This window comes from Massilia sp. BGA-UO-ETr-WB1, assembly GCF_059567845.1.
In genome coordinates this window covers 222731-279393 of record NZ_JCAQOT010000013.1, presented here as the reverse complement: position 1 = coordinate 279393, position 56663 = coordinate 222731, and the positions used below count along the sequence as shown (strand labels likewise).

The following is a 56663-nucleotide window of genomic DNA, read 5'->3' as shown; positions in this document are numbered from 1 at the left end:
GGTGGTGGCCTTGTCGTCGGTGCGGCTGGCGGGACGGCCTTCGATGTCGTTCTCGGCGGCGTCGCGGCGCAGGCCCATCAGCGCGCTCCAGTTGGGCCTGAACTTGACCTGGTCCTGCAGGTACAGGCCTTTCTGGTGCAGCTGGGTGGTAGGCAGATGGGCCAGCGAAACGGGCTTGGTGTAGTTGCCGTAGACCGGCGCGTACAGGTCCAGCGGCGCGGCCACGCCGTTGCCGCGCGCCTGGCGCGTTTCCACGCGCTGCAGGTCGAAGCCGGCCAGCACGGTGTGCTGGATGGCGCCGGTGGCGAATTTCGCTTCCAGCTGGGTGTCGGCCAGCAGTGTATCGAGCTCATTGTATTGCTGCACCAGGTCGCGGTTGATGGTGCGCTGGTCGGCGTTGAACACCGGGCGCGCCGGGCGGCCGGTGGCCGGCACGGCGGTGAAGCTGGTGTAGGCGGTGCGGTAGTCCACGCTGCTGTTCGACTTGCGTACCGTCTGGCGGATCTGGATGCCGTTGCGGAAGCGGTGGCTGACGATGTAGCCCAGGCTGCTCTGTTCGGTGTTGTAGGCGTCCCAGCCCGGTTCGCCGGTGAAAGTGCTGGCGTCGATCCTGCCGAACTTCGACGGCAGCAAGGTGCCTTGCCACGGGAAGAAGCCGATCAGCGAGCCGCTCTTGTCCTCCTGGCGCAGCGCCATCAGGGTCAGCTCGGTGTCGCCGTTGGGCGACCAGGTCAGCGACGGCGCGAACACGCGGCGGTCGTCGGCCACGTGGTTGACCTGGGTGCCGCTGTCGCGCGCGATGGCCACCACGCGCGCCATCCAGTGGCCGCGTTCGTCCAGCACCTGGTTGATGTCGGCCGAGACCTGCTTGCGGCTGTTGCTGCCCACCTGCACCTGCACTTCGCGCTGGTTGCTGGCCACCGGGCGCTTGGACACCAGGTTGACCACGCCGCCGATGCCGCCCTGGCCGTACAGCACGGACGACGGACCGCGCAGCACTTCCACGCGCTCCAGCGTGTACGGGTCGGGGCGGGTGGTGTTGTAGGAGCCGAAGTTCATCTGCACGCCATCCTGCAGCAGGGCGGGGTTGCCGCCGCGCGAGCTGATGGAGTCCACGCGGCTGTCGAAATAGGTGGAGACCAGGCCGGCGCTGTAGTTCACGGTCTGGCGCAGCGTTTGCGCGCCTTGTTCCTCGAAGCGCTCGCGCAGGATCACGGAGATGGACTGCGGGGTCTCGATCAGCGGGGTGTCGGTCTTGGTGCCCACGCCGGCACGGCGGGCGGCGTAGATGTCATCTTCCTTCTTGCCGTCGACGGTGACCACCGCCATCACCGCCGGTGCTGCTGATGCGGCGGCGCCTTCGGCGTCGCCGGCCGGGGCGGCGTAGGCAATCGGGGCGCCGCCGCCGAGGGCGGCCAGCATCAGGGCCGAGCGCACGGCGGCGCTCGGCGGCGAGAGGGACAAACGTGGGTGCGGCATCGGGCCATCCTTGAAGGTGGTGGCTGGCGACGCGCTGCGTTGGCTGGCTTAGTTGATGAGAATGATTCTCATTATACTATGGCTGCGCCCAAGTGGCTAGCATCAAGGATGGCTGGAATCAAAGATGCCGCGTTTCGGCGGGCGGGTTCTGCCAGTTGTCGTGGCGGCCGTCGGCGTAGTGCACCGGCGCGGCGATCAGTTCTTCCGGCGTCACGTCGTCCAGGCACGCCACCTGCACGCCCACATAGTGGCCGCCGATTTCCTCCACGTAGCCGCGCCCGAATGGGTGCACACCGCAGGTGCGGCAAAACAGGTGGTGGCCGCTCATGGTGTTGAATTGATAGTCGCTGAGCGCATCCTCGCCGGCCAGCAGCCGGAACTCGTCCGGCTTGAGGATGACGCCCCAGTTGCGGACCTTGGTGCAGATGGAGCAGTTGCACTTGCCGGTGCCGGCGCTCAGGTCGATATCGGCTTCAAAGCGCACGGCGCCGCAGTGGCAGCTGCCGGTGTAGGTTTTTTTCATGAAGGTCTCCTGATGGCCGGGCCAAATCCGGCCTGCGGGAAGTGTAGCGCGTCCTCCGGCGCGGTGCACGGATGCCTGCCGGATCAGCTTTCCGGCACGCTGCTACGCTCCTGCAAGTCGGCCGCCAGCAGCTGGTTCATGCGCTCGCTCGATTCGCGCAGCGCCACGGCGTACTTCTCGTCGTCGCCCCACACCTTGGCCAGCGCAGTGATCATTTCCTCGTCGTGGCGGCGGAAGCTGGCGCTGGCCTTGGCCGCATCCTCCGGCGCCACGCCCAGCGCGCGCAGCGCCTTCTCGCCGATGGACAGGCCGCCCTCGAAGGTTTCGCGCTCCACCACGTGCGCGCCCCGGTCCAGCAGGCGGTAGGCGTGGCGGCGGTCGTAGGCGCGGGCCAGGATGGTGAGGTTGGGGAAGTACTGCCTGGCGATTTCCACCAGCGCCTCGGCCTGGTCGCGGTCGTCGATGGCCACGATCAGCAGCTTGGCCTGGGCCGCCCCTGCGGCGCGCAGCAGGTCGAGCCGGGTGGCGTCGCCGTAGTAGACGCGGCGGCCGAAGCGGCGCACCAGCTCCACCTGTTCGGCGCTGGCGTCCAGCGTGGAGATGTTGAACTTGTTGACCATCAGCAGGCGCGCGGCGATCTGGCCGAAGCGGCCGAAGCCGGCCACGATCACGTCCGGCTCGTGCTCGAGCGCGCCCGCTTCCGGTTCCGGCTTGCTGGAGAAGCCGGGGCCGGCCAGGCGGTCGTACAGCATCAGCGCAAAGGGCGTGAGCGCCATCGAGATGGCGACGGCGGCCACCGTCAGCGCCGAGATGTCGGCCGCGATCACGCCGGAGGTGGAGGCAAGGCCCAGCAGCACGAAGGCGAACTCGCCGCCCTGGCTGAGCGCCGCGCCGGTTTGCGCCGCCGTGCGCGAGGGGATGCCGAAGGCGCGCATGATGCCGTAGACGACGGCGGTCTTCACCGCCATCAGGCCGAACACCATGGCCGCCAGCAGGCCGATCTGCTGCACCGCCAGCGCCAGGTTGACGCTGGCGCCCACCGACATGAAGAACAGGCCAAGCAGCAGGCCGCGAAACGGTTCGATGTCGCCTTCCAGCTCGCGCCGGAATTCGCTGTCGGCCAGCACCACGCCGGCCAGGAAGGCGCCCAGCGCGGCGGACAGGCCCACGGCCTGCATCAGCAGCGATACGCCCACCACCAGCAGCAGTGCCGCTGCGGTGAAGATTTCGCGCGAGCGGATCTTGGCGATATAGCGCAGCGCGGGCCGCATCAGGAAGCGGCCCACCACGATGACGATGAACACCGCGCCGATCACGGCGGCGGCGTGGACCCAGGCCGGATAGCCTTTCAGCAGGCCGGTTTCGGCGGCGCTGCTCACGCGGTCGTCGGCCAGCAGCGGCAGCGCGGCGATCATGGGGATGGTGGCCACGTCCTGGAACAGCAGGATGCCTTGCGAGGCGTCGCCGGTGGGCGTCTTGCGCAGGCCTTTTTCCTCCAGCGACTGCAGTACCACGGCGGTGGACGACAGCGACAGGATGAAGCCCAGCGCCACGGCGGCCTGCCAGTCCATGCCGAAAGCCAGGCCGATGGCGGCCAGCGCCAGGCCGCTGAGCAGCACCTGCAGGCCGCCCAGGCCGAAGAAGGCGGTGCGCATATGCCACAGCAGGGAAGGCTGGACCTCGAGGCCGATCAGGAACAGCATGATAACCACGCCGAATTCGGCGAAATGCATCACCTCGGCCGGATCGTGCACGAAGGCCAGCGCGGAAGGGCCGATCAGCAGGCCGGCCACCAGGTAGCCGAGCACCGAGCCCAGGCCGAGCCGCTGCGCCACCGGCACCGCCAGCACGCCGGCGGTCAGGTAGACCAGGGCCATCAAGAGGAGATTGGAGCCTTCCATCGCATATCCTTAGTTGTGTAAGGACGCAGTATGCGATGGCGTGGCGGATTTTACAATTGCGCGTGAGAGGGAGCTTGTTGGCGGCTTAGCGCAGCGAGATCGCGACCGTGCTGGCCGCGCGCCTGGTGGCCGGCACCTGTACCGTCAGCAACTGGCGCTTGGCGTCCCAGCCGAATTTCGCTGGTTTGCCTTCCAGCGTCACGCCGGCCGGCTTGGCGGCCACGTTGTGCACCGTGAGCGCCACGCTGCGTTCCGGGCGCTGGTACTGCTTGCCCACTTCCGAGTCCAGCGTGATGACCAGCTGCTTGCCGTTGCCACTCAGCGCGCTGGCGAAGCGCACGATCTCGTACTTGCCCTTGGCGTAGGCGTCCGGCGTTGCGCCGTCGTCGTCATAGAGCTTGCCGCTGCCCGACGATACCGCCGCGTCGTGGTAGTAGTGCAGCTCCAGCTTGCCGGTGCTGTAGTCGCGCGTGCTCTGCACCGGCGCCACCATCGGGATGAAGGCGCCTGCGCGCACGAACACCGGGATATGGTCCAGCGCCACCGGCACCACGGCCGTGATGCCGCCAGCGTAACGGCGGCCGTTGTTGAAGTCGAACCACGCCGGGCTGGTGGCCGGCAGGTAGACTTCCTTGCGGCGCGCGCCCGGTTCGGTGACCGGCGCCACCACGAATTCGCGGCCCCACAGATAGGACGACACCAGGCTGCGCGCCGCTTCGTTTTGCGGCTCCTCGTACAGCATGGGGCGCATCAGCGGCACGCCCTGCTGGCTGTTGTCGAAGCCCAGCGTGTAGTTATACGGCAGCATGCTGTAGCGCAGGCGGATGGATTCGCGCGCCAGCGCCTTGGTGGCTTCTTCGCGGAACACCGGCTCGGAAGGCACCTCCTGCTGCGCGTGCGGACGGAACACCGGCTGGAACACGCCGTACTGCAGCCAGCGCGTATACAGTTCATCGTCCAGGTAGGCGTTGGCGAAGCCGCCCAGGTCCGAGTGCATATAGCCCAGGCCCTGCATGCCCATCTGCACCGCGATCTCCGGCTGCGCTTTCAGTCCGCCCCAGCTGCGGTTCACATCGCCCGACCAGGGAATCAGGCCGAAGCGCTGCGAACCTGAGTAACCGGCGCGCATCAGGATGAACGGACGCTCGTTCGGGAAGTCCTTCTGGTAGCCTTCGGCGATCAGGCGCGCCCAGTCATGGCCGTAGGTGTTGTGCACCTGGTCGGCCGTGCCGGTGGCGTGGCGCACGGTGGATGGATGCACTTCCGGCTCGCCCAGGTCGCCCCACCAGCCGGCCACGCCGTAGTCGTTGCGCAGGCCTTTGTAGATATTCCAGAACCAGTCCTTGCCCTGCTTGCTATAGAGGTCGATCAGGCCGGTGTTCCCGAAGTAGAAGTCATAGCGCGCCGGCGCGCCGGAAGGATCGGTGGCCAGCGCCTTGCTGTCCACCGCGTCCTGCCACTTGCTGGACGTGGTCAGCACGAAGGGCTCGGTGATCAGCACCGTCTTCACGCCCTGGGCGCTGAAGTCCGACACCATCTTCTTCGGCGTGGGGAAGTTGTCCTTGTCGAAGGCCAGGTTGCCCATGGTGCCCTTGATGTCCTTGCCGAACCAGTACAGGTCGAACACGATGGCGTCCAGCGGGATCTTCTCGTCGGCGAACTTCTTCACCACGTCGCGCGCCTCCTGCTCGGTGTGATAGCCGAAGCGGCTGGCGAAATTGCCGAAGGCCCAGCGCGGCGGCAGCGGCTGGCGTCCGGTCAGGCTGGTGTAGCTGCCCACCACGTCTTCCCAGCTGTCGCCGGCGATCACCTGGTAGGTCTTGCGGCCGCTGATGGTCTCGTAGGCCAGCGTGTTGTCCTTCTTGCTGTCGAAGTCCAGGTGGCCGATGGCGGCGTTGTCGAAGTGCAGCGCGTACATCCTGGACGACATGGCCACCGGCAGCGTGAAGTTCAGCAGTTCGGAGCGGTCGTCGTAGCCGTAGTGCGCCTTGTTATACAAGGTGAAGCGGTTGCCGCGCCGGTTCATGCCCACCGCGCGCGCGCCGGCGCCGTACAGCGCCTCGTCCTTGTCCAGTTCGAAGTCGATCACTTCGGCGCCGTCCTTCCTGGCGTAGCCGCGCTTTTCCATCACCAGCGGCTTGCCCTTGTAGGCGTAGGCGATGCGGAACGGCGCCTTGGTCACCGTCACGCTGATGCCGCCCGCCACCGCGTATTCCAGCTTGCCGTCCGCGTCCTTCAGCGTGGCGCCGTCCTTGCCGGGCGCCAGCACTACAGCGTGCGAGGCCGGCTCGAACGCCTCGCCCTGCGGCACGAACGTGGTTTCCACGATACGCGGCGAGTACGGTTTGATGAGGTATTGTCCGTCGCTGGTAGTAATCTCCAGCTGGTTGCCGTTCAGCCTGGCGCTCTGTAGTTTGCGGTCGGCGTTCTGGGCCAATGCGAGGGGGCTGGCCAGCAGCAGGAGGGCGATCTTGGCGAAGGTGGGAGTGGTCATGTCGTTTTCTGTTATTTGACTACAAAACGGTGTCTCGAAGTGGGCTGGATGCGGCCTAATACGCTAATTCTACTATGAGTGGTTTGGATTGACACGGCATTATCAGCGTGTTACTTTACTACAAATTAACGCTTTACATCTCGTCCGGCATCCAGCCAGGACCACAAAAATCGGGGACAGGCAGGTATGCAATCACCATCCATCAAGCCCAGGCTGAGTTTCTGGCAGCTCTGGAACATGAGCTTCGGCTTTTTCGGCATCCAGTTCGGCTTCGCGCTGCAGAACACCAACACCAGCCGCATCTTCTCCACGCTGGGCGCCAGCGCCGACGACCTGCCGCTGTTCTGGCTGGCCGCGCCGGTGACCGGCCTGCTGGTGCAGCCGATTATCGGCTACCTGAGCGACAACACCTGGCATCCGCGCTGGGGCCGCCGCCGCCCCTTCTTCTTCATCGGCGCCGTGCTGGCGTCGCTGGCGCTGTTCCTGATGCCCAATTCCAGCGCGCTGTGGATGGCGATCGCCATCCTGTGGCTGATGGACGCCGCCATCAACGTCTCCATGGAACCGTTCCGCGCCTTCGTCGGCGACAAGCTCGATTCCTCGCAGCAGACCACCGGCTTCGCAATGCAGACCTTCTTCATCGGCTGCGGCGCGGTGATCGCCTCGCTGCTGCCTTACCTGTTCGCCGACGTACTGGGCGTGAGCAATGTGCCGGTGGACGGCGCCATTCCCGACAGCGTGCGCTACTCCTTCTACGCCGGCGGCGCAGCCTACTTCCTGGCCGTGATGTGGACCGTGCTGACGGCCGACGAGATCCCGCCCGAGAACCTGGAAGCGTTCCGCGCCGAGAGCAAGCCTGGCCTGAACCACGCCATCATCGAAATCCTGGGCGGCTTCATGAGCATGCCGAAGACCATGGTGCAGCTGGCCTTCGTGCAGTTCTTCACCTGGGTGGCGCTGTTCGCCATGTGGATCTACACCACCAACGCCGTGGCCGACAATGTGTTCGGCACCGCCGACGCGCAATCGACCTCGTTCCAGGAGGCGGGCAACTGGGTCGGCATCATGTTCGCGGTGTACAACGGCGTATCCGCGCTGGCCGCCTTCATCCTGCCCGTCTTCGCCCGCGCCACCAGCCGCAAGTTCGTGCACATGGTGTGCCTGCTGATCGGCGGCGCCAGCCTGATGAGCATCATGTTCATCCACAACCTGAACCTGCTGTTGCTGCCGATGATAGGCGTGGGCATCGCCTGGGCCAGCATCCTGACCATGCCATACGCCATCCTGGCCGGCGCGCTGCCAGCCAAGCGCATGGGCTTCTACATGGGCGTGTTCAACTTCTTCATCGTGATTCCGCAAATCGTCAGCGGCCTGCTGCTGGGCTTCGTCACCAAGCACTTCTTCGCCGGCCACACGGTGAGCACGGTGGCGCTGGGCGGCGCCTGCATGGCGCTGGCCGGGCTGCTCACGCTGTTCGTGCACGAACACGGCGCCAAGCGCGCCGGCGTGCCGGACGGCGCGCTGAAACAGCCGTCCTGACAGCCGCCCCGGTGGCCGTCCCGATGGTCGTCCTGATGGCCAGCCGCGCGCCGTTTTGCCGCCAAACGCGGTAAAACGGCGGTTGCGCCGCCGCCAGGCGGCAACGATCACCGACGCGGAGCGACCATGGCTATCCAGACTGTTACCACCCATCCCATCCCCGGCCAGCGGCCGGGAACCTCCGGCCTGCGCAAGAAGGTCCATACCTTCAGCCAGCCGCACTATCTCGAGAATTTCATCCAGAGCGTGTTCTACACGCTGGGCGACTGCGGCGGCAAGACGCTGGTGCTGGGCGGCGATGGCCGCTACCACAACCGCGCCGCCATCCAGACCATCCTGCGCATGGCGGCGGCGCACGGTTACGCGCAAGTGCTGGTGGGGCAGGGCGGCATCCTGTCCACGCCCGCCGTCAGCTGCGTGATCCGCAAGCGCCAGGCCTCGGGCGGCATCATCCTGTCGGCCAGCCACAACCCCGGCGGGCCGGATGGCGACTTCGGCGTCAAGTACAACATCGCCGCCGGCGGGCCGGCGCCGGAAAGCGTCACCGAGGCCATGTTCCACCACAGCGAAACCATCACCCAGTACCGCATCAGCGACGCCGCCGATATCGACATCGACACCATCGGCGCCTCGCAGATCGAGGACATGCGGGTGGAAGTCATCGACCCGGTGGCGGACTACGCGGAACTGATGGGCCGCCTGTTCGATTTCGACGCCATCCGCGCGCTGTTCGCGGGCGGCTTCACCATGCGCTTCGACGGCATGAGCGCCGTCTCCGGGCCGTACGCAAAAGCCATCCTCGAAGGCATGCTGGGCGCGCCGGCCGGCACCGTCATCAACGCCGTGCCGCTGGAAGACTTCGGCGGCCACCATCCCGACCCCAACCCGGTCAACGCGGCCGAATTGATCGCCCTGATGGCCGGCGAGCACGCGCCGGACTTCGGCGCCGCCTCCGACGGCGACGGCGACCGCAACATGATCGTCGGCCGCAAGTTCGACGTCACGCCGTCCGACAGCCTGGCCATCCTGGCGGCCAACGCCGACGTGGCGCCGGGCTATCGCGGCGGCCTGAAAGGCATCGCCCGCTCCATGCCCACTTCGCGCGCGGCCGACCGCGTGGCCGAAGCGCTGGGCATCCCCTGCTACGAAACGCCCACCGGCTGGAAGTTCTTCGGCACGCTGCTGGACGCCGGCATGGCCACGCTGTGCGGCGAGGAGAGCTACGGCACCGGCTCGGACCACATCCGCGAGAAGGACGGCGTGTGGGCGGTGCTGTTCTGGCTCAACCTGCTGGCCGCCACCGGCAAGGACGTTGAGCAGATCGTCACCGGACACTGGGCGCGCTTCGGCCGCCACTACTACTCGCGCCACGACTACGAGGGCATCGAGCCGGAAGCGGCGCGCCTGCTGATGGCGGACCTGCGCATCAAACTGCCCGCGCTGGCGGGCACAGTGCTCAACGCCCATACCGTCGACTTCGCGGACGACTTCGCATACACCGACCCGGTGGACGGCTCCAGCGTGCAGCAGCAGGGCGTGCGCATCGTCATGCGGGACGGCTCGCGCATCGTCTACCGCCTGTCCGGCACCGGCACCGATGGCGCCACCCTGCGCGTCTACCTGGAATTGTTTGAACCCGATTCATCGCAGCACCAACGTCCCACGCAGCAAGCGCTGGCAAGCCTGATCGCCGCCGCCGAAAGCGTGGCCAGCATCGCAATGCACACGGGCCGGGCCAACCCGACCGTGATCACATAAAACAACCACAGGACCGAACTGCATGAAACTATCTCCCATCGCATTGTCTTTGGCGCTGCTCGCGGGCAGCATGAACACACAGGCGGCGCAGCAGGCAAAGCCCGCGCCCAAGCCATTCCTGTGGGAGAACGCCACCATCTACTTCCTGTTGACGGACCGTTTCAACAACGCAGACCGCAGCAACGATCTGTCCTACGGCCGCAAGGCCGACGCGGCGCCGCAGCGCGGCTACATGGGCGGCGACCTGAAAGGCGTGACGGCCAAGCTGAAGGCGGGCTACTTCGACAGCCTGGGCGTGGACGTGCTGTGGCTCACGCCGCCCGTCGAGCAGTTTCATGGCTCGACCGACGAAGGCACCGGCAAGTCCTACGGCTTCCACGGCTACTGGGCGAAAGACTTCACTTCCGTCGACGCCAACCTGGGCACAGAGAAGGACTTCAAGGACTTCGTCGAAGCGGCCCATGCGCGCGGCATCCGCGTGCTGCTGGACGTGGTGATGAACCACACCTCGCCGTTCACGGACGCCGAGCCGGCATGGCCGTCGGACTGGGTGCGTCTCGACCCCGCCTGCACCTACAAGGACGTGGCCACCAATGTGGACTGCACGCTGGTGAAAGGCCTGCCGGACGTGCTCACCAGCAGCAACGCCAGCGTGGCGCTGCCGGACGCGCTGGTGCGGAAGTGGAAGAAGGAAGGGCGCTACGAGCGCGAAGTGAAGGAGCTGGACGAGTTCTTCGCCCGCACCGGCTATCCGCGCGCGCCGCGCTATTACCTGATGAAGTGGCATGCGGACTGGGTGCGCAAGTTCGGCGTGGACGGCTTCCGCGCCGACACGGTCAAGCACACCGAGCCGGGCATCTGGAAAGAGCTGCGCACGGTGGCGATCGCCGCGCATGAGGACTGGAAGCGCGCGCATCCAGGCAAGGCGCTGGGCGACGGCAAGTTCTACATGCTGGCCGAGGTGTACAACTACAACATCGCGCACGGCAAGCAGTTCGACATGGGTGGCGGCGCCATGACGGACTTCTACGACAACGGCTTCGACAGCATGATCAACTTCGGCCTGGTGTGGGATGCGAAGCAGGACTACGAGACCTTGTTCAGTAAATACTCGGCGGCGCTGCAAGGCCCGCTGAAAGGCTACTCGGTGGTGAACTACACCGCTTCGCACGATGACGGCAATCCGTTCGACCCGGCGCGCAAGAAGCCGTTCGAGACCGCGGCCAAGCTGCTGCTGGCGCCGGGCGCCGCGCAGATCTACTACGGCGACGAGACCGCGCGTCTGCTGGATGCGCCCGGCGCGCAAGGCGACGCCAAGCTGCGCACCTATATGAACTGGGACGACCTGGCGAAGAACGTGGCGCGCGACGGCTACAAGGTGGCGGACGTGCGCGCGCACTGGGCCAAGCTGGGGCAATTCCGCCACGCGCATGTGTCGGTGGGGGCAGGGCTGCATGAGAAGATCGCGGACCAGCCGTACACCTTCAAGCGCACGTATGAAAAAGGCGGCATCAGCGACAAGGTGGTGGTGGCGTTGGACGTGCCGGCCGCCGCGCGCAGCACCATCAAGGTGGGCGGGGTGTTCGCGGATGGGCAGAAGGTGAAGGACTACTACTCCGGCGCCAGCGCGGTGGTGAAGGACGGGGAAGTCACGCTGCCGGTCAAGGGCGGCATCGCACTGCTGGGCGAGGCCGCGCGCTGATTTTGCGGCGGCGCTGGCGGGTTGGCGGGCGAGGCCCGCGCAACCCGCCGCGCCTGCAGGCCGCTTACTCGACGAACACCACTGCGGTGCGCGCCGGAATCGTGAACCGGCCTGTTGCGCCGTCGTAGCGCGCTGCCTGAGCGCGCTGGTCTGCGGCGCTGCTGGCGGTGTGCACCGGATGCAGGCGGTAGCGTTTGCCCTTCTCCTCGTCCGCCACAATGCTCTGCTCAACCTTGTCCACGTTGATCAGATACGTCACCGTCTTGAACCCCGCCCCCGCGTAGCCTGCGCCGTCCATGCGCGCGGCAACCACCGTGGGCACCTGCGCCGATCCCGTATTCAGGAAATGCAGCCGCTGCTTGATATCGGCCGCAGTGCGCATGCGGAACAAGGTGCTGCTGGCGCGGATCTTCAACAGGTCGCGGAACGCGTCGCGTGCGAACGCGATGTCGGCCGGCGCCGGCTTGAGCGCCGCATTGGCCAGCAAAGGCTTCATCAGCGCATAGTCCTTGCCGTTGTCGGCCTCCGGCGGCAAGCCCACGCCGTAGTAGTTGTCCTGATACGTCCAATCCAGGCGGTTGAACCAGTCTCCCGATTCAAAGCTGTTCTTGTCCAGCGACTTGGAACGCAGGATATCGAAGCCCGCGTGGTAGTAGGCCACGCCCTGGCTGAAGGCATTGATGGCCGCACCCAGCATCTGCACCCGCGCGCGCTCGGCGCTGCTGGTGGCCAGCGGCAGGCGGAAGGCGTTCAGGTCGTACATGGTCTGGTTGTCGTGGTTCTCCACGTAGTTCACCACCTCGCCCGGCTCGCTGGCGTAGCCCGCAGGCTGGCCGCTGTAGTCGATGGCTTGCAGCTCCAGCACCTTGTCCTGCCAGGTCTTCATCGCGTAAGTGCGCACGCTGCCCGCCAGGCCCACGCGCACCAGGTCCGCCGCGCGCAGCAGGTCTTCCTTCGGTCGCTGGCCTGCATGGGCGTTGGCGTCGTACACCAGGCCATTGATATAGCCCTGCATGCTGAACATCTTCTCGCCCGAATCGCCGGCGCCGCCGCCGCGCACCGCGTCGCGGCCACGGTCGCTGAAGGTGCCGATGCCGCTGCCGTTCAAGGACAGCTGCGACGCCTGCACGAAGCGCGCGCCGTTCTCAACCTCCCCGAAGTTCCAGCCCTCGCCGATCAGCTGCACCGGCCGCCCGGCGGCCTTGTCCACGCGCGCCTGCAGCACTTCCATGGCGGCGCGCGGCTGGTGGCCCATCAGGTCGAAGCGGAAGGAATCGATCTTGTAATGGCGCGTCCACAGCTCGGCCGAGTCGATCATCAGCTTGGCCATCATCATGTTCTCGGTGGCCGTGTTGTCGCAGCAGGTGGAGCGTTCGATCACGCCCTTGGCGTTCAGGCGGTGGTAGTAGCCGGGCACCACGCGGTCCAGCACGGACTTCTCTTCTTGGCCGGCGCGGTAGGTATGGTTGTAGACCACGTCCATGCCCACGCGCAGATTGACCTTGTGCAGCGCCATCACCATCTGGCGGAACTCGACGATGCGGCGCGCGCCGTCGGCCGGGTCGGTGGCGTAGCTGCCTTCCGGGGCGCTGTAGTGATAGGGGTCGTAGCCCCAGTTGTAGCAGTCCTTGATGAAGGTGGACGCCACCAGCGCCTGCTGGCTTTCGCTGTCCGGCGCGCCGCCCGGCTGCGGGACCACGCAGCCTTTTTCCGGCACCGACCCGATGTCGTACACCGGCAGCAGGTGGATGTCGGTCATGCCCGCCTGGCTCAGGGCGGCCAGGTGCTTCATGCCGTTCGATCCGGTCTCGGTGAAGGCGGTGTATTTGCCGCGATTGGCGGCGCTGACGGTGCTGTCGTTGATCGAGAAGTCGCGCACGTGCAGCTCGTACACCGACATGTCGGTTTGCGCGGCGACCCGCTTCGGCGTCTGCGCCTTGTCCCAACCCGCCGGCTTCAGTTTGGCCGAGTCCAGGTCGGCGATGTAGCTGCGCAGCGAATCGGTGGTCAGGCTGATGGAATACGGGTCGGTGACCAGGTTGCGCACCAGCCCCTTGCTTGGCGCGACCACGTCCACCGCGTACTTGTAGTATTTGCCGGACATGTTGCTGCGGCGCGTGGCGGACCAGATGCCGGTGGCCGAGTCGAAGCGCATGGTGTCGACGCCGGTGGCTTTGCCGTAGCCGTTGTCGTAGGTGCAGACGGAGACTTGCTGCGCGGTCGGCGCCCACAGCTTGAAGGCGGTGTGACCCTTGGAGACGGAGGCGCCCAGATCCGCAGCCTTTCCGGCAGCCGCATAGGTGTCGTCCAGCGCGCCGGCGATCTGCAGCGTGGTGGCGTCGCGCACGGTGCCGTCGGCGTTTTCCTGCACCAGCACCAGCTGCTGCTTGAGCAGCGCGGGCAGCCTGGCCTGGTCGGCCTGCGCCACGGCCAGCACCGCGCCGCTGCCCACGTATTTGAAGCGCTGCGCCGCGTCGGGCGGGATCGCTGCGGTATGGATGGCCATCGCCAGCGCGCCATCGGCGCCGGAGACTTTGGCGCCGATGGCGGCGCTGACCTGGCCGGAGGCGGAGTGATAGAGCTTGAATGCGCCGCCGGCGTCCGCGCCGGGCCACTTGGCGAGCTGGCGGTTCAGCCATACCGCGCGGGCATCGAAGGTATTGGACTTGTGCAGCACGGTTTCGAACGGCGCATCGCATGCGCTCAACTGCACCGATGCCTGCGCCCCGAACGCCGCCAGCACCAGCGCCGCGCCGAGCGACAATTGCGCTCCCATCTTCCCAGCCATAGACTTGTCTCCAAAGTAGTTGAGCTACAAAATTGGCAATTGCAGCTTGGATTTGTCCGATATGGTAATCCAATTGCTGTAGCTTTACTACGAATTCTGCCTACTGTGCTTACTTTTTGCCAGTGCTGATCTGGTATTTTTTGAGCTTATCGTACAAGGTCTTGCGCGGGACGCTGAGGTTGTCGGCGGCGAGGGCGACGTTGCCGTCGGCGGCCGACAGGGCCTGTGCGATCAGGTCGCGTTCGAAGTTGTCGACTTGCTGGGGCAGGGAGGCGGTGTCGCCCATGGCGGCAGCAGTGGCGGCGGCGGGGACGCTGGCGGCGGCCGGTGCTAAGGGGGCCGAGGGCGCGGCGGCCGGGGCCAGGCCCAAGGCCAGGCGTTCGGCGAAGTTGCGCAGCTCGCGCACGTTGCCGGGCCAGTCGGCGGCCTGCCACGCGGCCATGTCCTGCGCGCTCCATTGCGGCAGCGGACGCTGGTAGCGCAGCGCGGCTTCCTGCACGAAGTGCGCCAGCAGCAGCGGAATGTCTTCGCGCCGGTCGCGCAGGCGCGGCAGGTCGATCGTCACCACGCCGATGCGGTAGTACAGGTCTTCGCGGAACAAGCCTTGCGCGCTCAGTTGCAGCAGGTCCGCCTTGCTGGCGGCGACCACGCGGCAGTCCAGCGCCACGCCCTCGTTGGCGCCCAGGCGCTCCAGGCGGCGTTCCTGCAGCACGCGCAGCAGCTTCACTTGCAGCGCCATCGGCATGCTTTCGATTTCATCCAGGAAGACGGTGCCGCCGTTGGCGTATTCAAGCTTGCCGATGCGGCGCTTCTGCGCGCCGGTGAAGGCGCCCGCTTCGTGGCCGAAGATCTCGCTCTCGAACACGGACTCCGGCAGCGCACCGCAGTTGATGGCGACGAAGTTGCCCTTGCGGCCGCTGGCCGCGTGCAGCAGGCGCGCCATCACCTCCTTGCCGGTGCCGGTCTGGCCGTTGATCAGGATGTCCACGCCGGCCGGCCCCACGTTGCGCACCAATACCTTCAGGTGCTCGATGGCCGGCGAGCGGCCGATCAGGTCCGGCGTGTCCGGATGCAGGGCGCGGGCGGCGCGCAGTTCGCGGTTCTCCAGCACCAGGCTGCGGCGCTCCTGCGCGCGGCGCACCGCGTCCATCAGGCGCTCGGAGGCGAAAGGCTTCTCGATGAAGTCGTAAGCGCCGCTGCGCATGGCGGCGACGGCCATGGTGACGTCGCCGTGGCCGGTGACGACGATGACCGGCAGCTCCGCGTCCAGCGTGGTCACCTGCGCCAGCAGCTCCAGCCCGGAGCGTCCGGGCAGGCGCACGTCGGTGACGACCACGCCGGGGAAGTCGGCGCGCAGCAGCGGCAGCGCTTCCTCGGCGCTGGCGCAGGCCTGCACGGTAAAGCCGCCCAGTTCCAGCGTCTGCGCGGTGGCCAGGCGCAGCGCGGCTTCGTCTTCAATGAGGATGGCTTGCATCTTTGCTTGCATCGTTGCTTTCCAATTGCAGCGGCAGGCGCAGCACGAATTGCGCGCCCCCGCCGGGAAGATTATGCGCCGTCAGCTGGCCGTTCATCGCCTGCACGATGGACGACGAGATGGCCAGGCCCAGCCCGAGGCCTTTGCCGGACGGCTTGGTGGTGTAAAAGGGTTCGAACAGATGCGCCGCCACCTGCTCCGGGATGCCGCCGCCGCTGTCGCTGATGCGCACCTCCGCGTGGCCGTCCACGCGCTCCAGCGTGATGGACACCTGGCGCTGCGGAGCGTCCTCCACCGCGTCCAGCGCGTTGCGCAGCAGGTTGATGAGCACCTGCTCGATGCGCACCGCGTCGCCCGCGACCAGCAGCGGGGCGGCGTCCGCAGCGGGAGCTCCGGTGTCGATGGCCAGCACTACGCCGTGTCGGCGGAACTCGCTCTCCATCATGAACGCCGACGCGCGCACGGACTTGGACAGCTCCACCGCGCATATCGATTCATCCTTGCGCGCAAAGCCCTTCAGCTGCGCGATGATGGCGCCCATGCGCGCGCTGGCGTCGCCGATGTGGCCCAGGTTGGCCTCGGCCTGCGCCGGCTGGCCGCGCTGCAGGAAGGTGCGGGCGTTGTCGGCGAAGGCACGGATGGCCGCCAGCGGCTGGTTCAGCTCATGCGTCACGCCCGCCGCCATCTGCCCCAGCATGGCCAGCTTGCCCGCTTGTACCAGCTCATTCTGCGTGGAGCGCAGCATCTGCTCGGTCGCTTTCAGGCGCGCGTATTTGTTTTCCAGATCCTGGTTGGTCTCGCGCAGCTGCTGCGTGCGTTCGACGATGCGGCTATCCAGTTCGCGCGCGGCCTGCTGCAAGGCCTGGCGCGACTCATGCCGTTCCTCCAGCCGGCGCCGGCGCTGGTGCAGCGCCCACCAGGTGACGGCCGCGCTGGACAGCAGCAGGAAGGCCGCCAGCGCCCATTGCAGGCCGGCGCGCATCACCCGCGTCTGCGCCGGGAACAGCATCAGCTGCCAACCCAGGCGGCCCACCGGCCGCGCCGCGAACTGGCCCGGATGCTCGGCCAGCGGCGTGACCGTCTGGCCCATGTACTGCTGCGTGTGCGCCAGCTCGCGCATGGTGGCCGCGCCCAGCGGCTGCAGGCTGCGGTAGCGCCACTGCGGCTGGTTGCTGAGGAAGATCACGCCATGCCGGTCCGCCAGCGCGATGGCGTGCTCGCTGCTGCGCCAGGTCTGTTCAAAGTCCGCCAGGCTGATTTTGGCCACCACCACGCCCGCCACCGGCCCGCCGGCCGTGCCGTTGCGGTACACCGGCTGCGCGATGAAGTAGCCCGCCTCGCTGGTGCTGGTGCCGATGCCATAGAACAGGCCCGCGCGGCCGTGCAGCGCTTCGTTGAAATAGGGGCGGTACGAAAAATTCTTGCCGACGAAGCCGAGCGGCTGGTCCCAGTTGCTGGCGCCGAGGGTCAGGCCGGTGCGGTCCATCATATAGATGGCGCCCACCTTGGCCTGCTGCTGGATGGTTTGCAGCGACCGGTTCAGGCGCGCGATGGCGGCGGCGTCGGTGGGGTTGGCCAGGGCCTGGATCAGGTCCGGCTGGAAGCCCAGCACGAAGGGCAGGGTTTCATACTTCTCCATGGCGGACTGCAGGTCCGGCGCCATCAATTCCAGCTGGCGCCGGCCCTGCTCCATCAAATCCGCCTGCGCGCGCAGCATGCCGGCCCAGCCGGCCGCCGCGATCACGGCGGCGGCGCCCAGCAAGGCCAGTACTCTGATCAGTTTTGCGCGCATGGAGCGATTTTACATCGGGGTCAGTTCCGGCATCGCGCCATGCCTGGCTGCATGGCGCGATGCCGGAACTGACCCCGTCTTTTAGTCGACGGCGGCCATGCGCATTTCGTCGTTGTGGTGACGCTGCTGCTCTTCCATCACCAGCATGCCGAGTTCGCGCTTGAGGGCGTTGAATTCGGCCGAGGACGGGTCGCGCAGGCGCGGCAGGTCGACCATGATGTCGCGCTTGACGGTGCCGGGGCGATAGGTCATCACCACGATGCGGTCAGCCATGTAGATCGCTTCCTCGATGCTGTGCGTGACGAAGATGATGGTCTTCTTCAGTTCGGCCCAGATGCGCAGCAGCTCGTCCTGCAGGTTGCGGCGGGTGAGGGCGTCCAGCGCGCCGAACGGTTCGTCCATCAGCATGATGGGCGAATCCAGCGCCAGTACGCGGGCGATCGCCACGCGCTGGCGCATGCCGCCCGACAGGTCTTTCGGGAAGCGGTGGCGGAAGTCGCTCAGCGACAGCATGTTGAGCAGCTTCGATACGATCTGCTCGATCTCGCCCTTGGACATGCCCTTGATTTCCAGGCCGAAGGCGATGTTCTTCTCCACCGTCATCCACGGGAACAGCGCGTATTCCTGGAACACCATGCCGCGCTCGGGACCGGGGCCGGTCACGATGCGGCTGTCGGCGGTGATCTCGCCGCTGGACGGCAGCGAGAAGCCGGCGATGGCGTTCAGCAGCGTGGATTTGCCGCAGCCCGATGGCCCCAGCAGGCACACGAACTGGCCCTGCGGGATTTCCAGGTTGATGTCTTTCAGGGCCACCACTTCGCGGTCGGTGCTCTTGAACACCTTGTTCACGCCGCGCACGGCGATGTGGCTGAAGTTCTTTTCCATTTTGCTCATCTCAGTTCTCCAGGCCACGGTGCCAGCGCAGCAAATGATTGTTCAGTTTATTCATGCCGATGTCGATGAACAGGCCCAGCAGGCCGATGCTGATCATGCCGGCGATGATTTTGTCGGACCAGAAGTACTCGCGCGCTTCCAGGATGCGGAAACCGAGGCCGTTGTTCACGGCGATCATCTCGGACACGATCACCACGATGAAGGCGGTGCCGATGCCGATCCGCACGCCGGACAGGATGTAGGGCACGGCCGCCGGCAGCATCACGCGCACGAACATGGTGCGCTGGCTCACGCCGAGGTTGCGCGCGGCGCGGATGTAGATGCCGTCCACCTGGCGCACGCCGGCGATGGTGTTCATCAGCACCGGGAAGAAGGCGCCGATGGCGATCAGGAACACGGCCGGCGCGTTGCCCAGGCCGAACCACAGGATCGACAGCGGAATGTAGGCGATCGGCGGGATGGGGCGCAGCAGCTGCATCAGCGGGTTGAACCAGGAGTAGGCGCGCGGGCTGGAACCCATCATCAGGCCGAGCGGCAGCGCCAGGCCGGCGCCGACCGCGAAGCCGACCACCACCCGGTACATGCTGCCCAGCGTGTCCATCCACAGTTCGCCCGACATGGCCCACGACAGCCACGAGGTGGCGGCCGGGTCGTACGCGGTGAGCGGCAGCGCGTACTCGATCAGCTTCTGCACCACCGCCACCGGCGACGGCAGCACCTGCGGATTGACCCAGCCCAGCATGGCGCTGGCTTGCCACAGCAGGACGACGACGGCGGGCACCACCAGCCCGGTGCCGATTTCATGCCAGTTCAGTTTTTTCATGATGTCCCCGCTTTATTTGATGTTCAGGCTTTTCTTCGCTTCGTCCAGCAGGTCGGTCTTGACCCACTCGGTGGCCACCGGCGGCTTGCGCATCTTGCCCACGCCGGTCTTGGCCATCACGTCCGTGGTGATCTGGATGTGCTGCGCGGTCACGTCGTAGCTGTAAGGCGAATTGCTGATGGCGTCCTGGAAGTCGTCGGCCGTGATCTGGTTCTTGAAGATCACTTCGCGCACGTACTTCTCGGCGGTCGGCTTGCTGTCGATGAAGGTCTTGGTGGCCTGCACGAAGCAGTTCATGAACTTGGCGGCGGTGGCGCGGCGCTCCTTGTAGAACTTCTCGCTCATCACCATGGTGCGCACCGGCTCGCCGATCGGCGTGTCGTAGGGCTTCATCACTTCCACGCCGAAGCCCTTGTTGATGGCCTGCGACGATTGCGGCTCCGATTGCATGATGGCGTCCAGGTTCTTGCCGAGCAGGGCCTGGTTCAAGTCCGCAAACGCCAGGAAGATCAGCTGCACGTCCTTGCCCGGCTGGTCGGAGAAGGTGATGCCGGCCTGCTGCAGTTCGGCCGCCAGCAGCACCTCGTGGATGCCGCCGCGCGTGACGCCGACCTTCTTGCCCTTCAGGTCCCTGATGGACTTGATGCCGCCGTCGGGGCGCGCGACCAGGCGCGCGCCGCCTTTTGCGAAACCGGCCACCACGTAGATGGGCGCACCGTTGGCGCGGCCCTGGATCGCCGCTTCGGAGGCGGTGGCGCCTACGTCCAGTTCACCGGCCAGGATGGCCTGCATCACGTCCGGGCCTTTGGCGAAGATGTGTTCTTCCACCTTGATGCCGCACTTGGGCGCGATCTCCTTGATGTACGACACGGCGCCGTAGTGCGCGAATTTGAGGTTGCCGAGGCGGACCACTTCCTGCGCCTGGGCGCTGGTGGCGGAAGCGGCGAATGCGGCTGCGATGGCGAAGGGAATGGCGCGGGTGATGTTCTTGCTGATGCTCATGTTCGTCTCCTGAACGGGTTTGTTGTAAGGAGCTATTGAGCAGAAACCGTGCCACGCAGGCCGAAAAAGCCAAGTGCTTGATTTGATTCGTTTGGTGCGCTGCCGCATGGCGGCGGACCGGAAGCGGGCCTGGCGAAAACCCGGAATCCGCGCCATGCCTTGTGCGGATTTCCGCCGAAATGAAAACAGCCCGCACGGGGCGGGCTGCAAGGATTGCAAGGACTGCTAATGCGGCCGGATTACGTGGCCTTTGGCTCCGGCGTGCCGTAGCACGGATTCGGCTCGGGCTCCACGCGGTAGTTGTCCACCATTTTGTAGCGCATCGCATAGAGCGCGAAGGCGAGCGCGGTGAGCATGGCGAAGCCGGCGAAGAAGAACATCTGGAACGCGATCACGCTCAAGCCGCTGTTGGCGATATGGCCCAATACCACGTCGTTCTTCACGCTGGAGTTCACGATCAGCACCCACAGGTTGCCGACGGTGACGGCCAGGGTCCAAAAGCTCATGATGGAGCCCTTCATCGATGGCGGCGCCTGGCTGTAGGCGAATTCCAGGCCGGTGGCCGACACCAGTACTTCGCCCAAGGTCAGCAGCGCGTACGGCAGCAGCTGCCACAGGATGGACATCGGCGTGCCGCCGTCCATCATCACCTGCACCCAGCCGATCACGATCCATGACAGCGAGGAGATGGCGATGCCCGCGCCCATGCGGCGCAGCGCGGTCGGTTCGATGCCCATCTTGCGTATCATCGGGTAGACCACCAGGTTGTTGAGCGGGATCAGCAGCATTACCAGCAGCGGGTTCAGCGCCTGCATCTGCGCCGGCAGCACCTTGAACTCCCAGCCGAAGATGGACAGCAGGGGGCTGGTCATGGAGTTGGCCTGCACGATCCAGGTGGAGGCCTTCTGGTCGAACAGGGACCAGAACGGCGTCACCAGCGCGAACACCACCAGGATGCGCAGCACGGCGCGCACGCCTTCCACCGCTTCGTCCGGGTGCTGGCCGCGCGCGCGTTCCAGCTGCATGGCGGTGCCGACGCCGCCGAACGCCAGCAGCAGCACCAGCGCGAAGCAGGCCGATATGACGAAGCCCCAGGACGGCGCCATGCACAGCGACACCACCGCGCCCAGGGCGCCGATGACGGCGATGGCCAGGCCGGGACGCGACTGGCCGGGCAGCTTGGTCATCAGCGCGGTGCGGGCCACGCGGGTAAACGAGTCCGGGCTGGGCGCGGCGGGCGGCACGTGCACATAGCGCTTGCGGCCGAGGTAGAAGATGACGGTGGCAATCAGCATCAGGATGCCGGGAATGCCGAAGGCGATGGCCGGGCCCAGGTTCTTCAGGAACAGCGGCATCAGCAGCGAGGCGAAGAAGGAGCCGAAGTTGATCATCCAGTAGAAGGCGTCGTACACGGTCTTGGCGCGGTTCTTGTTGGTCTGGTCGAACTGGTCGCCCACGAAGGCCGACACCAGCGGCTTGATGCCGCCCGCGCCGAAGGCGATCAGGAACAGGCCGAAGTAGAAGCCCTGCAGATTGTCTTCAAATATGGCAAGGCAGGCGTGGCCGCAGACGTAGACAAGGCTCATCCAGAGGATGGTGTTGTACTTGCCGAAGTAGCGGTCGGAGATCCAGCCGCCCAGCAGGGGGAAGAAGTACACGCCGATCACGAAGGTGTGGAATACGTGCTTGGCCTCGCTCACGCGGTCCGCCATCGGCACGAACAGCAGCAGGGTGCTGATCAGGAATGGCGTGAGGATGTTGCGCATGCCGTAAAAGCTGAACCGCTCGCATCCCTCGTTGGCGATGATGAACGGTATCTGCCGAGGCATCGGGCCGTTGCCCGTTTGTAGATCAGCTTGCGCCATTTGGTCTCCCTGGATTTAACTGATCGGGATGCTATGCCGAACCCGTCCTGTTTGGCAACTGGTATATGCAAGTTGCGTTCTTCTTCGGGCATGGCCGGCGTTGCGCACGATTGACAAATGATAAAGGCGCTGCCGGGTAGGAATGCCAGCATGCAGTAGTGCCAAACTGCGGCACGCACCGAGGGGGATATCATGAAACCGTGGAAAATTGCTTTTTGTTCAACTATCTGCTTGGTACTGTCTGCGCCGCTTGCCGCGCTGGCGGTGGAGAAGATCTCCAATGGCGGCTTCGAGTCGGGCGCTATCAATGGCGGCTGGCTGAAGATTAACCGCGACGGCAGCTATGGAGATTGGTATATCGACGGTTTCCCCCCGGCGCACAGGGAAACTATCGGCCCGGCCTCCGGGAAGTATTTCGCGGTGACGGACCAAGGCGGGCCCGGCAGCCTCGGATTGCTCCAGCCTTTCCAGCTCGCGCCCGGACTGTCCAGTGTGGTGCTGTCCTTCGACATGTTCCGCACGAACTTTGACGGCGCCGCCGCGTCGGTTCATCCCGCCGGACTGGACCACAATTTCTATCCCAACCAGCATGCGCGGGTTGACATCATCAACGCTGCCGCAACGGACTGGCTTTCGACCGCCCCGGGCGACGTGGTGGTCAATGTTGTGGCGCCCGGTGTCGACCCCGGTACCGGCCCCCAGCCCTATATCCACTACGAATTCGACCTGACCTCCGCGCTGAGTGCAGGCGGCGCCTTTTATTTGCGGTTCGGCGAAGTCGACAACCAGCAGCCGCTTACCGTCGGCGTCGACAATGTCAGCCTGCTCGCGGTGCCCGAGCCCGAGACCTGGCAGGCGCTGACGGCCGGCCTGTTGCTGCTGTTGGCGTTTGGATGTAGGTCAAAATATGTAGTTTAACTACGTATGTATGGCTGGTATGTTGGTTGATATTCGACTAGTCTATTGATTTTAAAGGATATATTCTTAATATCAACCTCAAGTGATGGGATTGAAAGAAATAATACGATCATGTATATTGTCTACAAATTCATCACTTGGATACCGACATGAGCAAACAATTGTCCCCGAACTGGTGGCGCGAAGCGATCATCTACCAGGTTTATCCGCGCAGCTTCAAGGACAGCAACGGCGATGGCGTGGGCGACCTGCCCGGCATTACCGCCAAGCTGGACTACATCGCGCAGCTGGGCGTGGACATTGTCTGGATCTCGCCGTTCTTCAAGTCGCCGATGAAGGACTTCGGCTACGACATTTCCGACTACTGCGATGTCGATCCCCTGTTCGGCACCCTGGCCGACTTCGACGCCCTGATCGCCAAGGCGCACAGCCTGGGCCTGAAGATCATGATCGACCAGGTGATGTCGCACACGGCCGAGGACCATCCGTGGTTCGCCGAAAGCCGCCAAAGCCGCGACAACCCGAAGGCCGACTGGTACGTCTGGTCCGACCCGGCGCCGGACGGCTGCCCGCCGAACAACTGGATGTCCGTGTTCGGCGGCTCGTCCTGGCAGTGGGACTCGCGCCGCAAGCAGTATTACATGCACAACTTCCTGGTCAGCCAGCCGGACCTGAACTTCCACAACCCGGAAGTGCAGCAGGCGCATCTGGACGCGCTGCGTTTCTGGCTGGAGCGCGGCGTGGACGGCGTGCGCATGGACGCCTGCAATTTCCACTTCCACGACCGCCAGCTGCGCAGCAACCCGCCGGCGCTGGTGCGCGACACGTCCACCGTCACGGACGTGAACCCGTACGGCATGCAGGCCCACATCCACGACAAGACCCAGCCCGAGAACGTGGCCTTCCTGCGGAAGCTGCGCAAGCTGCTGGACGAATACGGCGCGGTCGCCATCGGCGAAGTGGGCGCGGACGATTCGCTGGCCGTGATGGCCGAATACACCGAAGGCGGCGACAAGCTGCACATGGCCTACAGCTTCAACCTGCTCACGCCGGTGTGCTCGGCCAAGCATATCCGCTCGCAGGTTGAGCAGTTCGGCGCGCGCGTGAAGGACGGCTGGGCCTCCTGGTCGGTGGGCAACCACGATTCCATCCGCGTGATGACGCGCTGGGGCGGCGACAACCCTTCGCCGGAAATGGCCAAGCTGGTGCTGGCCATGCAGCTGTCGCTGAAAGGCACGCCGTGCCTGTACCAGGGCGACGAGCTGGCCTTCACCGAGGCCGACGTGCCTTACGAGCTGCTGCAGGACCCGTACGGCATCACCTTCTGGCCGGAATTCAAAGGCCGCGACGGCTGCCGCACGCCGATCGCGTGGAGCCAGGACGCCAACGGTGGCTTCACCAGCGGCAAGCCATGGCTGCCGGTGGACGAGCAGCACATCGCCCGCGCCGCTTCGGTGCAGGAAGCCGACGCCGCCTCGCCGCTGGCGTTTGCGCGCAAGATCATCGCCTGGCGCCGCACCATGCCGCAACTGAGTCGCGGCGACGTGGTGTTCTTCGATACGCCGGAACCGGTGCTGGCGCTGCGCCGCGACCTGGCGGGCGAACGCAGCGTGCTGGCCGTGTTCAACCTGGGCAAAGAGCCGGTGACGGTCGCCTTGCCGCAGGCGGCCGGCGCCGAAACGATCGCCGCGCCGGGGCTGCCGGGCGAGGCGGGCGCGGACGGCAGCGTGAAGCTGCCAGCTTACGGAGCGTGGTTCGGCTACGCGGCATAGCAAATGTAACGCCCGCGATGCGGGCGTTTGCTTTTATACATCGCGTATTTCGGGTATCCTTGCCGCCTTCCGGGCGTAACTTCCCAACACGACAAAATCGACGATGAGACAAGCTGAAGTTGACCAAAAAACCAGCCGCACGGCTTTCGCGGACGGTCCGCGCCTGCTGGCGGACATTGGCGCCACGCATGCGCGCTTCGCGCTGCAAACCGGCCCGTCCGAGTTCCGCGCCGTGCGCGTGCTCAAGTGCGACGACTTCACCGGCATCGTGCCGCTGCTGCGCACCTATCTGGCCGACCATGCGGACATCACGCTGAACCACGCCGCGCTGGCGGTGGCCAACCCGGTCAGCGGCGACTACGTGCGCATGACCAACCGCGACTGGGAATTCTCCACCGACGAAGTGCGCCGCGCCCTGGGCCTGCACACGCTGCTGGTGGTGAACGACTTCACCGCGCTGGCCATGTCGCTGCCGGGCCTCAAGCCGGCGGACCTGATGCAGGTAGGCGGCGGCGCCCCGGCCAGCAATTCCGTGATCGGCGTGCTGGGGCCGGGCACCGGCCTGGGCGTGTCCGGCGTGATCCCGACGGTGGACGGTTTCGTCACTCTCGGCTCGGAAGGCGGCCACACCAACTTCGCCCCGGCCGACGAGCGCGAATACGCGATCCTGCAGTACGCGTGGCAGACCTGGCCGCACGTGTCGACCGAGCGCCTGATTTCCGGCCCCGGCATGGAGATCATCTACCGCGCCATCGCCAAGCGTAACGGCCGCAACGTGAAGGACCTGAACGCGCAGGAGATCATGGCCGGCGCGCTGACCGACAAGGATCCGCTGTGCCTGGAAGTGCTGGAGTGCTTCTGCGCCATGCTGGGCGGCGCCAGCGCCAACCTGGCGGTGACGCTGGGCGCTTTCGGCGGCATCTTCATCGGCGGCGGCATCGTGCCGCGCATGGGCGACTGGTTCGCCACCTCGCCGTTCCGCGCGCGCTTCGAAGCCAAGGGCCGCTTCACCACCTATCTGTCCGAGATTCCCACCTACGTCATCACCACGCCGAATCCGGCGTTCTACGGCGTGGCGACGATTTTGTCCGAACACCTGCGCGGCCGCAGCGGCGCCAATACGCTGATGGAGCGCGTGCAGCATCTGCAGCACGAGCTCACGCCGGCCGAGCAGCGCGTGGCCGCGCTGGTGCTGGAGCAGCCGCGCCTGGTGCTCAACGAGCCTATCGCCGACATCGCGCGCCTGGCCGAGGTGAGCCAGCCGACCGTGATCCGCTTCTGCCGCTCGCTGGGCTTCTCCGGCCTGGCCGACTTCAAGCTGAAGTTCGCCAGCAGCCTGACCGGCGCGATCCCGGTGCGCCACAGCCAGGTGCGCGTCTCCGACAGCACGCACGACCTGAGCGCCAAGGTGATCGACAACACCGTGTCCGCCATCCTGAAGTTCCGCGACCAGCTGGACGTGCGTTCGCTGGACAAGGCGATTGCGCTGGTGGCCAAGGCCAAGCGCATCGAGTTCTTCGCGATGGGGAATTCGCGCGTGGTGGCGCTGGACGGCCAGCACAAGTTCTTCCGCTTCCGTATTCCGACCGCGGCTTACGGCGACTCGCACCTGTTCGTGCTGGCGGCCGGCCTGCTGAAGCCGGGCGACGTGGTGATCGCCATTTCCAATTCCGGCAAGCTGCCGGAGCTGCTGGACGCGGTGGACGCGGCGCGCGCCGCCGGTGCGGACGTTATCGCCATCACCAGCAGCCAGTCGCCGCTGGCCAAGCGCGCCTCGGTGTGCCTGGCGGTGGACCATTCGGAGGACAGCACCACTTTCCTGTCGATGATCTCGCGCATCCTGCAGCTGCTGCTGATCGACATCCTGTCGGTGGGCATTTCGGTGGACGCGCAGAACGCCGAGCTGGTGCTGGAACGCAAAGCGGGCGAGGGCGTGGAAGCCGACAGCCGCCGCCTGCTGATCTCGCACCTGGACAGCTAGTCATTTTTGGCGGCGGCTCAGACCACGCTGAGTTGCCGCTGCCCCGCCAGCTGATGTTCCATCAGCTGGTAATACAGCCCCGTTTCATGCTGCATCAATTCCCGGTGCGAGTCCTGCTGCACCACGCGGCCCTGGTCCAGCACCAGGATGCGGTCCGCCTTAACGATGGTGGAATAGCGATGCGCGATGATGATGGTGGTGCGGCCTTCCATCAGCCGGTCCAGCGCCTGCTGCACTTGCAGCTCGCTGGCTGAATCGAGCGCGCTGGTGGCTTCGTCCAATATGAGTATCGCCGGGTCGCGCAGCAGCGCGCGCGCTATGGCCACGCGCTGCTTCTGGCCGCCGGACAATTGCACGCCACGGTCGCCGACGATGGTCTGGTAGCCGTTCGGGAAGGCGGCAATGAAGTCGTGCGCATGCGCCGCCCTGGCGGCGCGTTCCACCTCGGCCAGGCTGGCTTCCCGGTCCGGCACGGCGAAGGCGATGTTCTCGTAGATGCTGCCCGAGAACATGGACGGTTCCTGCTCCACGATGGCGATATTGGCGCGCACCGCCGTGCCGCCCAGCGTGGCGGCGTCCACGCCGTCGAAGGAGATCTTGCCGCTGTCCGGTGCGTAAAAGCCCAGCAGCATCGCCGCGATGGTGGACTTGCCCGCGCCGGACGGGCCGACCAGCGCAATCTTCTCGCCCACTTGCACCGTGAAGCTGACGCTGTCCAGCGCGCGCCGTTCCGGCCGCTCGGGGTAGTGGAAGCTCACGCCGCTGAAGCGGATATGGCCTGCAAAGCGGCCCGCGCCTGCGGCTGGCAGGGGCGGCTTGCCGCCACTGGCGCCGCCGGCCCCGGCCCCGCTGCCGGCATCGCCCATTATCTCGAACACCCGCTCGGTGGCGCCGATGGTGCGCATCCAGTCGCTCCAGGCGTCGCTCACCGCGCCGGCAGATTCGGACACCATGTTGGCGTACACCAGGAAGGCTGTCAGCTCGCCTATCGTCAGCTCGCCCCTGCCTATCATGCGGGCGCCGAACCACAGCGTGGCCAGCAGCGCCAGGTAGACCAGCATGGACGACATTCCGCGGAACGCGGCGAACATGCGCGTGGCGGACACCGATACCTGCAGCGACCGTTCGCTGGCCGTGAAGTAGCGCGCGATGGCGGTGCGGTGCTGGTTGAAGGCGCGCACCAGGCGGATGTTGGCGAAGTGCTCATTGGCCACCTTGCCGCATTCGGCCTGGCTGCCCTGGATGTCGCCGGACAGGCCGCGCAGGCTTTTGCCGCCCCACTTGGCGAGCAGCATGGTGGCGGGCACGAAGAACACCAGGATCAGGCTCAGTGCCGGCGAGATCGTCAGCAGCATGACGGTGCCGCCAATGAACACGAAGAGCGACCGCAGCGCGATCGGCAGGCCGGTGCTCAGCGTGTCGTGCAGCACTTCGGCGTCCGCGCTCAGGCGGCTGGTCAGTTCGCCCACGTTGTGCTTGTCGTAGAAGCCGATGGGCTTGTGCATCAGCGCGCCGTACAGCAGGCGCCGCGCGCGCGTGACGATCATGTAGCCGGTGGTTTCGAACAGGTAGTAGCGCAGCGTGCTGGCGGCGGCTTGCGCGGTCAGCACCGCCAGCATGGCCAGCGCCAGGCTGGTGTACCACGCGCTGCTGCGCTGGGTATTGACGTTGTCGATGAAGTAGGACAGCGCGCGCGGGTAGATCAGCTGGATGGCGACGGTGACGGCCATCACGCACAGGGCCGCGCACAGCCTGGGCGCGAAGGGGCGCAGCAGTTGCAGGCGCTGGAGGTGGGGATTCACGCGGCCTCCCGCTCGCCTTCGCTGGCGGGCATGCCGTGCAGCTGGTCCTGGAAGCTGCTCCAGTTCTCGTCGCCGATGATGCCGCCGGCCTGCATGCGCGCATGTTCGTCCAGGAAGACGTAGTAGGGCGAGGTCATGGTGGGGTTGAGCGCCTTGTAGCCCTTGGTGCCGACGCGCGCGGCGACGGCGGCCAACTGCGTGCCGGCCAGGAAGCGCCGCAACCGCCAGGCCGGCTCGCGGCTCACCAGGCGCAGGTCCACGCCTGCTTGCTGCGCCAGCGGCAGCAGGGCGGCGATCTCGGGCAGCTTGCCACGGCACTTGGGGCAGGTGCTGGACAAGAACAGCAGCACCGACGGCTGTCCTTCGCCGTCCAGTGCCAGCGTGGCGCCGCCTTGCAGGCTGCGCGCGTGCACGGGCGGTATGCGTTCGCCTTCGGGCAGCGTGAACGGCGTGTTGGCCGCAGCGGCGGCGTTGCGGCTGGCGTTGAGCACGGACAGCGTCAGTTTCAGGTTCAGCGCCAGGCCGAAAGCCAGTACGCCGAGGATAAGGTAAAGGGTGTTGGTGTCCATCAGGCCAGTCCTTCACCGGAGTGCGCCAGCAGCATGGCGATTTCGTGGAACTCCACGGCCAGCACGGTGAGGAACGCGGCCAGGCCCGCCGCCAGGAACCAGGCTTCGCTGCTGAGGGGCGCCGTGGCGACGCCGCCCATGCCCGTGCCCGCGTAGGCCAGGTAGAAGGCGATGCAGGCCATCACCAGCACGTTGCGCAGCAGGTCGAAGGGCGACACCGAGCGTCCCGCTTCGCCGAAGCAGCTGCAGCGCACGATGCCCTCCTGGACGTACTTGCGCGCCACCAGCGCGGTGAACACTGCAAACATCGCCAGCGCCGCCGCCATCGCGGCATAAGCGATTCCGCCGCCAGTGCCGATCCCGCCGCCCAGCGCGATGACGGCGGCGAGCAGCAGCTCCGTGGCGGCAACGGCGGGCGCCAGCACCCTGGCGGCGCGCGTGCCCACGCCGAAGGACTCGGTGAGGTTCTGCCGGAACTCGCCCAGCGTGCGCAGTTTGCCCACCGCCGCCACGAGCAGCAGCATGGCCGTAAAGCAGCGGAACACTTCCGCCATATAGACGCCCGCCGTCATGCCGTCTTCGCCCCCAACTCGCGCCACGGCGACACGAACCCGCCACTGCGCTTGCTGCGCACGCGGGTGCCGTCGCGGGTGGCCAGCAGCGCGTCATGCCACGGCTGGTCCGGCGTCTCGCACACGCCGCGTCCCACCAGCGCATGCAGCGCCTGCGAGATCTGCCACGCGTGGTCCTCCACCGCCTCGTGGCGGCGCACCTTCAGTCCCATGCGTTCCAGCTCGCCGCCCGTGATGGCGTAGTTGTGCGAGTGGTAGCCATACATCAGCTGCTGCACGACGGCCTTGCGTTTCGCATCGTCCTGGCCCGGCAACTGGTGGCGCAGCAGCTCCCCTGCAATCTGTTCCACTTCCTGTGCGCTGCGGTAGAAAGCCGTCAGCGTGGGCGGGAAGATGCTGCCGCATAGCAGCGACAGCGCCTGTTCCTGCGCCTGCGCCGATTCGGCGCCGAACCAGTCCTTGCTCATGTCGCCGAAGCGCCTGATATCCAGGCAGGACAGCATGGAGTCCCCATCCCCGCCGGCGCCGCCGTGCAGCTGCGGATCGATGGGCGAGAAGATGGCCAGGTCGCCGGCGATGATCTCGTCCGCCGCCAGCGCCATCAGCGTGGCCGACGATTCGCAGTAGTGCGGCACGATGAAACTCAAGTGATGGGTGAACTGGCGCAGCAGCAGGGCCAGGCGGCGCGCGCCGTTGACCACGCCGCCACGGCTTTGCAGCAGCACGTCCAGGCGCCGGGTATGGCCGATATCGCGGCACTGCTGGTACAGCGCGGGCAGCAGTTCGATTTCCAGCGTGGACGCGGCCAGCACCAGCACGCGGCTGTCGCGCAACTCTTCGATGGCGGTGATGTGATTCAGTGCGGGAAATTGCTCTGCCTGCGGCATTCCGCCTCCATGATCAGCCGGCCCGCAAGCGCTTCCAGCATTTTAAATTCGGGTATCAGCTGCTGGACATACCAGAACTGGCCGCCGGGATTGTTTTCCAGGAAAATATATTCGCCGTCCGGAGTCACAATAAAGTCCAGGGCGCCGTAATTCAAGCCATAACTGCTGATAAATTGCAGGCAACGCCGCTGCATATCGTCCGGCAGCGTGCACGCCTCATATTGAATGGGCGCCGACATATCGCGCGAATCGATTGCGGTGCGGGCGTCGTCCTGGCTGTTTATCTTGGCCGCGAATACCTGCGAGCCGATGATGGTCACTCTTAATTCATATTGTTTCGGTATATATTCCTGAAAATGGCAAGCCAATTCGCTCACCGCGTCCAGGCTATCCATCATGTCGTCGGTAATGATGGTGGTGCCGATGCCGGCGGAGATGCGGTCCTCTTCGGCCACCTGGTCGGCGCCCAGCAGCGGGCTGGACATAGATTTGAATACCAGGTCGCCCGCGATGGACGCCTTGAAGGCGCGCACCTGGTCCGGCGAATTGGTGACCAGCGAGGCCGGCACACGGAAACCCATGCGCCGCGCGCGAAGTAACTGCTCACCTTTCCATTGCGCGCCGCGCACCGCCAGCGGGTGGCTCATCCAGTAACAGTCCATGCTGTACAGCAAGCCAAATAGCGCGTGTTCGGTTTCCTGCTCGGCGTAAGCCCGCTCCTGCGGCGCCAGGTCCGCGCTGGGGAAGACGAATTCGCCGGCCTTGCGCAGCCAGGTCGCGCCCACGGTATCGAGCTGCACGGCTTTGCCGCTGGGCAGGTGGACGATGCCGGCCTGCATGCCGCCGGCGTTGAAGGTTTGCTGGATCTGGTAGTCGCGCGGAAAGGCGTCGAGGTTCAGGCGGAAGTGGGGGCGGTCTTTGGCGGACAGGTGGGAAACGAGCAGGTCCGCGTGCAGATCGGTACTGTTGGTGACGATCAGTATCATCGTGAGCAAGGCCTTGCCCAAAGGCAAGGCCTATCGCTGCTGATTAGCAGTACACGCCGGAGTCGCCGCCAGCGCCGACGGAATAGCGCTCGGACGGGAAGGAGCAGCCGGCGGCGGCTACGCCGTCACGGGATTTCCATTGCGCTTCCGGCTTGGCCTGGGTTTCGGTTTTTTTCTCAGCCAGTTTAAATGCAAACAGCTTTTTCTCTTGTTGATTATTCATTTGCTCGTCTTTCTCTGTGTAGGTGAAAGAAAACATGGTTGCCGTCATGCGGCAGTAAAAATGTATCGCATGGCTTGCTTATGCGTCAAGCATATATTTAATTAAATAATAACTTCAATCTGGCAAGTTAATTAATTGCGATATGAAAGTAAAAAAGCCCCTTGCGGGGCTTTTGCGGGCTTTCGAATTCGGAGCGCGGCGTATTTATTCGCTGGCCTGGCGCACCACCAGGTCCAGCAGCGCCTGGGCGCTCTGGATCGCCGAGGAGGCGCGCGCGTCCTTGGCCAGGGTTTCGAAGGTGCCTTGCGTGAAGTACAGGCCGTCCGACGCCAGGAAGCCGATGCGCAGGTGGCCGGGGCCCGGCGGCGGCATGCGGCCGCGCGCGGCCAGCGTGGCCTGGCGCAGCGCCGGCTTGGCGGTTTCCACCAGCGCCTTGGCGCTGGCCGCCACCGCGTCCGGCGCGCCTTCGAAGACGGCGAACTTGCCGGTCTGGTTGATGTAGCGCACGGTGCCGTCCGCATACGCGGCCAGCACGTCCAGGCCTTCGTCGAGCGGCACTTCCACGATCACGCCCAGCAGCTCGTGGGCAGGCACCGGATGGCCGTTTTCGCGCAGCCAGTTGCAGGCCAGGATGCGTACGCGGCTTTCCTCGTCGTGGTCCTCGGCGATGGTGCGCACCACGGAGGCGTCGGCCTGTTCGCCGAACAGCGCCGTCTCCGTACCCTGCGGTTTGTAGAGCGACGTTTCATCGCAGAACAGCAGGTTGTAAATCAGATTGAGCTCGTCCTGCTTGTAGGGAGCGCTGAGAGCAGCAGGGCCGGCTGGCGCCGCTGGGGCTTTTTTTCCGAAGAGGGCTAGTAGTTTTTTGAACATGGGACAGGACAACGGGACAGAGCTTGCATGATACGGCAATGCGGGAAATCAGGTGGCACAAAAAAATCTTGAAATTTAGAAAAAACTGGTTAAGATATATCTTAGCTCGATATATCTTATGGAGAATCCCATGTTCCACTTTTTCAAAGGCCACCACCGCTTCCACCCCCACATGCACGGCCACGGCCACCATCGCGGCGGCGGCGGGCGCGGTCCCAAAATGTTCGATGCCGGCGCCATGCGCTACGTGGTGCTGCAGCTGATCGCGGAGAAGCCGCGCCACGGCTACGAAATCATCAAGGAGCTGGAGCAGCGCACCGGCGGCAGCTACTCGCCCAGCCCGGGCGCGATCTATCCGCTGATGGCCATGCTGTACGACATGGGCCACGTGTCGATCAGCCATGACGGCCCGAAGAAGCTGCACACCGTCACGCCGGACGGCCAGGCCTTCCTCGATGAAAACCGCCAGATGGTGGACGCCATGATGGCGCGCCTGGGCGAGCCGGCCGAGGCCGGCGGCGACCTGCGCTCGCTGATGCATGAACTGAAGGAAGCGGTGATCCGGCGCGCGCGCGACGGTTCGGCGGACGAAACACGGCTGCAGCATATTCGCGCTATCCTGCGCAAAGCTGCCGCCGACATCAACCAACTCGATTGAACGGAAGCCTATGACCAATGTCTCCCCTGTTTCCCCTGTACCCCCGGCAGCGCCGGTATCGGCCACGCGCGAGCGCCTGATCCTGTGGCTGCTGGCGCTGACCCAGTTCACCGTCATCATGGACTTCATGGTGATGATGCCGCTGGCGCCGCAGCTGATGCAGGCCTTCGGCAAAACGCCGGCCGCCGTGTCGGGCGCGGTGTCGGTGTATTCCTGGTGCGCCGGCCTGTCCGGCCTGCTGGCCATGACCTATATCGACCGCTTCGACCGCAAGCGCCTGCTGCTGGCGATGTTCTTCCTGTTCACCGTATCGAACCTGGCCTGCGCGCTGGCGCCGAACTTCCACGTGCTGGTGCTGTCGCGCGCCTTTGCCGGCTTGACCGGCGGCGTGCTGGGCGCGATCTGCATGGCCATCATCGGCGACCTGGTGCCGCCCGAGCGGCGCGGCGCGGCCACCGGCATCGTCATGACCTCGTTCAGCCTGGCCGCGATTGCCGGCGTGCCGGCGGGCGTGATGATGTCGGCCCATTTCGGCTGGCAGTCGGCGTTCTATCTGCTGGTGGGCTTCTCGGTGCTGATCTGGTGCGTGGCGCTGCGCGCGCTGCCGTCCATGTCCGCGCACCTGGCGGCGGCGCCAGTGCCGGTGGCGCGCATCCTGCCCGAGCTGGTGGGCATGTTCCGCGTGCCGGCGCACTTGCAGGCCTTCGCGCTGTCGGGCATGACGATGATGTCCGGCATGCTGGTGATCCCCTTCATTTCCCCGGTGCTGGTGGCCAATTACGGCGTGCAGCCGGCCGAGATCACCTGGATTTACCTGGCCGGCGGGCTGGCCACGCTGTTCAGCGCGCGCCGCATCGGCGCCTGGGCGGACCGCGCAGGCAAGCAGCGCGTGTTCCGCTGGGTGGCGGCGTTTTCCATCGTGCCGCTGATGCTGATCACGCACTTGCCGCATTTGCCGCTGATCGGCCTGGTGTTGATGTTCCCGTTCTTCATGACGGCGCTGTCGGGCCGCAGCGTGCCGCTGCAGGCCCTGATGACGACGGTGCCGGAGCAGTCGAAACGCGGCGCGTTCCTGAGCGCCAATTCGGCGGTGCAGCAGATGGGGACGGGGCTGGGCGCTTTCGTCGGCGGGCTCTGGCTGAGCACCGACGCGGGCGGGCACATTGCAGGCTACGGCTACAACGGCTGGGCCGCCGCCGCGCTGACAGTGATGGCGATACTGTGGATCAGCCGCGTGCAAAGCGCAGCGGTGGCGGCGCCCGCCGCAGCGCGTTCCGCCGCGTAAGCCGCCAAAGATCAGTCGCCCGGGCCGCTGCGCAGCAGCGGCTTTTTCTCTTTGCGCCACTGCTCCAGCGTCATCGGTTCGCCGCTGACATCGTCATCCACCAGGATCTCGCCGTCGGACTGCGCCACCAGGAAGCTTTCCCAGCGCTGCGCCGCGTCGCTGCTGTTCTCGACAAAGCTCAGCTGGTAATACTGCTTGCCTTTCACGGTGCGCAGTTGCGCGTCGTACTCCATCAGCGCGCCGCGCGCCTGGCCTTTCGATTCCGTCTCTATCCTGTCCGCCCACGCCTTCAGCTCCGGCAGCGCCATCAGCGCCGCCACCGCCTGTTCGCGGCTCAGCGCGCCCTTGGCGGCAGGCGCTTGCAGCGCGGCGCTGCCCGCGCTGGCGGCACTGGCCACGGCGGCGGCCGGCGCTGCGGGTTGCGCCTCCTGGCGCGTCGAGTACAGATAATAAGCACCCAGGCCAGCCGACAGCAGCCCGGCCAGCGTCCCGGCAATCGCGGCGGTTTTGGAATTCGAAGAGCGCGGTGCCATCGGATGAGAGCCTTGTCATGGAGAGAGGAAAGTTGCGGCCATACTAAACCAAGCGAACCCGCGCAGCAACTTGCTTATTGCGGCTTTGGCGGCGAGGCAAGCGGCGTCCGGCTGACCTTGGGCAAATAAAAAGCCCGCAAGGCGCGAACCTTGCGGGCTTGTCAGCGATGAACCGGTGCGGTTCGGCGCGGAACGGCTATTACATCATGCCGTCCATGCCGCCCATGCCACCCATACCGCCCATGCCACCCATACCGCCGGCTGGCTTGTCTTCGTTGATTTCAGCAACCATGCAGTCGGTGGTCAGCATCAGGCCAGCGATCGACGCTGCGTTCTGCAGAGCCGAGCGGGTTACTTTGGCTGGGTCCAGCACGCCCATTTCAACCATGTCGCCGTAGGTGCCGTTCGACGCGTTGTAGCCGTGGTTGCCGGAACCGGCCAGCACTGCTGCAACCACCACCGATGCTTCTTCGCCGGCGTTTTGCACGATCATGCGCAGAGGCTCTTCCATCGCGCGCAGAACGATCTTGATGCCAGCTTCCTGGTCAGGATTGTCGCCTTTGACGGTCAGGGCTGCACGGGCGCGCAGCAGGGCCACGCCGCCGCCTGGCACGATGCCTTCTTCAACCGCAGCGCGGGTGGCGTGCAGTGCATCTTCCACGCGGGCTTTCTTTTCTTTCATTTCAACTTCGGTGGCAGCACCGACTTTGATCACGGCAACGCCGCCGGCCAGCTTGGCTACGCGTTCTTGCAGTTTCTCGCGGTCGTAGTCCGAGGTCGCTTCTTCGATCTGCACGCGGATCTGCTTGACGCGCGCTTCGATGTTGGAACCGTCGCCGGCGCCATCGATAACGATGGTGTTTTCCTTGCCCACTTCGATGCGCTTGGCCTGGCCCAGTTCCGCCAGGGTGATTTTTTCCAGGGTCAGGCCGATTTCTTCAGCAACAACCTGGCCGCCGGTCAGCACGGCGATGTCTTCCAGCATGGCTTTGCGGCGGTCGCCGAAGCCTGGGGCTTTCACTGCGCAGGTTTTCAGGATGCCGCGGATGTTGTTCACAACCAGGGTCGCCAGCGCTTCGCCTTCGATGTCTTCAGCGATGATCAGCAGTGGACGGCCAGCTTTGGCAACTTGTTCCAGTACCGGCAGCAGGTCGCGGATGTTGGAGATTTTCTTGTCGCACAGCAGGACGAATGGATTGTCCAGGATGGCAACTTGCTTCTCCTGGTTGTTGATGAAGTATGGCGACAGGTAGCCGCGGTCGAACTGCATACCTTCAACGATGTCCAGCTCGTCGTTCAGCGACTTGCCGTCTTCCACGGTGATAACGCCTTCCTTGCCCACTTTTTCCATCGCTTCAGCGATGCGCTCGCCGATCGAGTAGTCGGAGTTGGCCGAGATCGCGCCAACCTGGGCGATTTCCTTGGTGGTGGTGCATGGACGGGCCAGGATGGCGATCTGCTCGACGGTGGCAGCAACTGCCTTGTCGATGCCGCGCTTCAGGTCCATCGGGTTCATGCCGGCGGCAACGAACTTCATGCCTTCGCGCACGATAGCCTGGGCCAGCACGGTCGCGGTGGTGGTGCCGTCGCCGGCGTTGTCGCTGGTTTTGGAAGCAACTTCCTTCACCATTTGCGCGCCCATGTTCTGCAGCTTGTCTTTCAGTTCGATTTCTTTGGCGACCGATACGCCGTCCTTGGTAACGGTAGGGGCGCCGAAGGAGCGCTCCAGCACCACGTTACGGCCCTTAGGACCCAGGGTAACTTTGACTGCGTTGGCGAGGATGTTCACGCCTTCAACCATCTTGGCGCGCGCTGCGTCGCCGAATACTACGTCTTTAGCTGCCATGTTCGAATTCTCCTGAAATTATTTCTAATTACTTGTTAACAACGGCCATGATGTCTTCTTCGCGCATCACCAGCAGCTCGTCGCCGTCGACTTTGACAGCTTGGCCGGAATATTTGCCGAACAGAACGCGGTCGCCCACTTTCACTTCCAGCGGACGCACTTTGCCGTCGTCCAGCACTTTGCCATTGCCCACTGCCAGGACTTCGCCCTGGTCTGGTTTTTCGGCGGCTGCGTCAGGAATGATCAGGCCGGATGCGGTTTTGGTTTCCTGGTCGAGACGTTTGACGATGACGCGATCGTGCAAAGGGCGAAGGTTCATACAAAACTCCTTTATCAATGGTTGTCGTGCTGAGAGGCTGCGGTCAGAATGTTTCTGCATCGCAACCTCAGTATTCTTGTTAGCACTCTCGGCTAACGAGTGCCAATTATAGGGACGCTTATGTCCTATTTCAAGACAGGCATGAACTTATTTGATTGCCGCCTATGAAAGGGCGCCGTTCTTTGCGCTGGCTCAAGCATCCTTCAGTGACTTAAATGACAATCTTTTATTTAAGTCAATGTGGCGACCCGAACTATCGGGGCGTCAACATCAAGCGGCGCGACGCCTCGGTGCATGCCGATCCGTTCGACTGGCGGGTGGCGGCGGGAAATAATGTAAACGATTTATATGGTTTCTTCGATTGGCTGACCCGCGCACGCGCAGCCGCAGCGCGCAGGCCAGGTCGCGCCCGCAGTCCCGGATGTTCTCAAGCACCACTCCTTGCACCTGCGCATAGCCGTCCGGCTGCACGCGCAGTTCGTCCTGGACGGGCGCCGTCAGCACCGGCAGCGGCGCCGTTAACGCGCCCAGCAAGCCTGGCATTTTTTCCATAGTCTGAGGAGTGCCCCTAAATATGTGCGTCATGCGCGTGTACCTGTTGACGCGGCTTCCCTAGCCATCCTATAGTTGCGGGATGATTTCAGAATTCCAAGAACTTTCCGATAAGATCGACCAGCTCGCCGAGATGAGCCTGGCGCTGCGGCGTGAAAACGCCCAGCTGCGCCAGGTCAATGCGGCCCTGGTGGCCGACAACATGGCTTGCCAGCGCCGCCTGGCCGAAGCGCACGCGCGCGTGTCGGCGCTGCTGGAAAAGATTCCCGCCATCGCCACCGAGGCCGCTCCGGCCCCGGCACAAGAGGACGTGCAATGATACATCTGGACGTGAGCATCATGGGCCAGCCGTACCGCCTGGCGTGCAAGGAAGAAGAAGAGCGCGCGCTGCGCGAAGCGGCCAGCTTCCTCGACAAGAAAATGACGGCCATCCGCGACGCCGGCCGGGTCAAGGGCAACGACCGCATCGCCGTGATGGCGGCGCTGGGCATGGCGGCCGAATTCCTGTCCGCGCGCGCGCCGCAAGGGCCGCTGTCGGACATGTCGGTGCTGGACATGCAGGACAAGATGGCGGCCATGCACAAGGTGCTCGACAGCGCGCTGACGCCGCAAGAAAATCTTTTTTAACGACGAAAGGCCTTTCCCTGGCGGCGATAGAGGAGTAAACTCCGTGTCACCCTGCAGTGTTCGCGGATGCCATATATTCCTTGAACCATTTGTATGCAACGGTCGCGGAAATTTGTTTGATGGGAGTGAGCGTCGCTAGCCCGATGAACCCGAAATTGAACTAACTGTGACCACCTGAGCCACCAGGTTCGGGATGCCGGCATAGCGGCACAGGCGGGGCTTCATTCCCAAAAGAGCGGTTGTTAGCACCTTGGTGCGCAGCCGCTTTTTTACGTCCCTAGCTTTCATACGAAGGAGCGCCATGGCTTACTGGCTGATGAAGTCCGAACCGGACGAGATGAGCATCGACGACGTGCTGGCCGCAAAGGGCCACACCGTACCCTGGTTCGGCGTGCGCAACTACCAGGCCCGTAACTTCATGCGCGACGCGATGAAAGTGGGCGACGGCGTGCTGTTCTACCACTCCAGCTGCCCGCAGCCCGGCATCGCCGGCATCGCCGAAGTGGCCAGCGGCGCCTATCCGGACGATACCCAGTTCGATCCCGAGAGCCACTACTACGATCCGAAGTCCAAGCCGGAGGAGCCGCGCTGGCAGATGGTGGACGTGAAAGCGCTGCGCAAAACGCGCCTGCTGTCTTTGGCCGAGTTGCGCACCATCCCCGCGCTGGAAGACATGGTGCTGCTGCAGAAGGGCAGCCGCCTGTCCATCACGCCGGTCACGCCGGCGCAATGGAAAACCATCCAGGCCCTGCTCAAGTAGGCTAAGCCGGCGCCGGGGCGGTGGCGGAGATGTTGCGCTTGTAGGACCACAGCAGCAGCACGATGGCGCCGACGATCATCGGCAGCGACAGCATCTGGCCCGACGAGATGGTGAAGCCGAGGAAGCTTACTTCGTAGTCCGGCGTGCGGAAGTATTCGGTGAAGAAACGCGCGCAGCCGTACAGCAAGGTGTACATGGCGCCGACAGCCAGCCGCGGCCGCGCGTGGCGCGCGAACATCCACAGGATGATGAACACCAGCAGCCCGTCCACCAGCGCCTGGTAGATCGGCGACGGATGGCGCGGCATGGCGTCCACGTTGGGCCAGATCATGGCCCACGGCAGCGACGGGTCCGCATAGCGCCCCGGCAGTTCGGCGTTGATGAAGTTGCCGATGCGCCCGGCCGCGTAGCCCAGCGGCACCAGCGGCGCGATGAAGTCGTACACGTCCAGCACATTGCGCCCGGCCTTGCGCGCCCACAGCCACATGGCCAGCATCACGCCCAGGAAGCCGCCATGGAAGGACATGCCGCCGCGCCACACGGCGAAGATCTCCAGCGGATTCTGCAGGAAGAAGTCGAAGCGGTAGAACAGCACCTCGCCCAGCCGTCCGCCCAGCACCACGCCCAGCATGCCGTAGAACAGCATGTCGTCCAGGTCCTTGTTCTGCCAGCCCAGCTTGGCGATGTGCGGCTGCTTGATGCGCACCCTGCCCAGCGCCACGAACAGCGCGAACGCCAGCACGTACATCAGCCCGTACCAATGGACTTTGACCGGGCCTAGCGAGAAGGCGATGGGATCGGGCAGCGGGTGTATCAGCATTGCGTGTTCTTTCTTAATAGTTCGAGGAAGCCTTGCAGCACCGGCGAGGGATTGTCGCGGCGCCAGGCCAGCCCGGTCTCCACCAGCGGCGTGGAGTCGAGCAGCGCGCGGTATTCTACCCCCGGGCGCTTCAGGTTCGACACCGATTGTGGCACAAGTGCGAGGCCCATGCCAGCCGACACCAGGCTGACGATGGTCTGCATCTGGATCGCTTCCTGCCCTATGACGGGCGTGATGCCGGCCGCGTGGAACACGCCCAGCACCGCGTCGTACAGCGCCGGCGAGATCGCGCGCGGGAAGATAATCAGCGGCAGCGCCGGCAGCGCGTCCAGGGCCACCTTGCGCTTGCCGTGCAGCGCCGCCAGCCCGGCCGGCGCGGCCAGCACCAGCGGCTCCTTCAGCACCGGCAGATAATCGAGTTCCCCGCGCGCGCGTTCCGGCAGCGGCGGGATCAGCAGGCCGGCGTCGATGCGCCCGTGCAGCAGGTCCTCCAGCTGCAGGTCCGAGGTGGCTTCCTGCAGCGCGATCTGCACCTGCGGGAAGGCCGCGCGGTAGGCGCGCAGGAAGGGCGGCAGCACGCTGTAGTCGGCCGACGAGACGAAGGCCAGCGCCAGGCGTCCCACTTCGCCGGCGGCGGCGCGCTGCACCAGCTGCGGCAGTTCCTGCGCCTGCGCCAGCATGCGGCGCGCCTCCGGCAGCAGGGCCGCGCCGGCCGCCGTCAGCGCCACGCCGCGCCGGTTGCGCTCGAACAGCGGCGCGCCCAGCAATTCCTCCAGCGCCTGGATCGCCTGCGACAGCGGCGGCTGCGTCATGTGCAGGCGCTGCGCGGCGCGGCCGAAGTGCAGTTCCTCGGCCACGGCGGCGAAGTAGCGCAGCTGGCGCAATTCGAGGTTCATATGGAATCCTATGGTATTTCGTTGCTGTGATATGTGTAGCGTATCACAGCAGCCGGAATCTTATATTTGACATGGCAGTGCGGGCAAGGCACTCTGCTAGCACATCATAGGAGTAAGCCATGCCCCAATACCGTTCCCGCACCACCACCCACGGCCGCAACATGGCCGGCGCCCGCGCCCTGTGGCGCGCCACCGGCATGAAGGACGGCGATTTCGACAAGCCCATCATCGCCGTGGTCAATTCCTTCACCCAGTTCGTGCCCGGCCACGTGCACCTGAAAGACCTGGGCCAGCTGGTCGCGCGCGAAATCGAAGCGGCCGGCGGCGTGGCCAAGGAGTTCAACACCATCGCGGTGGACGACGGCATCGCCATGGGCCATGGCGGCATGCTGTACTCGCTGCCTTCGCGCGACCTGATCGCCGACTCGGTGGAATACATGGTCAACGCGCACTGCGCCGACGCCATGGTGTGCATCTCCAACTGCGACAAGATCACCCCCGGCATGCTGATGGCCGCCATGCGCCTGAACATCCCCGTGGTGTTCGTCTCCGGCGGCCCGATGGAAGCGGGCAAGGTGGTCAAGGTGGTCAACGGCAACCAGAAGATCATCAAGCTGGACCTGGTGGACGCCATGATCAAGGCCGGCGACAGCACCGTCTCGGACGCCGACGTGGCCGAGATCGAGCGCTCCGCCTGTCCCACCTGCGGTTCCTGCTCCGGCATGTTCACCGCCAATTCCATGAACTGCCTGACCGAGGCGCTGGGCCTGTCCCTGCCCGGCAACGGCACCATCCTGGCCACCCACTCGGACCGCAAGGAACTGTTCCTGAAGGCCGGCCGCCTGGTGGTGGAACTGGCCAAGCGCTACTACGAGCAGGACGACGCATCGGTCCTGCCGCGCAACATCGCCACCAAGGCCGCGTTCGAGAACGCCATGGCGCTGGACGTCTCCATGGGCGGCTCCACCAACACCGTGCTGCACCTGCTGGCCGCCGCGCACGAGGCCGAAGTCGAGTTCACCATGGCCGACATCGACCGCATCTCGCGCAAGGTGCCCTGCCTGTGCAAAGTGGCGCCGATGACGGACAAGTTCCACATCGAAGACGTGCACCGCGCCGGCGGCATCATCTCCATCCTGGGCGAGCTGGCGCGCGCCGGCCTGCTGGACACCTCGGTCTACAGCATCCACGCGCCGACCCTGGGCGACGCCATCGAACGCAACGACATCAAGCGCAGCGACGACCCGGCCGTGCACCAGTTGTTCCGCGCCGCGCCCGGCGGCGTGCCGACCCAGACCGCGTTCTCGCAGTCCGAGCGCTTCGCGTCGCTGGACCTGAACCGCGAAACCGGCTGCATCCGCGACAAGGCGCACGCCTACTCGCAGGACGGCGGCCTGGCCGTCCTGTACGGCAACCTGGCGGAAAACGGCTGCATCGTGAAGACGGCCGGCGTCGATGAGAGCATCCTGAAATTCAGCGGCAAGGCGCGCGTGTTCGAGAGCCAGGACGCGGCGGTGGAAGCCATCCTGGGCGACACCGTGCATGAAGGCGACGTCGTCATCATCCGCTACGAAGGTCCGAAGGGCGGCCCGGGCATGCAGGAGATGCTGTACCCGACCTCCTACATCAAGTCCAAGGGCCTGGGCAAAGCCTGCGCGCTGTTCACCGACGGCCGCTTCTCGGGCGGCTCGTCCGGCCTGGTGATCGGCCACGCGTCGCCGGAAGCGGCCGAGGGCGGCGCCATCGGCCTGGTGGAGGAGGGCGACATGATCGACATCGACATCCCGAACCGCAAGATCAGCCTGCGCATCGACGACGCAGAACTGGCCGCGCGCCGCGCCGCCATGGAAGCCAAGGGCGCCGACGCCTGGCAGCCGGTCAACCGCGACCGCTACGTGTCGCAAGCGCTGCAAGCCTACGCCGCGCTCACCACCTCCGCCGACCGCGGCGCCGTGCGCGACCTGTCGCAGCTCAAGCGCTAAATCGGCGCGCCAGAGCAAAAAGGGAGGATCCTCGGATCCTCCTTTTTTTATTTCTTCTTGTCAAAACTCTGCTTCACGCGGTCCTTGCGGCGCTGCTCGTCCACGTTGTGGGCCTTGCGCTTGTCCAGGCCCAGCATCGGTTCCAGCACCTCGAACCAGGCGAAAGCGAACACCATCAGGCCGACGATCCACCACCAGGACACCTCGGCAAAGCGCCACACTTCGAAGTAGCGCAGCCCGCACAGGGCCAGTATCAGCAAAATCAGCGGCATGGAAATTCTCCTTTACATCATCTTACAAAAGAAACGCCTATACCGGGGGTGATATTGTGGGGGCCGTCAACCCGGGCTATCATGCCAGCGTTGTGGAAAGGCGTTAGAATGAATGTAGTTACTATGGAGAAAACGATGAAACGATTTCTGATGTTGGGTATGGTGGCCGTATCGGCTTTCGCAACGCAATCCGCAATGGCGAACGCTGACCTGGCCAAGGCCAAGAATTGCATGGCTTGCCACGCGGTAGCAAACAAGCTAGTCGGTCCTGCGTTCAAGGACGTGGCGGCGAAGTACGCCGGCCAGAAGGACGCCGAAGCCAAACTGGCAGGTAAAGTGGTGAAGGGCGGTTCCGGCGTGTGGGGCGCGATCCCGATGCCAGCCAATCCACAGGTGAGCGAGGCGGAAGCCAAGACCCTGGTGAAATGGATACTGACCCAGAAATGATGTAAAAAAAGGAGCCGAGGCTCCTTTTTTATTGCCGAAGCAGTTACCTGACTACTTCGATCAGCTGGCGCTTGCCGTCCTTGTAGCCGTACAGCGTGAGCGCGCCGTTGTTGATGTCGCCATACTTGTCGAAGCTGATCGGGCCGGTAATGCCCTGGTACTTGATCTTCGCCAGGAAGGGCAGGTACTTGGCAGGGTCGGCCGACTTCGCTTCGGCCATCGCGGCCGTCATCGCCATCACGGCGTCGTAGGCGTACGGCGCGTAGATCTGCACTTCCGAGTTGTACTTGGCCTTGTAGCGGGCCGAGAACTCGTCCAGCGCCTTGCGCTGGTCGGGCTGGATGCCGCCCGCTTCGGCGCAGGTGACGATGCCGTCCGCGCCGCCCGACAGTTTCGGCAGCGCTTCGGTGCACACGCCGTCGCCGCCCATGAAGTGGGCCTTGATGCCCAGCGCCTTCATCTGGCGCAGCAGCGCGCCGGCGATGCCGTCCATGCCGCCGAAGAACACCAGGTCCGGGTTCTTGGCGCGGATCGAGGTCAGGATGGCGGTGAAGTCGCTGGCGCGGTCGGTGGTGAATTCCTTGGCGACGATCTGCGCGCCCTTGGCACCCTTGATGAACTCGCCGGCCACGCCCTGGCCGTAGGCGGTGCGGTCGTCGATCACGGCGATGCGCTTGGCGCCCAGCTTCTGCACCGCGTAGCGGCCCAGCGTGCCGCCCAGCTTGTTGTCGTTGGCGACAATGCGGAAGGCGGTGTTGAAGCCCTGGCGCGTGTACACCGGGCTGGTGGCCGAGGCCGAAATCTGGGCGATGCCGGCGTCGTAATAGATTTTCGAGGCCGGGATCGAGGTGCCGGAGTTCTGGTGGCCGATGATGCCGTTGATCTTGGCGTCCACCAGCTTCTGGGCGGCGGCCGTGCCCTGTTTCGGGTCGCCCGCGTCGTCTTCCGCCAGCAGCACGAACTTGACGGCTTTGCCGTTGATCTTGAAGCCTTTGGCGTTCAAATCCTCCACCGCCATGCGGGCGCCGTTTTCGTCTTCCTTGCCCAGGTGGGCCGACGGGCCGGAGGTGGCGGCTACGTGGCCGATCTTGACGACTTCCTGGGCCGCTGCTACGACCGGCATGCCGCCGGTAAATGCCAGCGCGAGCGCCGCAGCGATGTACTTTGTTTGCATTGTGCGTTCCTTAAAATGAAAAAAGGCCGTCCAGCGCTGGACGGCCTATGGCAATTATCGCCGATTTATCGCCGATTATTCAGGACAAAATTCGGAAGAAAGCTTATTTGATTACTTCCGTTTTGGTTTTTACGCCGTTCTTGTAGGTGAACAGGGTCAGCGAACCGTCCTTGATGTCGCCCTTCGAATCGAAGGAAATCAGGCCGGTCACGCCCTGGTACTTGATGTTGGCCAGGTAAGGCAGGTATTTCGCCGGATCGGCCGATTTGGCGTCCATCATGGCTTGCGCCATCAGCATCACCGAGTCGTACACGTACGGCGCGTACAGCTGGACTTCCTGGTTGTATTTCTTCTTGTAGCGGGCGCGGAAGTCGTCCATGTTCTTCTGCAGTTCAGGGCCGACACCGCCGGCTTCGGCGCAGGTGACCACGCTTTCCGGCGCGTTGTCGCCGGACAGGCGCGGCAGCGCGTCGGTGCACAGGCCGTCGCCGCCCATGTACTTGGCGTTGATGCCCAGCGCCTTCATCTGGCGCAGCAGCGGGCCGCCCACGGAGTCCATGCCGCCGAAGAACACCAGGTCCGGGTTCTTGGCCTTGATGGAGGTCAGGATGGCGTTGAAGTCGGTGGCCTTGTCGTTGGTGAATTCCTTGGCGACGATCTGCACGCCAGGCTTGGCCTTGGTCGCGCCTTTAACGAACTCGTCCTTCACGCCCTGGCCGTAGGCGGTGCGGTCGTCGATCACGGCAATCTTCTTCGCGCCCAGCTTGTTCACGGCGTAGGCGCCCAGCGTGCCGCCCAGCTTGGCGTCGTTGGCGACGATGCGGAAGGTGGTCTTGAAGCCCTGCTGGGTGTATTTGGTCTGGGTGGTGGCTGGCGACACCTGCGGAATGCCGGCGTCCGAGTAGATCTTGGAAGCGGGGATGGAGGTGCCGGAGTTCAGGTGGCCGACCACGCCGTTGACGTGGGCGTCGACCAGCTTCTGCGCCACGGTGGTGCCTTGCTTCGGATCGCTGGCGTCGTCTTCGGCCTGCAGCACGAATTTCACCGGCTTGCCGTTGATCTGCGGGTTCTTTGCGTTCAAGTCCTCGATCGCCATGCGGGCGCCGTTTTCATTGTCCTTGCCGAGGTGGGACGAGGGACCGGAGACTGGGCCGACGTGGCCGATCTTGATAATTTCCTGTGCGCCTGCGCTGCCTGCGAAAGCCATTGCGATGGCAAATGGAATCAACTTGGTGTTGAACTGCATGAACATTCTCCGATGGATTAGTAACGGCAGCGTCTCATGAACGCCACTTCTGGTTCTGCTGCACGAGAAGGTACAACAAATTATCGGCTACGCAAAGCAGGAAGCAATGGATTTGTGCAATTTGACTAAATTGATACTATTTTTTCTGCGCCTGCAGGTGCGTCAGCTCCTGCGCCACGGCGCGGGTGACGATCTTGGACAGCGTATCGTGCAGGCCGCTGCGGATCTCGGCGGTCAGGCCGCGCAGGGCATGGCTCAGCACTTCTTCCATGCTGTCCTTGATGCGCTGCTCCAGCACGAAGTCCACGCGCGCCTGCAATTGCTGCAGGATGCGCTCGGACAGCTGGCGCTCCAGCACCTCCCATTCGGTGGGCTGCGGCGCTGCGGCAGGGGCCGGCGGCTCCGTTGCGGCCGCCGCCGGCTCGTCGTCCAGCACTTCGGTCAGGACGGGAATGGACGCATCAAACGGATGGGCGGGACGGGCTGGGCTCATGATTTGTTGGCGACGAAGTGGGTGGGTTGGTATTCCTGCTGTTTGTACGACACGTAGCGCTTGCGTCCGGCCGCCGCGTCGGTCTCCTCGGACGACACTACCTCGATCACGCGCTGGAAGCGCGGGAAGATGGCCGGCGTGCGGCGCGACAGGTTGACCAGCAGGTCGCTGTGCGGCAATTCCGCGTCGTCGCTGCAGGCCAGCACGATCGGCGTTTCCGGCGCCAGCGGGTCGTTGCTGAGCACGTGCGGCAGGAAGTCGGCGCCGGAAAATCCCCACAACGCCTCGTCAAGATCGGCCAACTGCTCCATATCGTCGGTCATCAGCACGACGCGGTTGCGCGCGGCATAGGCCTTGCGCACCAGGCGGCAGGCGTAGGCGATCTTGTCTGGAACGTTGGTGTGGAAGTCGATACGGGTCATGGCTGGACTGGCAATACGAATGTCGGTCCAGCATTTTAACCGTAGCGCAGCGTTAGAACCGGAAATCCGGCGCAGCGTTGATCGGCGGCAAACGTCGTTCACGTTGCACTTGCTCGGCAGCAGCTTTTGAGGCAGCCAATTCGCGCTCCTGCTCGCTCGGGCCTGGCGGCGGCGCGGCAGCCACCGGCGCCGGATTGCTGTAGCCTGCCGGCAGCATGGGCTGGGCCGGGTAGCCGGCCTCGGACAGCAGCGTGCCCCAGGTTTCGGCTTCAAAGCCGATTTGCTTGCCGCGCCCGACCAGCAGCAGCGGCAGCTGGCCAACGCTGCCCGCGCGCTTCAGCGCTTCGTGGTCTTCCACGCTGTTGACGGTTTTCTCGGTGTAGGGGATGCCGCGCGCCTGCAGCAGGGTGCGGCCCTGGTCGCAGCCGCCGCAGTTGGCGGTGGTGTACAGGGTCACCGGGCGGCTGCGCGCGGCGGCGGCCAGTTCCGCCGGCAGCGCCGGCTGGCTGGGCGCGGTGCTGAAGGACTTCAGCGGCACGGCGTTGGCGGGCGGCGGCGTGTCGCTGTAGTGGATGACGCCCTTGGCGTCCTTCCACTTGTACACCTGCGCGCTGGCGGCGCCCGCGCACATCAGCAACGCCAATGTCCATCCCGCTGCCAGCCGCGCTTTCATGCTCTCTCTCCTTATGCCGTCATGCCGCCATACCACTATGGCGCAGCAGTGCGTCGATGCTCGGTTCGCGGCCGCGGAAGGCCGTGAACGATTCCAGCGCCGGGCGCGAACCGCCAACCGACAGGATCTCGCGCAGGTACCGCTTGCCGGTTTCCGACACCGCGTCCTCGCCCAGCGCCTGCGCTTCCTCGAAGGCGGCGTAGGCGTCGGCGGAAAGCACTTCGGCCCACTTGTAGCTATAGTAGCCCGCCGCGTAGCCGCCGGCAAAGATATGGCCGAAGGAATTCTGGAAGCGGTTGAACGCCGGCGGGATGACGATGGCGAAGCGCGCGCGCACCTCGTCGATCACCTGCTGCACGGACTTTTCGCCGTCTGGCGCAAAGTCGTAGTGCAGGTGCATGTCCAGCAGCGAGAATTCCACCTGGCGCAGGGTCTGCATGCCGGACTGGAAGTTCTTGGCGGCCAGCATCTTGTCGTACAGCGCGCGCGGCAGCGCCTCGCCGGTGCTCACGTGGGCCGTCATGTGGCTCAGCACTTCCCATTCCCAGCAGAAGTTTTCCATGAACTGCGACGGCAGCTCCACCGCGTCCCACTCCACGCCGGAAATGCCGGACACGCCCAGCTCGTTCACCTGCGTCAGCATGTGGTGCAGGCCGTGGCCGAACTCGTGGAACAGCGTGATCACTTCATCGTGCGTAAACAGCGATGGCTGCACTTTGCCGTCGATGACGGCAGGTTCGGTGAAGTTACAGGTCAGATAGGCGACCGGCGTTTGCAGCTGGCCGTTCGCGCCCAGGCGGCGGCCGCGCGCGTCGTCCATCCAGGCGCCGCCGCTCTTGCCGGCGCGCGCGTACAGGTCCAGGTAGAACTGGCCCACCAGCTTGCCGTCGCGCTCGATGCGGAAGAAGCGCACATCCTTGTGCCACGCAGGCGCGTCATCCGGCGCGATGGTGACGGAGAACAGCGAGGAAATCAGGCGGAACAGGCCGTCCACCACCTTGTGCTCGGGGAAGTACTGCTTCACTTCCTGGGCCGAGAAGGCGTAGCGGGCTTCCTGCAGTTTTTCGGACGCGTAGGGGATGTCCCAGGCTTGCAGCCGGTCTATGCCCAGCTCGTCCCTGGCGTAGGTGCTCAGCTCGGCGAAGTCCTGCTCGGCGAACGGCCGCGCGCGGCGCGCCAGGTCTTCCAGGAAGGCGATCACCTGCTCGGGGTCTTTCGCCATCTTCGGCACCAGCGACACTTCGGCGAAGTTCTTGTAGCCCAGCAGCTTGGCTTCCTCGTCGCGCAGCTTCAGCAGGGTGACGATGTTTTGCGTGTTGTCCCAGTCCTCGCGCTTGCTGAACGCGTCGCCCAGCTCGGAAGCCTTGGTGGCGTTGGCGCGGTAGACGGTTTCGCGCAGTTCGCGCTTGTCGGCGAATTGCAGGATCGGGTAGTAGGAAGGGAAGTGCAGCGAAAACATCCAGCCGGCCTTGCCCTCTTTTTCGGCCAGCGCCCTGGCGGCCTGCTTCACGTCGTCCGGCAGGCCGGCCAGGTCGGCCTCGTCCTCGACCGTCAATTTATAGTCGTTGGTGGCGTCCAGCACGTTTTCCGAGAAGCGCGTCGAGACCGCCGCGTGTTCTTCCTGGATGGCGGCGAAGCGCTCCTTCTGTTCGGCCGGCAATTCCGCGCCGCCCATGCGGAAGTCGCGGATGGCGTTGTCGATGATGCGCTTGCGGGCCGGCTCCAGCGCGTCGAACGCGGCGCCGGCGCGCAGCAGCTTGTACTTGGCGAACAGCGCCTCGTTCTGCGCCACGGCGGTGCCGAACTCGGTCATCTTCGGCTGGTTCTCGTTGTAGGCCGCGCGCAGCTCGGGCGTATCGACCACATTGTTCAGATGGCTGACCACGCCCCAAGCACGGCCCAGCAACTCCGAGGCGTCTTCCAGCGGCGCCACGAAGTTGTCCCAAGTTACCTCGTCCGTCGGCGCTTCCAGCGACGCGACCACGGCGTAGCTCTTTTCCAGCAGGTGGTCGATGGCCGGCGTCACGTGCTCTGCCTTGATGGCGTCGAAACGCGGCAGGCCGGAGAAGTCCAGCAGGGGGTTTTGGCTTACGTCGGTGTTCGTTGCGTCAGTAGTCATAGTCTGTCCAATGTGGCCGTGAAGGCTGGTTTATTTACGCTCGGCCGACTCGATGGTGTTCATCAACAGCATGGTGATGGTCATCGGACCCACGCCGCCCGGTACCGGCGTGATGTGCGACGCCACTTCCTTGATGTTGGCGAAATCCACGTCGCCGCACAGTTTGCCCGCGTCGTCGCGGTTCATACCCACGTCGATCACGATGGCGCCCGGCTTCACCATATCAGCGGTGAGCGTGTTGCGGCGTCCGACTGCGGCCACCACCACGTCGGCCTGGCGGGTGTACAGGCCCAGGTCCGGGGTGGCACTGTGGCAGATGGTGACGGTGGCGTTCGCTTGCAAGAGCAGCAGCGCCATCGGCTTGCCAACCGTGTTGCTGCGGCCGATCACGACAGCGTGCTTGCCGCGCAGGTCCACGCCGGTGGACTCGATCAGCTTCATGCAGCCGTACGGCGTGCACGGGCGGAAGCCTTCCAGGCCGGTCATCAGCTCGCCGGCGCTCAGCACCGAGTAGCCGTCCACGTCCTTCGAAGTGGAGATGGCTTCGATCACCTTGTGCGGGTTGATGTGCTTGGGCAGCGGCATCTGCACCAGGATGCCGTGGATGGCCGGGTCTTCGTTCAGCGCGGCGATGCGCTCCAGCAGGGCCGCTTCGCTCAGGTCGGCCTCGTACTTCTCCAGCACCGAATGGAAGCCAACGTCGCCGCAGGCTTTCACTTTGTTGCGCACGTAGACCTGCGAGGCCGGGTCTTCGCCGACCAGGATCACGGCCAGGCCGGGCTGTTTGCCCTGGGCGGTGAGCTTGGCGGCGCGTTCCGCGATTTCCGCGCGCAGTTTTTGGGAGAGGGCGATACCGTCGATCAGTTGAGCAGACATGGTTTTGGAGAGGTGGGAAGGAAAACCAGAATTATAAGGCCGGAGCGCACTCCGCGACCCCGCCCCGCAGCGAGGAAAATACGTACATTCCATAATATGAAACGTTTTATCGTAATTTGAAAAATCGGAAAATCGCTGTTAGAATCTTCACACTAATCCGAAGTCTTAGTAAATAATCACGACGCACCGTCCGATAGCGATCCGGGCATTCACACTAGGAGACTCACCGCATGGCACCTCAACTTGACCAGGTCACGGCACTCACGGCCAACGATTCTGATAAGCAAGAAACCAAAGAATGGCTGGAGGCGCTACAAGCCGTCCTGGAAAATGAAGGCCCGGACCGCGCGCACTATCTGATGGAACGGTTGATCGACCTGGCCCGCCAAAGCGGCTCGGACATCCCGTTCTCGGCCAACACCGCCTACGTCAACACCATCCCCGCCCACCTGGAGCAGCACTGCCCGGGCAATCTGGAATACGAAGAGAAGCTGCGTTCGTGGATGCGCTGGAACGCCATGGCCATGGTGGTCAAGGCCAACCGCGTGGACGGCGACCTGGGCGGCCACCTGTCCTCGTTCGCCTCGCTGGCCAACATGCTGGGCATCGGCTTCAACCACTTCTGGAAAGCGCCAAGCGACACCCACGGCGGCGACCTGCTGTACATCCAGGGCCACTCCTCGCCGGGCGTGTACGCCCGCGCCTTCCTGGAAGGCCGCCTGACCGAAGAACAACTGACCCATTACCGCCGCGAAGTCGACGGCAAGGGTCTGTCGTCGTATCCGCATCCGAAACTGATGCCGAATTTCTGGCAGTTCCCGACCGTGTCGATGGGCCTGGGCCCTCTGATGGCGATCTACCAGGCGCGCTTCCTGAAATACCTGCACGCCCGCTCCATCGCCGACACCACCGGCCGCAAGGTCTGGGCCTTCTGCGGCGACGGCGAGATGGACGAACCGGAATCGCTGGGCGCCATCGGCATGGCCGCCCGTGAAAAACTGGACAACCTGGTCATCGTGGTCAACTGCAACCTGCAGCGCCTGGACGGCCCTGTACGCGGCAACGGCAAGATCATCCAGGAACTGGAAGCGGACTTCCGCGGCGCCGGCTGGAACGTGGTCAAGGTCATCTGGGGCCCGGGCTGGGATGCCCTGCTGAAGCAGGACAAGGAAGGCATCCTGCAAAAAGTGATGATGGAAACCGTCGACGGCGAATACCAGAACTACAAGGCAAAAGACGGCGCCTACGTGCGCAAGCACTTCTTCGGCAAGCATCCGAAGCTGCTGGAAATGGTCGCCAACATGACCGACGACGACATCTGGCGCCTGACCCGCGGCGGCCACGATCCGCACAAGATTTATGCCGCCTTCAAAGTGGCGCAGGAACACCAGGGCCAGCCTACCGTCCTGCTGGTGAAGACCATCAAGGGCTTCGGCATGGGCAAGCACGGCGAGGCGCGCAACACGGCGCACAACACCAAGAAGCTGACCGACGAAGCCGTGCGCGAAATGCGCGACCGCTACTCGATCCCTATCCCGGACGACCAGCTGGCCGACATCCCGTTCTACAAGCCGGCTGACGACGCGCCTGAAATCAAGTACCTGCACGAGCGCCGCGCCGCGCTGGGCGGCTACCTGCCGCAGCGCCGCATGCAAGCGGACGAGAAGCTGACCGTGCCGCCGCTGTCGGCGTTCCAGAACGTGCTGGACGCGACCGCCGAAGGCCGCGAAGTGTCGAGCACCCAGACCTTCGTGCGTATCCTGACCACGCTGCTGAAGGACGCCAGCATCGGCCCGCGCATCGTGCCTATCCTGGTCGACGAATCGCGCACCTTCGGTATGGAAGGCCTGTTCCGCCAGGTCGGCATCTTCAACCAGCAGGGCCAGTTGTACGAGCCGGTCGACAAGGACCAGGTGATGTACTACCGCGAAGACAAGGCCGGCCAGATCCTGCAAGAGGGTATCAACGAAGCCGGCGGCATGAGCTCGTGGATCGCCGCTGCGACCTCGTACTCGACCAACAACCGCGTGATGATCCCGTTCTACACGTACTACTCGATGTTCGGCATGCAGCGTATTGGCGACCTGGTATGGGCCGCCGCCGACATGCGCGCCCGTGGCTTCCTGATGGGCGGCACCGCCGGCCGCACCACGCTGAACGGCGAAGGCCTGCAGCACGAAGACGGCCATAGCCACCTGTTCGCCGCCGCTGTGCCGAACTGCATGCCGTACGATCCGACCTTCGGCCACGAAGTGGCAGTGATCATCCAGGACGGCCTGCGCCGCATGGTGGAAAACCAGGAAGATGTGTTCTACTACATCACCATCATGAACGAGAACTACCCGCACCCTGGCATCAAGCCGGGCCAGGAAGAGGGCATCCTGAAGGGTATGTATCTGCTGCAGGAAGGCGACAAGTCGCTGAAGCAGCGCGTGCAGCTGATCGGCTCCGGCACCATCCTGCGCGAATCGCTGTTCGCACAAGAGCTGCTGAAGAACGACTGGAACATCGGCGCCGACGTGTGGTCCGCTCCATCGCTGACGCTGGTGGCCCGCGACGGCCAGGACGCCGAACGCTGGAACCTGGTCAACCCGACCAAGGAGCCGCGCGTGCCGTACGTGGCGCAGCTGATGAAGGACACCACCGGTCCTATCGTGGCGACCACCGACTACATGCGCGCCTTCGCCGAACAGATCCGCGCCTTCATCCCGAAAGACCGCACCTACCGCGTGCTGGGCACCGACGGTTTCGGCCGCTCGGACACCCGCGCCGCGCTGCGCGAGTTCTTCGAAGTGAACCGTTACTACATCACGGTCGCTGCGCTGAAATCGCTGGCTGAAGAAGGCAAGATCGAGGCGTCCGTGGTTGAACAGGCAGTCGTCAAGTACGGCCTGAACCCGAACAAGCCAAATCCGGTGACCCAATAAATAGAATACGGAGCAAACGCTATGAGCATTGTGGAAGTTAAAGTCCCGGATATCGGCGATTTCAAGGAAGTTGAAATCATCGAGCTGATGATCAAAGTCGGCGACACCATCAAGGTAGACCAGTCGCTGATCACCGTTGAATCGGACAAGGCCAGCATGGAGATTCCTTCGAGCGCCGCCGGCGTGGTCAAGGAAATCAAGGTCAAGGTAGGCGACAAGGTTGCCGAAGGTTCGCTGCTGCTGTTGCTGGAAGCCGACGGCGCCGCCGCAGCTCCTGCTGCCGCGCCGGCTGCTGCTGCCCCTGCTGCCGCCGCTCCGGCCGCCGCTGCCCCGGCCGCGCCGGCTCCGGCCGCAGCGCCGGCTGCCGCCTCCGGCCCCGTCGAAGTCAAAGTGCCGGACATCGGCGACTTCAAGGAAGTGGAAGTCATCGAAGTGATGGTTAAGGTTGGCGACACCATCAAGGTGGACCAGTCGCTGCTGACCGTTGAATCGGACAAGGCCAGCATGGAGATTCCATCGTCGCACGCCGGCGTGGTCAAGGAAGTCAAAGTCAAGCTGGGCGACAAGGTTGCTATGGGCACGGTCGTGCTGGTGGTGGAAGCTTCGGGCGGCGCCGCTGCTCCTGCTGCCGCCGCCGCTCCAGCCGCCGCAGCACCGGCAGCCGCCGCAGCCGCCCCGGCTGCCGCTGCCCCTGCAGCAGCTCCTGCTGCCGCAGCCCCGGCATCGCAAGGCTCGGTCACCACCGGCAAGCTGGCGCACGCATCGCCATCGATCCGCAAGTTCGCCCGCGAACTGGGCGTGGACCTGGGCAAAGTGCCGGGCAGCGGTCCGAAAGGCCGCATCACCCAGCAGGACGTGCAGAACTTCGTCAAGGGCGTGATGGCCGGCGCGGTGGCCGCGCCCGCAGGCGCCGCATCGCCCGCTTCCTCGGGCGGCGGCAACTTCAACGTGCTGGCATGGCCGTCGCTGGACTTCAGCAAATTCGGCGAAACCGAACTGCTGCCGCTGTCGCGCATCAAGAAGATCTCCGGTCCCAACCTGCACCGCAACTGGGTACAGATCCCGCACGTCACGCAGTTCGACGACGCGGACATCACCGACCTGGAAGCATTCCGCGTCGAGACCAACAACGCCAACGCCAAGAACAAGGACGCCGCCAAGCTCACCATGCTGGCCTTCGTGATCAAGGCATCGGTCGCCGCGCTGAAGAAATTCCCGACCTTCAACGCCTCGCTGGACGCAAACGGCGAAAACCTGATCCTGAAGAAGTACTACAACATCGGCTTCGCAGCCGACACGCCGAACGGCCTGGTGGTACCGGTTGTGAAGAACGCCGACCAGAAGTCCGTTTCGCAGATCGCCCGCGAAATGACCGAACTGTCGCTGCAAGCGCGCGAAGGCAAGCTGAAACCGACCGACATGCAAGGCGCCACCTTCACCATCTCCTCGCTGGGCGGCATTGGCGGCACGCACTTCACGCCTATCGTGAACGCGCCGGAAGTGGCCATCCTGGGCCTGTCCAAAGCGTCGATCAAGCCTGTGTGGGACGGCAAAGCCTTCCAGCCGCGCCTGATGATGGGTACGTCGCTGTCCTACGACCACCGCGTGGTCGACGGCGCGATGGGTGCCCGCTTCTCCGTGTACCTGAGCGAAGTGCTCGGCGACATGCGCAAAATTCTGCTGTAAGGAGTGACTATGAGCACAGTGGAAGTCAAAGTCCCCAACATCGGCGACTTCGCCGAAGTTGAAGTGATTGAAGTGATGGTCAAGGTCGGCGATACGATCAAGGTCGACCAGTCGCTGATCACCGTCGAATCGGACAAGGCCAGCATGGAAGTGCCTTCGTCGCACGCCGGCGAGGTCAAGGAGCTGAAGGTCAAGCTCGGCGACAAAGTGAAGGAAGGCGTTGTGCTGCTGGTGGTTGAGGAAGCCGCCGGCGCAGCCGCTGCCGCACCTGCACCTGCTGCGGCGCCTGCGGCCGCGGCTCCGGCACCGGCCGCGGCAGCGGCTCCGGCGCCAGCCGCGCCAGTTGCTCCGGCCGGCGTCGCTCCTGTCGGAGCGACCTACGCCGGCCAGGTCGACATCGACTGCGACATGATGGTGCTGGGCGGCGGCCCTGGCGGCTACTCGGCTGCCTTCCGCGCTGCGGACCTGGGCATGAACACGGTGATCGTCGAGCGTTATGAAACGCTGGGCGGCGTGTGCCTGAACGTGGGCTGCATCCCGTCGAAAGCGCTGCTGCACGTGGCATCGGTGATCGACGAAACCGCGCACATGTCCAAGACCGGCGTCACCTTCGCCAAGCCGACCATCGACATCGACCAGGTACGCGCCTACAAGGAAGGCGTCATCAAGAACATGACCGGCGGCCTGGCCGGCATGGCCAAAGCCCGCAAGACGCAAGTCGTCACCGGCGTCGGCCAGTTCCTGAGCGCGAACCACATCGAAGTCACCGCCAAAGACGGCAGCAAGAAAGTGGTGCAGTTCAAGCAAGCCATCATCGCCGCCGGTTCGGCGGTCGTGAAGCTGCCGTTCGTGCCCGAAGATCCGCGCATCGTCGACTCGACCGGCGCGCTGGAACTGCGCCAGATCCCGAAACGCATGCTGGTCATCGGCGGCGGCATCATCGGCCTGGAAATGGCTACCGTCTACTCCACCTTCGGCGCGCGCATCGACGTGGTCGAAATGATGGACGGCCTGATGCAGGGCGCGGACCGCGACGCGGTCAAAGTCTGGCAGAAGTTCAACGAGAAGCGCTTCGACAACATCATGACCAAGACCAAGACGGTCGCGGTCGAGGCCCTGCCGGAAGGCATCAAGGTCACATTCGAAGCGGCGGAAGCCGGCGCCACCGCGCCAGCCCCGCAGGTCTACGACATGGTGCTGGTGGCAGTTGGCCGCAGCCCGAACGGCAAGAAGATTGCCGCCGACAAAGCCGGCGTGATCGTCACCGACCGCGGCTTCATCAACGTGGACAGCCAGATGCGCACCAACGTGCCCAACATCTTTGCCATCGGCGACCTGGTGGGCCAGCCGATGCTGGCGCACAAGGCGGTGCATGAAGGCCACGTTGCCGCAGAAGCGGCAGCGGGCCAGAAGTCGCACTTCGACGTGAAGGT

Annotated in this window: 48 protein-coding genes and 1 other RNA gene (2 of these 49 running past the window's edge); 17 read left to right on the top strand and 32 right to left on the bottom strand. The window is 64.8% G+C overall.

Annotation, left to right across the window (positions count from 1 at the left end; all coding sequences use genetic code 11):
* The 4 genes from AC56DV_RS02690 to AC56DV_RS02675 all read right to left on the bottom strand — a co-directional run.
* A protein-coding gene (locus tag AC56DV_RS02690; RefSeq protein WP_496312955.1) for a TonB-dependent siderophore receptor crosses the window boundary here: on the bottom strand, positions 1-1422 show its 5' portion. 699 nt of this gene lie to the left of the window's left edge; 1422 of the gene's 2121 nt are visible here — the first part of the coding sequence; the start codon lies at positions 1420-1422; the stop codon falls past the left edge of the window.
* A gap of 175 nt (positions 1423-1597) precedes the next feature.
* Positions 1598-2002, bottom strand: coding sequence for a GFA family protein (locus tag AC56DV_RS02685; RefSeq protein ID WP_057157370.1), 405 nt, complete (start codon positions 2000-2002; stop codon positions 1598-1600).
* 83 nt (positions 2003-2085) lie between these two features.
* On the bottom strand, positions 2086-3903 hold the full coding sequence (locus AC56DV_RS02680; protein WP_496312753.1) for a monovalent cation:proton antiporter-2 (CPA2) family protein: 1818 nt from the start codon (positions 3901-3903) through the stop codon (positions 2086-2088).
* Positions 3904-3988: 85 nt separating this feature from the next.
* Positions 3989-6397, bottom strand: a complete 2409-nt coding sequence (locus AC56DV_RS02675; protein ID WP_496312752.1) for a glycoside hydrolase family 31 protein — start codon at positions 6395-6397, stop codon at positions 3989-3991.
* 186 nt (positions 6398-6583) lie between these two features.
* Here AC56DV_RS02675 and AC56DV_RS02670 point away from each other — a divergent pair, with 186 nt between their 5' ends.
* The 3 genes from AC56DV_RS02670 to AC56DV_RS02660 all read left to right on the top strand — a co-directional run bounded on the left by AC56DV_RS02670 (position 6584) and on the right by AC56DV_RS02660 (position 11396).
* Entirely contained in the window at positions 6584-7936 is a 1353-nt protein-coding gene (locus AC56DV_RS02670; RefSeq protein WP_496312751.1) for an MFS transporter, read from the top strand.
* Between the two features lie 126 nt (positions 7937-8062).
* The gene (locus AC56DV_RS02665; RefSeq protein ID WP_496312750.1) at positions 8063-9694 is read left to right on the top strand and encodes an alpha-D-glucose phosphate-specific phosphoglucomutase; all 1632 of its coding nucleotides are present in this window, start codon (positions 8063-8065) and stop codon (positions 9692-9694) included.
* 22 nt (positions 9695-9716) lie between these two features.
* On the top strand, positions 9717-11396 hold the full coding sequence (locus tag AC56DV_RS02660; RefSeq protein WP_496312749.1) for an alpha-amylase family glycosyl hydrolase: 1680 nt from the start codon (positions 9717-9719) through the stop codon (positions 11394-11396).
* 64 nt (positions 11397-11460) lie between these two features.
* Here AC56DV_RS02660 and AC56DV_RS02655 read toward each other — a convergent pair whose 3' ends face one another.
* The 7 genes from AC56DV_RS02655 to AC56DV_RS02625 all read right to left on the bottom strand — a co-directional run bounded on the left by AC56DV_RS02655 (position 11461) and on the right by AC56DV_RS02625 (position 22034).
* Positions 11461-14184, bottom strand: coding sequence for an alpha-1,6-glucosidase domain-containing protein (locus AC56DV_RS02655; protein WP_496312748.1), 2724 nt, complete (start codon positions 14182-14184; stop codon positions 11461-11463).
* Positions 14185-14293: 109 nt separating this feature from the next.
* A complete protein-coding gene (locus AC56DV_RS02650; RefSeq protein WP_496312747.1) occupies positions 14294-15670 on the bottom strand; it encodes a sigma-54-dependent transcriptional regulator in 1377 nt (458 codons plus the stop codon).
* Complete coding sequence (locus AC56DV_RS02645; RefSeq protein WP_496312746.1) at positions 15639-17450, bottom strand: sensor histidine kinase; 1812 nt, start codon at positions 17448-17450, stop codon at positions 15639-15641. The genes AC56DV_RS02650 and AC56DV_RS02645 overlap by 32 nt, the downstream gene beginning before the upstream one ends.
* A gap of 81 nt (positions 17451-17531) precedes the next feature.
* Positions 17532-18335 carry an ABC transporter ATP-binding protein gene (locus tag AC56DV_RS02640; protein ID WP_496312954.1) on the bottom strand — a complete coding sequence of 268 codons (804 nt, stop codon included), beginning with the start codon at positions 18333-18335 and terminating at the stop codon, positions 17532-17534.
* A 10-nt stretch (positions 18336-18345) separates the two neighbouring features.
* The gene (locus AC56DV_RS02635; protein WP_496312745.1) at positions 18346-19167 is read right to left on the bottom strand and encodes an ABC transporter permease; all 822 of its coding nucleotides are present in this window, start codon (positions 19165-19167) and stop codon (positions 18346-18348) included.
* A gap of 12 nt (positions 19168-19179) precedes the next feature.
* On the bottom strand, positions 19180-20169 hold the full coding sequence (locus AC56DV_RS02630; protein ID WP_496312744.1) for an ABC transporter substrate-binding protein: 990 nt from the start codon (positions 20167-20169) through the stop codon (positions 19180-19182).
* 239 nt (positions 20170-20408) lie between these two features.
* Complete coding sequence (locus AC56DV_RS02625; RefSeq protein ID WP_496312743.1) at positions 20409-22034, bottom strand: POT-type proton-dependent oligopeptide transporter; 1626 nt, start codon at positions 22032-22034, stop codon at positions 20409-20411.
* 192 nt (positions 22035-22226) lie between these two features.
* On the opposite strand from AC56DV_RS02625, the gene AC56DV_RS02620 reads away from it, so the two are divergent.
* The 3 genes from AC56DV_RS02620 to AC56DV_RS02610 all read left to right on the top strand — a co-directional run bounded on the left by AC56DV_RS02620 (position 22227) and on the right by AC56DV_RS02610 (position 26705).
* Positions 22227-22952 (top strand): hypothetical protein, encoded by a 726-nt coding sequence (locus tag AC56DV_RS02620; protein ID WP_496312742.1) that lies wholly within the window; start codon positions 22227-22229, stop codon positions 22950-22952.
* A gap of 149 nt (positions 22953-23101) precedes the next feature.
* Positions 23102-24724, top strand: a complete 1623-nt coding sequence (locus tag AC56DV_RS02615; protein WP_496312741.1) for an alpha-amylase family glycosyl hydrolase — start codon at positions 23102-23104, stop codon at positions 24722-24724.
* A gap of 103 nt (positions 24725-24827) precedes the next feature.
* Entirely contained in the window at positions 24828-26705 is a 1878-nt protein-coding gene (locus AC56DV_RS02610; protein WP_496312740.1) for a glucokinase, read from the top strand.
* Positions 26706-26722: 17 nt separating this feature from the next.
* Here the strand turns inward: AC56DV_RS02610 and AC56DV_RS02605 are convergent, their stop codons facing one another.
* The 7 genes from AC56DV_RS02605 to AC56DV_RS02575 all read right to left on the bottom strand — a co-directional run bounded on the left by AC56DV_RS02605 (position 26723) and on the right by AC56DV_RS02575 (position 32617).
* Positions 26723-28507 carry an ABC transporter ATP-binding protein gene (locus AC56DV_RS02605; RefSeq protein ID WP_496312739.1) on the bottom strand — a complete coding sequence of 595 codons (1785 nt, stop codon included), beginning with the start codon at positions 28505-28507 and terminating at the stop codon, positions 26723-26725.
* Positions 28504-29076 (bottom strand): TlpA family protein disulfide reductase, encoded by a 573-nt coding sequence (locus tag AC56DV_RS02600; RefSeq protein ID WP_496312738.1) that lies wholly within the window; start codon positions 29074-29076, stop codon positions 28504-28506. The genes AC56DV_RS02605 and AC56DV_RS02600 overlap by 4 nt, the downstream gene beginning before the upstream one ends.
* Complete coding sequence (locus AC56DV_RS02595; protein WP_496312737.1) at positions 29076-29648, bottom strand: MauE/DoxX family redox-associated membrane protein; 573 nt, start codon at positions 29646-29648, stop codon at positions 29076-29078. Before AC56DV_RS02595 ends, AC56DV_RS02600 begins: the two co-directional genes overlap by 1 nt.
* Complete coding sequence (locus tag AC56DV_RS02590; RefSeq protein ID WP_496312736.1) at positions 29645-30535, bottom strand: SDH family Clp fold serine proteinase; 891 nt, start codon at positions 30533-30535, stop codon at positions 29645-29647. The genes AC56DV_RS02595 and AC56DV_RS02590 overlap by 4 nt, the downstream gene beginning before the upstream one ends.
* A complete protein-coding gene (locus AC56DV_RS02585) occupies positions 30505-31548 on the bottom strand; it encodes an ATP-grasp domain-containing protein (protein ID WP_496312735.1) in 1044 nt (347 codons plus the stop codon). Before AC56DV_RS02585 ends, AC56DV_RS02590 begins: the two co-directional genes overlap by 31 nt.
* 16 nt (positions 31549-31564) lie before the next feature.
* Positions 31565-31780: a hypothetical protein gene (locus AC56DV_RS02580; protein WP_496312734.1), complete on the bottom strand. Its 216-nt coding sequence runs from the start codon at positions 31778-31780 to the stop codon at positions 31565-31567.
* A gap of 168 nt (positions 31781-31948) precedes the next feature.
* On the bottom strand, positions 31949-32617 hold the full coding sequence (locus AC56DV_RS02575) for a hypothetical protein (RefSeq protein WP_496312733.1): 669 nt from the start codon (positions 32615-32617) through the stop codon (positions 31949-31951).
* Positions 32618-32747: 130 nt separating this feature from the next.
* Here AC56DV_RS02575 and AC56DV_RS02570 point away from each other — a divergent pair, with 130 nt between their 5' ends.
* Entirely contained in the window at positions 32748-33275 is a 528-nt protein-coding gene (locus tag AC56DV_RS02570) for a PadR family transcriptional regulator (RefSeq protein ID WP_496312732.1), read from the top strand.
* Positions 33276-33285: 10 nt separating this feature from the next.
* On the top strand, positions 33286-34560 hold the full coding sequence (locus AC56DV_RS02565; RefSeq protein WP_496312731.1) for an MFS transporter: 1275 nt from the start codon (positions 33286-33288) through the stop codon (positions 34558-34560).
* A gap of 11 nt (positions 34561-34571) precedes the next feature.
* On the opposite strand, the gene AC56DV_RS02560 is transcribed toward AC56DV_RS02565, so the two are convergent.
* The 4 genes from AC56DV_RS02560 to AC56DV_RS02545 form a co-directional block, all read right to left on the bottom strand.
* The gene (locus AC56DV_RS02560) at positions 34572-35093 is read right to left on the bottom strand and encodes a hypothetical protein (protein ID WP_496312730.1); all 522 of its coding nucleotides are present in this window, start codon (positions 35091-35093) and stop codon (positions 34572-34574) included.
* 199 nt (positions 35094-35292) lie between these two features.
* On the bottom strand, positions 35293-36939 hold the full coding sequence (gene groL / locus AC56DV_RS02555; RefSeq protein WP_496312729.1) for a chaperonin GroEL: 1647 nt from the start codon (positions 36937-36939) through the stop codon (positions 35293-35295).
* Between the two features lie 28 nt (positions 36940-36967).
* Entirely contained in the window at positions 36968-37258 is a 291-nt protein-coding gene (gene groES / locus AC56DV_RS02550) for a co-chaperone GroES (RefSeq protein ID WP_056393686.1), read from the bottom strand.
* A 270-nt stretch (positions 37259-37528) separates the two neighbouring features.
* Entirely contained in the window at positions 37529-37810 is a 282-nt protein-coding gene (locus AC56DV_RS02545; RefSeq protein ID WP_496312728.1) for a hypothetical protein, read from the bottom strand.
* A gap of 82 nt (positions 37811-37892) precedes the next feature.
* Here AC56DV_RS02545 and AC56DV_RS02540 point away from each other — a divergent pair, with 82 nt between their 5' ends.
* The 4 genes from AC56DV_RS02540 to AC56DV_RS02525 all read left to right on the top strand — a co-directional run bounded on the left by AC56DV_RS02540 (position 37893) and on the right by AC56DV_RS02525 (position 39197).
* The gene (locus AC56DV_RS02540; protein WP_496312727.1) at positions 37893-38129 is read left to right on the top strand and encodes a hypothetical protein; all 237 of its coding nucleotides are present in this window, start codon (positions 37893-37895) and stop codon (positions 38127-38129) included.
* Positions 38126-38437 carry a cell division protein ZapA gene (locus tag AC56DV_RS02535; RefSeq protein ID WP_107872955.1) on the top strand — a complete coding sequence of 104 codons (312 nt, stop codon included), beginning with the start codon at positions 38126-38128 and terminating at the stop codon, positions 38435-38437. Before AC56DV_RS02540 ends, AC56DV_RS02535 begins: the two co-directional genes overlap by 4 nt.
* A gap of 45 nt (positions 38438-38482) precedes the next feature.
* Positions 38483-38661, top strand: a non-coding RNA gene (gene ssrS / locus AC56DV_RS02530) — 6S RNA.
* A 77-nt stretch (positions 38662-38738) separates the two neighbouring features.
* Positions 38739-39197, top strand: coding sequence for an EVE domain-containing protein (locus AC56DV_RS02525; protein ID WP_496312726.1), 459 nt, complete (start codon positions 38739-38741; stop codon positions 39195-39197).
* A 1-nt stretch (position 39198) separates the two neighbouring features.
* On the opposite strand, the gene lgt is transcribed toward AC56DV_RS02525, so the two are convergent.
* Entirely contained in the window at positions 39199-40017 is an 819-nt protein-coding gene (gene lgt, locus AC56DV_RS02520; RefSeq protein WP_496312725.1) for a prolipoprotein diacylglyceryl transferase, read from the bottom strand.
* Complete coding sequence (locus AC56DV_RS02515) at positions 40011-40913, bottom strand: LysR family transcriptional regulator (RefSeq protein ID WP_496312724.1); 903 nt, start codon at positions 40911-40913, stop codon at positions 40011-40013. The genes lgt and AC56DV_RS02515 overlap by 7 nt, the downstream gene beginning before the upstream one ends.
* A gap of 119 nt (positions 40914-41032) precedes the next feature.
* On the opposite strand from AC56DV_RS02515, the gene ilvD reads away from it, so the two are divergent.
* Positions 41033-42895, top strand: a complete 1863-nt coding sequence (ilvD, locus tag AC56DV_RS02510) for a dihydroxy-acid dehydratase (RefSeq protein WP_496312723.1) — start codon at positions 41033-41035, stop codon at positions 42893-42895.
* Positions 42896-42942: 47 nt separating this feature from the next.
* On the opposite strand, the gene AC56DV_RS02505 is transcribed toward ilvD, so the two are convergent.
* On the bottom strand, positions 42943-43167 hold the full coding sequence (locus AC56DV_RS02505; protein WP_057157398.1) for a TIGR04438 family Trp-rich protein: 225 nt from the start codon (positions 43165-43167) through the stop codon (positions 42943-42945).
* Positions 43168-43302: 135 nt separating this feature from the next.
* On the opposite strand from AC56DV_RS02505, the gene AC56DV_RS02500 reads away from it, so the two are divergent.
* Positions 43303-43614 (top strand): c-type cytochrome, encoded by a 312-nt coding sequence (locus AC56DV_RS02500; RefSeq protein ID WP_496312722.1) that lies wholly within the window; start codon positions 43303-43305, stop codon positions 43612-43614.
* 43 nt (positions 43615-43657) lie between these two features.
* Here the strand turns inward: AC56DV_RS02500 and AC56DV_RS02495 are convergent, their stop codons facing one another.
* The 7 genes from AC56DV_RS02495 to folD all read right to left on the bottom strand — a co-directional run bounded on the left by AC56DV_RS02495 (position 43658) and on the right by folD (position 50617).
* Positions 43658-44788, bottom strand: a complete 1131-nt coding sequence (locus tag AC56DV_RS02495) for a branched-chain amino acid ABC transporter substrate-binding protein (protein ID WP_496312721.1) — start codon at positions 44786-44788, stop codon at positions 43658-43660.
* Positions 44789-44891: 103 nt separating this feature from the next.
* Complete coding sequence (locus tag AC56DV_RS02490; protein WP_496312720.1) at positions 44892-46034, bottom strand: branched-chain amino acid ABC transporter substrate-binding protein; 1143 nt, start codon at positions 46032-46034, stop codon at positions 44892-44894.
* A 136-nt stretch (positions 46035-46170) separates the two neighbouring features.
* Positions 46171-46527: a DUF2486 family protein gene (locus tag AC56DV_RS02485; protein ID WP_496312719.1), complete on the bottom strand. Its 357-nt coding sequence runs from the start codon at positions 46525-46527 to the stop codon at positions 46171-46173.
* A complete protein-coding gene (locus AC56DV_RS02480) occupies positions 46524-46949 on the bottom strand; it encodes a DNA polymerase III subunit chi (RefSeq protein WP_496312718.1) in 426 nt (141 codons plus the stop codon). Before AC56DV_RS02480 ends, AC56DV_RS02485 begins: the two co-directional genes overlap by 4 nt.
* A 52-nt stretch (positions 46950-47001) precedes the next feature.
* The gene (locus tag AC56DV_RS02475) at positions 47002-47622 is read right to left on the bottom strand and encodes a glutaredoxin family protein (RefSeq protein WP_496312717.1); all 621 of its coding nucleotides are present in this window, start codon (positions 47620-47622) and stop codon (positions 47002-47004) included.
* A 19-nt stretch (positions 47623-47641) separates the two neighbouring features.
* Positions 47642-49741, bottom strand: coding sequence for a M3 family metallopeptidase (locus AC56DV_RS02470; protein ID WP_496312716.1), 2100 nt, complete (start codon positions 49739-49741; stop codon positions 47642-47644).
* A gap of 30 nt (positions 49742-49771) precedes the next feature.
* Entirely contained in the window at positions 49772-50617 is an 846-nt protein-coding gene (folD, locus tag AC56DV_RS02465) for a bifunctional methylenetetrahydrofolate dehydrogenase/methenyltetrahydrofolate cyclohydrolase FolD (protein ID WP_496312715.1), read from the bottom strand.
* 230 nt (positions 50618-50847) lie between these two features.
* Between folD and aceE the strand changes: the two genes are divergently transcribed.
* The 3 genes in view from aceE to lpdA are tightly spaced (at most 21 nt apart) and all read left to right on the top strand, a layout consistent with a single transcriptional unit that may run on beyond the window.
* Positions 50848-53544: a pyruvate dehydrogenase (acetyl-transferring), homodimeric type gene (gene aceE, locus AC56DV_RS02460; protein WP_496312714.1), complete on the top strand. Its 2697-nt coding sequence runs from the start codon at positions 50848-50850 to the stop codon at positions 53542-53544.
* A 21-nt stretch (positions 53545-53565) separates the two neighbouring features.
* Entirely contained in the window at positions 53566-55230 is a 1665-nt protein-coding gene (gene aceF / locus AC56DV_RS02455) for a dihydrolipoyllysine-residue acetyltransferase (RefSeq protein ID WP_496312713.1), read from the top strand.
* 9 nt (positions 55231-55239) lie between these two features.
* Positions 55240-56663 carry the 5' portion of a dihydrolipoyl dehydrogenase gene (lpdA, locus tag AC56DV_RS02450; protein WP_496312712.1) on the top strand. Its footprint extends 382 nt past the window's final position, so only the first 1424 of its 1806 coding nucleotides appear in the window; its start codon is at positions 55240-55242; its stop codon lies off the right edge, out of view.

Excerpts from the sequence above, each read along its gene's own strand:
- AC56DV_RS02685 (WP_057157370.1), bottom strand. The coding sequence starts at position 2,002 with ATGAAAAAAACCTACACCGGCAGCTGCCACTGCGGCGCCGTGCGCTTT.
- AC56DV_RS02680 (WP_496312753.1), bottom strand. The coding sequence starts at position 3,903 with ATGGAAGGCTCCAATCTCCTCTTGATGGCCCTGGTCTACCTGACCGCC.
- AC56DV_RS02675 (WP_496312752.1), bottom strand. The coding sequence starts at position 6,397 with ATGACCACTCCCACCTTCGCCAAGATCGCCCTCCTGCTGCTGGCCAGC.
- AC56DV_RS02670 (WP_496312751.1), top strand. The coding sequence starts at position 6,584 with ATGCAATCACCATCCATCAAGCCCAGGCTGAGTTTCTGGCAGCTCTGG.
- AC56DV_RS02665 (WP_496312750.1), top strand. The coding sequence starts at position 8,063 with ATGGCTATCCAGACTGTTACCACCCATCCCATCCCCGGCCAGCGGCCG.
- AC56DV_RS02660 (WP_496312749.1), top strand. The coding sequence starts at position 9,717 with ATGAAACTATCTCCCATCGCATTGTCTTTGGCGCTGCTCGCGGGCAGC.
- AC56DV_RS02655 (WP_496312748.1), bottom strand. The coding sequence starts at position 14,184 with ATGGCTGGGAAGATGGGAGCGCAATTGTCGCTCGGCGCGGCGCTGGTG.
- AC56DV_RS02650 (WP_496312747.1), bottom strand. The coding sequence starts at position 15,670 with ATGCAAGCAAAGATGCAAGCCATCCTCATTGAAGACGAAGCCGCGCTG.
- AC56DV_RS02645 (WP_496312746.1), bottom strand. The coding sequence starts at position 17,450 with ATGCGCGCAAAACTGATCAGAGTACTGGCCTTGCTGGGCGCCGCCGCC.
- AC56DV_RS02640 (WP_496312954.1), bottom strand. The coding sequence starts at position 18,335 with ATGGAAAAGAACTTCAGCCACATCGCCGTGCGCGGCGTGAACAAGGTG.
- AC56DV_RS02635 (WP_496312745.1), bottom strand. The coding sequence starts at position 19,167 with ATGAAAAAACTGAACTGGCATGAAATCGGCACCGGGCTGGTGGTGCCC.
- AC56DV_RS02630 (WP_496312744.1), bottom strand. The coding sequence starts at position 20,169 with ATGAGCATCAGCAAGAACATCACCCGCGCCATTCCCTTCGCCATCGCA.
- AC56DV_RS02625 (WP_496312743.1), bottom strand. The coding sequence starts at position 22,034 with ATGGCGCAAGCTGATCTACAAACGGGCAACGGCCCGATGCCTCGGCAG.
- AC56DV_RS02620 (WP_496312742.1), top strand. The coding sequence starts at position 22,227 with ATGAAACCGTGGAAAATTGCTTTTTGTTCAACTATCTGCTTGGTACTG.
- AC56DV_RS02615 (WP_496312741.1), top strand. The coding sequence starts at position 23,102 with ATGAGCAAACAATTGTCCCCGAACTGGTGGCGCGAAGCGATCATCTAC.
- AC56DV_RS02610 (WP_496312740.1), top strand. The coding sequence starts at position 24,828 with ATGAGACAAGCTGAAGTTGACCAAAAAACCAGCCGCACGGCTTTCGCG.
- AC56DV_RS02600 (WP_496312738.1), bottom strand. The coding sequence starts at position 29,076 with ATGGACACCAACACCCTTTACCTTATCCTCGGCGTACTGGCTTTCGGC.
- AC56DV_RS02595 (WP_496312737.1), bottom strand. The coding sequence starts at position 29,648 with ATGACGGCGGGCGTCTATATGGCGGAAGTGTTCCGCTGCTTTACGGCC.
- AC56DV_RS02590 (WP_496312736.1), bottom strand. The coding sequence starts at position 30,535 with ATGCCGCAGGCAGAGCAATTTCCCGCACTGAATCACATCACCGCCATC.
- AC56DV_RS02580 (WP_496312734.1), bottom strand. The coding sequence starts at position 31,780 with ATGTTTTCTTTCACCTACACAGAGAAAGACGAGCAAATGAATAATCAA.
- AC56DV_RS02575 (WP_496312733.1), bottom strand. The coding sequence starts at position 32,617 with ATGTTCAAAAAACTACTAGCCCTCTTCGGAAAAAAAGCCCCAGCGGCG.
- AC56DV_RS02570 (WP_496312732.1), top strand. The coding sequence starts at position 32,748 with ATGTTCCACTTTTTCAAAGGCCACCACCGCTTCCACCCCCACATGCAC.
- AC56DV_RS02565 (WP_496312731.1), top strand. The coding sequence starts at position 33,286 with ATGACCAATGTCTCCCCTGTTTCCCCTGTACCCCCGGCAGCGCCGGTA.
- AC56DV_RS02560 (WP_496312730.1), bottom strand. The coding sequence starts at position 35,093 with ATGGCACCGCGCTCTTCGAATTCCAAAACCGCCGCGATTGCCGGGACG.
- groL (WP_496312729.1), bottom strand. The coding sequence starts at position 36,939 with ATGGCAGCTAAAGACGTAGTATTCGGCGACGCAGCGCGCGCCAAGATG.
- groES (WP_056393686.1), bottom strand. The coding sequence starts at position 37,258 with ATGAACCTTCGCCCTTTGCACGATCGCGTCATCGTCAAACGTCTCGAC.
- AC56DV_RS02545 (WP_496312728.1), bottom strand. The coding sequence starts at position 37,810 with ATGGAAAAAATGCCAGGCTTGCTGGGCGCGTTAACGGCGCCGCTGCCG.
- AC56DV_RS02540 (WP_496312727.1), top strand. The coding sequence starts at position 37,893 with ATGATTTCAGAATTCCAAGAACTTTCCGATAAGATCGACCAGCTCGCC.
- AC56DV_RS02535 (WP_107872955.1), top strand. The coding sequence starts at position 38,126 with ATGATACATCTGGACGTGAGCATCATGGGCCAGCCGTACCGCCTGGCG.
- AC56DV_RS02525 (WP_496312726.1), top strand. The coding sequence starts at position 38,739 with ATGGCTTACTGGCTGATGAAGTCCGAACCGGACGAGATGAGCATCGAC.
- lgt (WP_496312725.1), bottom strand. The coding sequence starts at position 40,017 with ATGCTGATACACCCGCTGCCCGATCCCATCGCCTTCTCGCTAGGCCCG.
- AC56DV_RS02515 (WP_496312724.1), bottom strand. The coding sequence starts at position 40,913 with ATGAACCTCGAATTGCGCCAGCTGCGCTACTTCGCCGCCGTGGCCGAG.
- ilvD (WP_496312723.1), top strand. The coding sequence starts at position 41,033 with ATGCCCCAATACCGTTCCCGCACCACCACCCACGGCCGCAACATGGCC.
- AC56DV_RS02505 (WP_057157398.1), bottom strand. The coding sequence starts at position 43,167 with ATGCCGCTGATTTTGCTGATACTGGCCCTGTGCGGGCTGCGCTACTTC.
- AC56DV_RS02500 (WP_496312722.1), top strand. The coding sequence starts at position 43,303 with ATGAAACGATTTCTGATGTTGGGTATGGTGGCCGTATCGGCTTTCGCA.
- AC56DV_RS02495 (WP_496312721.1), bottom strand. The coding sequence starts at position 44,788 with ATGCAAACAAAGTACATCGCTGCGGCGCTCGCGCTGGCATTTACCGGC.
- AC56DV_RS02490 (WP_496312720.1), bottom strand. The coding sequence starts at position 46,034 with ATGCAGTTCAACACCAAGTTGATTCCATTTGCCATCGCAATGGCTTTC.
- AC56DV_RS02485 (WP_496312719.1), bottom strand. The coding sequence starts at position 46,527 with ATGAGCCCAGCCCGTCCCGCCCATCCGTTTGATGCGTCCATTCCCGTC.
- AC56DV_RS02480 (WP_496312718.1), bottom strand. The coding sequence starts at position 46,949 with ATGACCCGTATCGACTTCCACACCAACGTTCCAGACAAGATCGCCTAC.
- AC56DV_RS02475 (WP_496312717.1), bottom strand. The coding sequence starts at position 47,622 with ATGAAAGCGCGGCTGGCAGCGGGATGGACATTGGCGTTGCTGATGTGC.
- AC56DV_RS02470 (WP_496312716.1), bottom strand. The coding sequence starts at position 49,741 with ATGACTACTGACGCAACGAACACCGACGTAAGCCAAAACCCCCTGCTG.
- folD (WP_496312715.1), bottom strand. The coding sequence starts at position 50,617 with ATGTCTGCTCAACTGATCGACGGTATCGCCCTCTCCCAAAAACTGCGC.
- aceE (WP_496312714.1), top strand. The coding sequence starts at position 50,848 with ATGGCACCTCAACTTGACCAGGTCACGGCACTCACGGCCAACGATTCT.
- aceF (WP_496312713.1), top strand. The coding sequence starts at position 53,566 with ATGAGCATTGTGGAAGTTAAAGTCCCGGATATCGGCGATTTCAAGGAA.